The 42,895-nt window shown below is 41.9% G+C and carries 32 protein-coding genes and 2 tRNA genes; 16 read left to right on the top strand and 18 right to left on the bottom strand.

All coding sequences use genetic code 11. From position 1 onward, the window contains the following. Positions 1–4: 4 nt before the first annotated feature. Positions 5–1,084, bottom strand: coding sequence for a hypothetical protein (locus CXF69_RS13115; RefSeq protein WP_068034977.1), 1,080 nt, complete (start codon positions 1,082–1,084; stop codon positions 5–7). Between the two features lie 694 nt (positions 1,085–1,778). On the opposite strand from CXF69_RS13115, the gene CXF69_RS13110 reads away from it, so the two are divergent. The 7 genes from CXF69_RS13110 to CXF69_RS13080 all read left to right on the top strand — a co-directional run bounded on the left by CXF69_RS13110 (position 1,779) and on the right by CXF69_RS13080 (position 7,492). Beyond that, positions 1,779–2,699, top strand: coding sequence for a YagK/YfjJ domain-containing protein (locus tag CXF69_RS13110; protein WP_068034978.1), 921 nt, complete (start codon positions 1,779–1,781; stop codon positions 2,697–2,699). Positions 2,700–2,841: 142 nt separating this feature from the next. Then, positions 2,842–3,132 (top strand): hypothetical protein, encoded by a 291-nt coding sequence (locus CXF69_RS13105; RefSeq protein ID WP_082787166.1) that lies wholly within the window; start codon positions 2,842–2,844, stop codon positions 3,130–3,132. A 49-nt stretch (positions 3,133–3,181) separates the two neighbouring features. Then, positions 3,182–4,174 (top strand): DUF932 domain-containing protein, encoded by a 993-nt coding sequence (locus CXF69_RS13100; RefSeq protein WP_102078416.1) that lies wholly within the window; start codon positions 3,182–3,184, stop codon positions 4,172–4,174. A 108-nt stretch (positions 4,175–4,282) separates the two neighbouring features. Further along, entirely contained in the window at positions 4,283–5,380 is a 1,098-nt protein-coding gene (locus CXF69_RS13095; RefSeq protein ID WP_102078417.1) for a YqaJ viral recombinase family nuclease, read from the top strand. A 107-nt stretch (positions 5,381–5,487) separates the two neighbouring features. Beyond that, positions 5,488–6,399, top strand: a complete 912-nt coding sequence (locus CXF69_RS13090) for a recombination directionality factor (protein WP_068034981.1) — start codon at positions 5,488–5,490, stop codon at positions 6,397–6,399. Positions 6,400–6,585: 186 nt separating this feature from the next. Continuing rightward, complete coding sequence (locus CXF69_RS13085) at positions 6,586–7,044, top strand: hypothetical protein (RefSeq protein WP_068034982.1); 459 nt, start codon at positions 6,586–6,588, stop codon at positions 7,042–7,044. 196 nt (positions 7,045–7,240) lie between these two features. Beyond that, positions 7,241–7,492 (top strand): helix-turn-helix transcriptional regulator, encoded by a 252-nt coding sequence (locus tag CXF69_RS13080; RefSeq protein ID WP_068034983.1) that lies wholly within the window; start codon positions 7,241–7,243, stop codon positions 7,490–7,492. 603 nt (positions 7,493–8,095) lie between these two features. Here the strand turns inward: CXF69_RS13080 and CXF69_RS13075 are convergent. The 15 genes from CXF69_RS13075 to CXF69_RS13010 all read right to left on the bottom strand — a co-directional run bounded on the left by CXF69_RS13075 (position 8,096) and on the right by CXF69_RS13010 (position 30,337). Continuing rightward, positions 8,096–11,365 carry a restriction endonuclease gene (locus tag CXF69_RS13075; protein ID WP_102078418.1) on the bottom strand — a complete coding sequence of 1,090 codons (3,270 nt, stop codon included), beginning with the start codon at positions 11,363–11,365 and terminating at the stop codon, positions 8,096–8,098. A gap of 11 nt (positions 11,366–11,376) precedes the next feature. Next, positions 11,377–13,272, bottom strand: a complete 1,896-nt coding sequence (locus tag CXF69_RS13070) for a site-specific DNA-methyltransferase (protein WP_228706794.1) — start codon at positions 13,270–13,272, stop codon at positions 11,377–11,379. A 76-nt stretch (positions 13,273–13,348) separates the two neighbouring features. Next, complete coding sequence (locus CXF69_RS13065) at positions 13,349–14,161, bottom strand: DUF4391 domain-containing protein (protein ID WP_102078419.1); 813 nt, start codon at positions 14,159–14,161, stop codon at positions 13,349–13,351. Beyond that, entirely contained in the window at positions 14,158–17,508 is a 3,351-nt protein-coding gene (locus CXF69_RS13060; protein WP_068034986.1) for a helicase-related protein, read from the bottom strand. The genes CXF69_RS13065 and CXF69_RS13060 overlap by 4 nt, the downstream gene beginning before the upstream one ends. 115 nt (positions 17,509–17,623) lie before the next feature. Then, entirely contained in the window at positions 17,624–18,982 is a 1,359-nt protein-coding gene (locus CXF69_RS13055; protein WP_068034987.1) for a tyrosine-type recombinase/integrase, read from the bottom strand. A 164-nt stretch (positions 18,983–19,146) separates the two neighbouring features. Continuing rightward, positions 19,147–19,233: transfer RNA gene (locus CXF69_RS13050), tRNA-Leu, on the bottom strand. Positions 19,234–19,357: 124 nt separating this feature from the next. Continuing rightward, a tRNA-Cys gene (locus CXF69_RS13045) sits at positions 19,358–19,431 on the bottom strand. A gap of 181 nt (positions 19,432–19,612) precedes the next feature. Beyond that, positions 19,613–19,747 (bottom strand): putative transporter small subunit, encoded by a 135-nt coding sequence (locus CXF69_RS14425; RefSeq protein ID WP_211181310.1) that lies wholly within the window; start codon positions 19,745–19,747, stop codon positions 19,613–19,615. 84 nt (positions 19,748–19,831) lie between these two features. Next, complete coding sequence (locus tag CXF69_RS13040) at positions 19,832–21,481, bottom strand: sodium:solute symporter family protein (RefSeq protein ID WP_310649260.1); 1,650 nt, start codon at positions 21,479–21,481, stop codon at positions 19,832–19,834. Positions 21,482–22,266: 785 nt separating this feature from the next. Further along, positions 22,267–23,349, bottom strand: coding sequence for a formate dehydrogenase accessory sulfurtransferase FdhD (locus tag CXF69_RS13035; RefSeq protein ID WP_227522863.1), 1,083 nt, complete (start codon positions 23,347–23,349; stop codon positions 22,267–22,269). Between the two features lie 87 nt (positions 23,350–23,436). Beyond that, entirely contained in the window at positions 23,437–25,758 is a 2,322-nt protein-coding gene (locus tag CXF69_RS13030; RefSeq protein WP_101204316.1) for an FdhF/YdeP family oxidoreductase, read from the bottom strand. 216 nt (positions 25,759–25,974) lie between these two features. Further along, positions 25,975–26,769, bottom strand: coding sequence for an ABC transporter ATP-binding protein (locus CXF69_RS13025; RefSeq protein ID WP_101204315.1), 795 nt, complete (start codon positions 26,767–26,769; stop codon positions 25,975–25,977). Positions 26,770–26,833: 64 nt separating this feature from the next. Further along, entirely contained in the window at positions 26,834–27,733 is a 900-nt protein-coding gene (locus CXF69_RS13020) for an ABC transporter permease (protein ID WP_101204314.1), read from the bottom strand. A 436-nt stretch (positions 27,734–28,169) separates the two neighbouring features. Then, entirely contained in the window at positions 28,170–29,210 is a 1,041-nt protein-coding gene (locus CXF69_RS13015; RefSeq protein WP_101204313.1) for an ABC transporter substrate-binding protein, read from the bottom strand. A gap of 77 nt (positions 29,211–29,287) precedes the next feature. Continuing rightward, complete coding sequence (locus CXF69_RS13010) at positions 29,288–30,337, bottom strand: ABC transporter substrate-binding protein (RefSeq protein ID WP_101204312.1); 1,050 nt, start codon at positions 30,335–30,337, stop codon at positions 29,288–29,290. Positions 30,338–30,937: 600 nt separating this feature from the next. Here CXF69_RS13010 and CXF69_RS13005 point away from each other — a divergent pair. After that, the gene (locus CXF69_RS13005; protein WP_101204311.1) at positions 30,938–31,339 is read left to right on the top strand and encodes a hypothetical protein; all 402 of its coding nucleotides are present in this window, start codon (positions 30,938–30,940) and stop codon (positions 31,337–31,339) included. Positions 31,340–31,451: 112 nt separating this feature from the next. Here CXF69_RS13005 and metG read toward each other — a convergent pair whose 3' ends face one another. After that, on the bottom strand, positions 31,452–33,548 hold the full coding sequence (metG, locus tag CXF69_RS13000) for a methionine--tRNA ligase (RefSeq protein WP_101204310.1): 2,097 nt from the start codon (positions 33,546–33,548) through the stop codon (positions 31,452–31,454). Between the two features lie 231 nt (positions 33,549–33,779). Further along, complete coding sequence (locus tag CXF69_RS12995) at positions 33,780–34,637, bottom strand: GntP family permease (protein ID WP_228706793.1); 858 nt, start codon at positions 34,635–34,637, stop codon at positions 33,780–33,782. A 413-nt stretch (positions 34,638–35,050) separates the two neighbouring features. On the opposite strand from CXF69_RS12995, the gene CXF69_RS12990 reads away from it, so the two are divergent. From CXF69_RS12990 to dcd, 8 genes are all read left to right on the top strand, one after another. Beyond that, a complete protein-coding gene (locus CXF69_RS12990; RefSeq protein ID WP_101204309.1) occupies positions 35,051–36,391 on the top strand; it encodes a short-chain fatty acid transporter in 1,341 nt (446 codons plus the stop codon). Between the two features lie 255 nt (positions 36,392–36,646). Further along, positions 36,647–37,348 carry a CoA transferase subunit A gene (locus CXF69_RS12985; protein WP_101204308.1) on the top strand — a complete coding sequence of 234 codons (702 nt, stop codon included), beginning with the start codon at positions 36,647–36,649 and terminating at the stop codon, positions 37,346–37,348. Positions 37,349–37,451: 103 nt separating this feature from the next. Further along, a complete protein-coding gene (locus CXF69_RS12980; RefSeq protein WP_101204307.1) occupies positions 37,452–38,081 on the top strand; it encodes a 3-oxoacid CoA-transferase subunit B in 630 nt (209 codons plus the stop codon). 142 nt (positions 38,082–38,223) lie between these two features. Then, a complete protein-coding gene (locus CXF69_RS12975) occupies positions 38,224–39,024 on the top strand; it encodes a 3-hydroxybutyrate dehydrogenase (RefSeq protein WP_101204306.1) in 801 nt (266 codons plus the stop codon). Positions 39,025–39,220: 196 nt separating this feature from the next. Beyond that, on the top strand, positions 39,221–40,444 hold the full coding sequence (gene apbC, locus CXF69_RS12970) for an iron-sulfur cluster carrier protein ApbC (protein WP_101204305.1): 1,224 nt from the start codon (positions 39,221–39,223) through the stop codon (positions 40,442–40,444). Positions 40,445–40,508: 64 nt separating this feature from the next. After that, a complete protein-coding gene (locus CXF69_RS12965; RefSeq protein WP_101204304.1) occupies positions 40,509–40,946 on the top strand; it encodes a hypothetical protein in 438 nt (145 codons plus the stop codon). Between the two features lie 12 nt (positions 40,947–40,958). Next, the gene (locus tag CXF69_RS12960) at positions 40,959–42,119 is read left to right on the top strand and encodes a DUF2804 domain-containing protein (RefSeq protein ID WP_101204303.1); all 1,161 of its coding nucleotides are present in this window, start codon (positions 40,959–40,961) and stop codon (positions 42,117–42,119) included. Between the two features lie 128 nt (positions 42,120–42,247). Then, entirely contained in the window at positions 42,248–42,823 is a 576-nt protein-coding gene (gene dcd, locus CXF69_RS12955) for a dCTP deaminase (protein ID WP_058024138.1), read from the top strand. Positions 42,824–42,895: the final 72 nt, after the last annotated feature.

Below are 42,895 nucleotides of genomic sequence, written 5' to 3'. Positions count from 1 at the left end.
CTTTTTAGGAAAGGCTCTTATCTACTGCTTCAGTATCATCTTTAATAAGCTGATCATACATCTGTTCGATAGAATTGTTTATCATTTTCTGAGCGGTAAAGCCACTAAAGGCTATAAGTTTTTCTAACTTAGTCTGATTTTTCTTATATATTTTTATAATGCCATCGCCTTCTTCGTTTTTAGAGCTATAATTTTTTCGACCATCCCAAGCTTTTCTCATTTTGTATAACATATAGCTACGCTCAGAGTAACCTTTATTCTTTTCAGTTCCTATGTTAGGGCTTTCAATGTTTGATAGTGTGTCTAAATGGGCTAGTACCAGCTCATATTTCTCTTCAAAAGTCTCTGGGAAAAATACATCCTTGAGGATTATAGGCTGATCCTTGTCATTATCTATATAGCTATATACCCATTCAATTTGATTATGGTTAGCAACATCAAGCCATTTTAATTCTTTATCAGGTGTACGGCCTTTCAAATACGTGGATTTTATCGAGAGTAAATTCGAAACTTTCCAATCATCTATTATCTGTACTCTATTGAAATAACCAAATTCGTTATTTACATGGCTATTAAAATAAATAATGTTATATGGCAAAAAACTTGTAATTGCTGTTATTAGCTCATCCTTACCTTTAAAAGCTGAGTTTTTAAAAACATTATAGATAAGATTGGTGATAAAAAGTGAGCATCGTAGATCATTTTTAAACCAGTCAAGATAACTTTTTGGTAAAACCTTCGTTGCTCTAACATCCAATAACTCATTAAATTTATCAATGGGTGAACTCCAGGTTTTAAGCTCTTTGATCAATAAGTTTTTATAATCATCATTGTCATAATTTATATTTTCCCAACTTTTATTAAGTAAAATATTATACGTATATAGTAGGGATTTTGCATCCGTAACACTCATTTTATCTAATTCTTTGAAGTAATCTTCAATACGCTTAGTCCCAGATCTTATACTTTTTATGTACAAGTCTGACATAGTTCTCAAGTATTGAGAATTATGATACTCCATTGATCCTTGATCAAATGGATAGTGCTGGTTGTCAGGAAGCCTAGTTAATTGTCCATCCACCATGTCATTTCCTCATAAAAGATTATAGAAAAACACAATACAAAAACTAGTTTTTATAAGGTTTTACATTGTTTTTTTTATAGTTTATTTCTAGCAATAAATACATGCAGGCCTTGTTATTAGGCGATATAATTTACCTATAGTTAATATATACCAGCTTACAGTAAGAGTCTATATTTTTATTACGTATTAAACGATGGGCTGATTAGCTAAAGCGATGGATGTCGCGAGTCTATACTAAACTGGCGTAGACGAAGCCAAGCAACTATTGAGTTAGGATTTGCTAGAGATAATGATGAGCAGCTTTAATCGGAAGTGGTAGTTTAATAGCGAAAATATGCTTATCAAACCTAGTTCTAAGTCAGAGTAGATAGCTTTAAAAATTTGTGATATCCACCTGTTTCTAAAATATTATAGCGAAAAATTGTTCAGACTAATTGGTAGTGCCGTTCAGCTAACTCCACTTTAACCATTTGTCTTTAAAGTCCTATAATCCACTGCTACCTATCACCATAATTTCTAGAGCTCGCCTACACAAAGCTGCACTACGGCAGCTCGTCCTTAGTGGGTTATTTATATTATTATCTAAACACAGCAGCTACTTGTTCTACTGCTGAGGGCATAACTCTCAGCGACCATCATTATAAAAATACGGACTGATCCCACCCTATGAAACTAACTTCATAGGAATACCATAATGTCTTACTCACACCTAAACCAACCGCTAGCTGCTGCAAACGTCCATAGTCTTGTTACAGATATACTAGCGAACACTATCTGTTTTAATGAGGTCTTAAATAAACTGAACGGATTTTATTATCCGTTCATGACTCACTTCGATAGTGAGCTATTTTATTCACGGCCAGTCTTATCATTTTTTAGTAGCACTCAAGCGATCGTTGGTGATACTTATCCAGAAAACGTGATTTGGGATCATGATAAAACTCAGCGTTTTATCGACATGCTGCCATGCTATAAAAATGATATTGAAAATGAACGTAATGCGTTCATTTACCAAGAATCTCAAAATAAAAATAAACTAGGGTGCTATATTAATAATCTAATCAGGCATTATTCAAGACTGCTCTTTATACGTATCGACCTAAAATACGCAAAAGAAACCAGCCACCATGTGACCATTGAAGACTTCAATTATCACATGAGCAAGTTTCGAGAGCTTATCGGTAAAGCAAAAAACTGCAAGCCAAAGAGTTGCTTTGAGCATTTGCAAGGCAATGCTTGGGCTATTGAGCAAGGTGGGGAAGAAGGTGGGCTGCACTGTCATTTACTGCTTATGTATGATGGTTCAGAGCGACAGAATGATTGGTATATTGCTAAAGAGGTGGGTGAGAAATGGAAGGAGGTAACCGCTGGTCTAGGCGAATATTATAGCTACCATGATAAAGAACGTAAGCAGCAGTATAAGCAACATGACAAACTAGGTATCGGCATGATACATCAAAATAATCCTATTGAAGTTGAAAATGCTCTAGCTTCAGCTCTATACCTAACGAAGCCAAGCAAGAATGAGCAGCAACTTAAACTTTGGTTACCAAACATGCGTACCTTTGGTCATGGTATTTATCGTACAAAAAAACGTAGAGGCTTGCCTGAATAACAAAATATTTTTAGATATATAGTATTCCTATGAGATCAGTCAGGAAGCATCGCTCTCCTGACTGTTTAACCCCAAACTATCCTAATTAAAGGTCTGCTTAATCGCAGGCCTTTTTTATGCGCAATCGAAAAAGGAGCTATTCATGAGACCCATCTGCCCACACTGTCATTCAGCGAACGTCAGAAGCACTGCCGATACTGACAGTCCCTTTAATCTCTTCGAGCAACTGTGTTCACAATCTGCCCTATCAGGTCTTGGTGTAAGCATCTGTAGGTACTACAAAATCAATTCAGCAATCGGTGTAGTGGTAGGTACTGCACTGGCTTCTGCGATTAGCTTGGCTAAAGACAAGCTACAACAGCCACCCTTACTCGTTTTAGCAGCAAAGCCCAGTTATACCTGCAATACCTGCTCAAGAACTTTCAGCATTTAACCTATCTACATAACCCATAATTCTAATCAAATCTAAAAGGACAATGATCATGGCACATTTAATAGACACAATGGCATACGTTGGCGAAACCCCTTGGCATGGCTTAGGTAATGAGCTGGCTCCCAAGCAGCCTATCGAGATCTGGGCAAAGCAAGCGGGTATGGATTGGCGTATAGAATCCTCAGACGTCAGTTATATGGCAAACAATGACAAAGGTCACAATCTGATTTTGCCCTTTGCTGAGCAAAAAGTTTTATACCGCTCCGATAACTTCGAGCCGCTATCGGTGGTCAGCCAACGCTATCAAGAAGTACAGCCGCGTGAGATTCTAGAATTCTATCGTGATCTTACCGAGCAATCTGACTTTGAGCTAGAAACGGCTGGCGTACTTAAAGGAGGTCGTAAGCTATGGGCATTGGCTCGTACAGGGCAGTCAGCAACGCTTAAGGGTAAAGATGTTAGTAATGGCTACTTACTGCTTGCAACCGCTTGTGATGGCACACTAGCGACCACAGCACAGTTCACATCCATCCGTGTGGTCTGTAATAACACGCTGGCTATTAGCTTAGCGAATGGTTCAGGAGGCATAGTGAAAGTACCGCATAGCACCTCGTTTGATGCCGAAAAGGTCAAGCAGCAACTAGGCGTGTCAGTCAAACAGTGGGATGAGCACAGCTATGAGATGAAGCAATTATCTGAGCGCCGGGTTACCCAAGCAGAAGCCGCCAATTATCTTAGCCGTGTGTTCAATGATCAGGACAATGACATCATTCTGTTTAATAGTGCTAAGAAAGAGAAAGACGCCGTGCCCAATGCCAAGGCGATGAATCAGGTGATGAACATGTTTAACGGTCAAGGTCGTGGAGCCGATCTTGATGCTGCTAAAGATACCGCTTATGGCTTGCTATGTAGTATCACTGAATACGTCGATCACGAACGCAGAGCAATGTCGAGAGACCATCGATTAGACGGTGCTTGGTTTGGCTCTGGCGCTAAGCTTAAACAAAAGGGTTTAGAAGAATCGCTACTGATGCTGGCTTAACTAGCCACATTTAAAACCTGACAATACAATCAACCACGCCTTCGAGCGTGGTTTTTTATGCCGCTTATTTCATTAATACCAATAAACCATTTATCAAAGGAGTTCGTTATGAACATGATTGCACTAAACAGCACGACTCAGCCAAGACAAGCGAAGCGTGCAACCATTAGACTCAAACCAGCAGTAGTGAAAGCCAAGCAAAGCGTTACCGCTGATAAACCTACCCAACTGAACACATCAATGACTGCCAAGCGTTTAATTAATACTAAAGATTTAAGCCGTGAGGACTGGCTACAAGTACGCAAGCAAGGCATTGGCAGCTCTGACGCAGCAGCTGCTTGTGGTATTCATCCGTATCTCTCTATGCTGGAATTATGGATGATTAAGACAGGACGCATGAGCTCCGACATCGATGAGAGCATTGAGGGTTATTCACCCCTCTATTGGGGCAATACCTTAGAGCCGATGGTCGCTAAATACTATCAAGAACATACCGGCAATAAGGTACGCCGCGTGAATGCTATCTTACAGCATCCTGAGCAGCCATTCATGCTAGCAAATTTAGACTATGCCATTACTGGTAGTGGTGAGGTACAGATTTTAGAGTGCAAAACCGCTGGTGAACATGGTGCCAAGCTCTGGAAGCATGGCGTGCCGTTATACGTCACCTGCCAAGTGCAGCATCAGCTGGCGGTCACTGGTAAAACTGCGGCGCATATCTGTGTGCTACTTTGTGGACATGAAGCCAAGATATACAAGGTTGAGCGTGATGAGCGCTTGATTGAGTCCATCATGGAGCATGAGCGTCAGTTCTGGCAATACGTGCAGACCGACACCCCACCAACGCCTGATCATAGCGAGTCAGCTGCCAAAGCCTTAAAGCTGCTTTATCCAACGCCTAAGCCGTCAAGCAAGGTTGATCTACGAGATGACGATGGTGCCAATAAGTTATTTGAGCAACTGCTGAGTTATCGTGATTACATGCAAGAGCTAGAGCAGCGCCATGATCAGGTAAAGCATCAGCTGCAAACACTGATTGCAGCTAATGAAGTCGCTGTGTTTGAAAAAGGCACTATTTCTTGGAAACGCTCGAAAGATAGTATCGGTCTTGATAGCAAGGCCGTTATCAAAGCGCATCCTGAGCTGTTGGCTAAATTTAGTAAAACCAAGCAAGGTAGTCGCCGCTTCGTCATTTTGAACGATTAAGCAGAAACCTACTACACTTAACCAAAACAAGCGCATAACTGCCCACCCTAATCGGTGGGCTTTTTTATGGCTAAACACATTTTATTAAAACTATAAGGAATATCATCATGATTAAAGGTCTAACCATAACCCCACCAGTTCTAGGTCGTATCAGTATTGGACGTGTCATTCAAAAAGATGGTAAGCGTTTGCCTGCTAAAGACGATCAATTCACCATTACCAGTCAAGTGCAGAACAAGGATGGCTGGATCAATCATCCACTAGATGAAAAGCTACGCGAGCACAGTAACGGTAAGCTGAGACACATACCGGTACGCATGTTGTTTAACGATCCTGAGCTAAACCTGCGAGCTGAGTACACCTTGTTCGATAGACAAACCGGACGGCCACTATGCGTGGGTGACGGTGAGCAGTGTCAACGCCGTACAAACAATGGCGTGGAAACACTGCCTTGCCCATCACCTGATCGTTGCCCATTAGCGCAAGGCGGTGCTTGTAAACCATATGGTCGCTTGTACGTTAATCTCAGTGAAGACGACGAGTTAGGCACGTTTATCTTTCGCACCACAGGCTTTAATAGTATTCGCACGCTTGCCGCACGGCTGAGCTACTTTGCTGCGGTATCAGGCAATAAGCTGTCCTGCTTACCACTGCAATTAACCCTAAGAGGCAAAAGCACCACGCAAAGCTATCGTACGCCGATTTACTTTGTGGATTTGACACTACGTGATGGGGTGACACTAAAGCAAGCAGTGCAAGATGCGCAGGCAATTGATGCGGAGCTTAGCGAACACGGCTTTGATCAAGCAGCGCTAGAAGAGGCTGCAAAACAGGGTTACGTCAATTCATCCTTTGAAATTGATAACGATGGCTTACTTGATGTGGCTGAGGAGTTTTATCCCATGGAGACAGATGACGTAAGCAATAGCCAGCAGGGGAATTATCAGAACGGGTTAGCCACTCATAACGTGACTAGCATCGAGCAAGGGCTACGGCAAAGTGTAACAGCGGTAAGCTAAAGCAATCAAGTGAGGTATACGGCATAAATTAGTTAGGTTGAAACAAGCGACCTAGAGTCGCTTGTTTTACTTTTTATCGGTTTATTTTTAGTGGCTTAATACCTGAATTAAGTTTTACAATGTGCTAGTTCTTCATAGCAGCATATTAAAAATAGATTATTATTCTTTAACGTAAGGGTAGCTAAAATGGATTTAGAAAAGATAATGGCATTAAGTATTTCAGTACAACTGTCTAAGAAAATATCTAAAAGAATTACCAATCAAACTCAACGTTATTTACAGAGATCTAGTGAGTCTACAGTAACAACAAAACCTCTTGAAAATGTATGGGACGATATTTGCTATAAGTTCCAAACAGAAGGATTTTGCGGCAAGGTTTACGAGCTCATGGTTGTAGAATATGTTGGTTCACTGGTCGATGCTTTAGAAGACTATGAATTTAATGCTCTCTACCTTCAAATTGAAAGCCTGCGTACGATCCTAGCTGATTCAGCTAAGAGTACGCCATCAGATATAGATGAACAAAGTTCTATTAGGATGCGTTTATTCAAAGATCGAGTTATTTTATATCTCATTGAAGAGTATGTTTATAAATGGGCTAAAGGTTACACAAACAAAAGGCTTAGACAAGCTCTAAATAGTTAAGATAGTCATGTATGAAACTTATTATTAAAAGTGTTTTTGACACAAAAAAAGGAGCTGAATCATCAGCTCCTTTTTATTACTCTATGTTATTACTCTATGCATAAGGTCTATCGGACGATATAAGTCTCATAAAAAAATACAGGACTCCCTGACTGTATGAGAACAGATGTTCCCATACAATAATTCGGAGATAATCATGGAAAATTTAAACGCAGCACAGCCAGTAATCGAGCAATGTAATCACATACCACAACTACTGAGTATTAAAGATGTTGGTAGCTATACTGGTCTTAGTCGTTCTACGATTTATGAGATGGTTAATGAAAATTCTGATCGTTATGACCCAACATTCCCTAAGAAGGTACAACTGACACAGGTAAGAGTAGTGTGGGTAGCAAGCGAGATTGCAGAATGGATTAATACGAAGATTGCAGAACGTTCAGTATAGATTTATCTGACCGCCCTAACTTTAAAAGTAGGGCGGTTTATTTTTTTGTATTATGAGAGGTTTCTTAATCTAATACACTAAGTAATATACTTTAGGCAGAAGAAAAGGCCTCAGCCACTTTGTGTTTACAATTAAAGTTTTATCGCAATTAAAAGGCTATTTCATGCGCAAAATCTTGTTAGGAAAAAATTGTGTAGGGTGGTACTTGGCGTTCATAGAAATAGGCAAATAGTCTTTCGAATAAAAGACTATTTAAACAGGCTAAAAGACTATTTAAAGATTCTTCAAAGACTATTTTTCACTATTAAACATATATAAAACAAGGGTTTAAGGGTCTCTCTAGAGAGGTGATAAAAATATTTATCTTATTAATAATCATCTATCACTATCTTGATCAAAAGCAGCCGCTAGTAGGGCGCTGTAAGGGGTCGCCTCATTCTCATGCATATAGATTTAATAGGATGACGATGAATGGCTACTTCTTAGGTGTGCCGAGTTATTGAATGCACATAAACTAAGCTATTTACGTATATCTTACTTCAATAAAAAAGCCACCTTAGCATTACGCAAGGTGGCTTGGTTTTTTACTAGGTCATGGATACTTTATCCAACCAGCTTTAATAACTCATCAAAGCTGTCAATCACACCATACTTTACAGCTTGACCTGCAAGGCTGTTGTCCTCACTGGCTTTTAAATTTAATGCATCAAAGAAACATTTAGCACTCTCTATCCGATACTTTTCTTTTTCACGCAAGTCTGCATCGACCATTGAACCTTTAGTTTCAGCGACAAAATAAATATGCCGCACTTTGCCTTCGTTGAAAGCAATGGCCCAGTCAGGATTATAGTCGCCTACAGGAGTCGGAATTTTAAATCTATCAGGCAGCTTAGCGTATACAGCAACATCCTCAATCGCACCTTCTAGCTCCTGAGCAAAGCGTTGTTCGATGCTCGAGTCAGTCGCTACATAGTCAAAGACATGTCGGCTAACTTTTAGTGAGTCACTAGGAACTTTTTGATTGGACACAAAAATCTCATTAAGTGGGTAGGTCTGGTCGATCGTATAATAAGTCAGTCCTTGAATGACCATCCTGATACGTGCTTCGTTAACAAGGCGCGCCACTTCACGTATAAAGGCTTCAGGGTTATTTTTAAACTGCGCAAAAATAGCGTTATTAATGCCTTTCAAAATAGCCACGATACTACGACGGGTAAGATCCGTCTGTTCACTGAGTGAGCCTATCAAGTCATATTTCACTTGTGAACGTATAGAAATATCTGCTGATTCAGTTGAGGTAGTAGGGCTATCAAATGACTGCCTAGCGGTCAATTCTTCATGAGAGATAGTATCGCGCTGAGTAGATTGAGCGAGCTTATAGCTAAGTGATTCTACAAAGTTATTATTCCTTTGCTTTGCTGCTGCTTCAACGGATTGAATGCTCTGCGCTATAAGTTTTGCACTATCTATCTTAATCTCAAATACTGCCTTGTGATTAATACGATTCCATAACTCTAAGAATTCTTTTCTCTTAAAATTATTCTCATTGATAGGATTGGGTGTTGTCTTGTTATCATTTTCGGTCATACCTTCAAGGTCTTTGGGATTAAAGATACCGCCGATTAGTTTTACTATTTGATTTGTTAAAGGTACAAGTGCCTCTGGTAGCGGTGCTAAGCTATCGTTGTTAACGGCTTCATGATAGCTATCCGTGATATTTTTATCAAAATCTATGTAATCATTTTTAATAAGATAATGGACAATCATATCAGCGTCACGATCGCTTACCTCATGCTTGCTACCATCATCTAGCGTTAGTACTTTATTATAAAAATAGTCTTTTGTGGCTTTAGTAGGTCGGCTAGACAAAGCTGCTGCCAGCTCTTTTTGCAAGTTAGTCACAAAGTCGGTGTAGCTTTCATTGGTGACTACAGTAAGGTTGTTTATAAGATGAATATCACCTTTGGACAAGTGATTGGCATCCATACGCATACCGTCTTTGCGTACTGCCAAACGCAAGCCTCGTCCTACTTCTTGTCGGCGAGAAATGGTGTTTTCAGAATGCTTTAGGGTACATATAACAAACACGTTTGGATTATCCCAGCCTTCTCTTAGAGCAGAATGTGAGAAGATAAAGCGAACGTTTTTCTTATGGCGTGTCTCTTCTGAGTCATGTGGCTCAGGGAATGAGAGTAGGGTCTCTTTATCCTTTAGAATAAGGTCATAAGCATCGATATCATCGGCTAAATTGACTTTACCGCCCAGCTCTTCGTCATCGAACTTCTTGGTTTTAGGGTCAATCATCTGTTGGCTTTTTTTATCGACTGAGAAATAGCCATTATGAGTATGATCGACATCAATATTGCGTAGGTAGTCGATGTAAGGATCATTGTCTATATTTAGCCCTATCATATCCTCAACGATTTGATTGTACTGTTCAACGAAGATTTGAGCATACTCACCATCTGTGCGATTGCCCTTATCGTCGTATTGACGGTACTTAGCCACTTCATCAATAAAAAATAAGCTCAATACCTTCAATCCTTGATTGAACAGCACTCGTTCTTTTTCTAGATGGGCGCGAATGGTCTCTCGTATCTGAATAGTACGCATAAGCGTTTCATCGATTTGACCGAGTGCTTGACCAACATAAATCTTGATACCATTAGTAAAGGTCAATGATTGCTCACGTGCATCAATCTCAGCGACCACATAACGGTCTTTATACTGCTCAGCTTGCTTGGACAGTGCGTAGAGGTCGTCACCTTTTTTGACACGGCGGATACGGCGTTTGACGCCTGATTTGGTCTTCTCTTCTATATCAAGTCTGGCAGTAGGGTCGGATGAAGACACTTCTATATCTTGCAGATATAAGTAGCCATGAGCACCTGACAAACCTTTAACTTCAACCCCTTTGACGGTAATCTTTTTGACCAGCTTTTGATTGTAGGCGTCTAACGCATCTAAGCGATAAACAAGATTGTAGTCTCGCTTATGTGTTGCTGAGTAGCGCATGATGAACAATGGATTAAAATAACTCAGACTCTCTAAGGTATTCTTAGACTGCATCTTCTGAGGTTCATCAAGAATAAGAATAGGGCTGTTGCGGCGTATCACATCGATAGGACGACGTGAGCCAAAGTCATCCATTTCAGCATAAATCTTACGGGCAGCTTTATTGTTAGCGCCTTGCTTTATAGTGTTAAAAGCTTGCACGTTAATAATCATTGCCCAAACATCTGAGCTTGAGCTAAACACTTCAAGATCATGTAGATTATCGGAATTATAAACAAAATGCCGAGGCCTTTTTTTGTATCTATCTAACTGTTGAAAGTGCGTAGCGGTCATCTCAAAGGTCTTTGCCACGCCTTCACGGATAGCAATACTTGGTACGACGATAATGAATTTTGACCAACCGTAGCGCTTATTTAGCTCCATCATAGAGCGGATATAGCAGTACGTTTTACCCGTACCAGTCTCCATCTCAATGTTCAGATTAATAGGGCTGGACGTTAGATTCTCACCCTTACCGCTTTTTTTGGAACTATCATCAGTTACTAACTCATTCGACTGAGTTAAGCCTTGGCTTGCCTGCACACTTTGAATATTTTGTAATACCGCTGATAAGTCGTTAATCGGGGCATTGGCATAGCCGATATGTAGCTCATCGAATAATGAAGATTGCCCAGTGTTAGCCAGCTCGTCATTGGTGAATAAGGATAAGTTTTCGCCTTTTGGTTTAGCTGGTACTTTCTGTTTACCTTGGTCAATAGTATATCGTTGAGCGACTTCTTTCGGTTGCCCCTTGAAGCAATCTGCAACGGCGTTGACGGCGTCTAGCTGATACTGGAGCTCTTTGAATTTAATTTCCATGTTTTAGCCCCTTAGATGAACTTCACTTGCGTGTCAGGTGACAGTTGCGCAAAGCGTGCTTTGATATTGGTTTTGTCTTGGTCATGGGCTATCGCTAGCTCACTTGAGACAAATTTTAGTGGTTTGTCCTTTGATATCTCATCTATTAAGTTCGTCGTTAGCGTGTCAAAACAAGCAACTAAGCTATCTATACCCACGTAATAGACTAAGCTGCCTTGAATGTCTTTGACTTCAATGGGTAAGGATAAAGGCACGCCCCAATCGAGCATGACTTGGAATAGTAAATCCTCACCATTGCGGTCTTCTTTGATATGTGACTCTAGGTTATCAAGCTCTGCTTGCGAGTACTCATCAGGTGTGTAATAGACGTCTTTCATATTAGTGCTATCAATTTTTAGCACGCGAAAGCCAATATCTAGATTTTCGATACCTTCTTTATCGTGATTGTCTTCTAGTATTTTCTGACCGGCACGGCGGATACGTTCTTTGGATATTTCAGAGATAGTAGAATAACCTGCTTTATTTCCAACTGAGTCGTCAGTAGTTTTCTCAGGAAGCTGAACCATAATAAACTTGCGGTTACCACCATCTTGAGCGTTCAGTTCCATTAGCGCATGCGCAGTCGTAGATGAGCCTGCAAAGAAGTCTAAAACTAAGTCATTCTCTTTAATCGAAATCTGAAAAATATGACTGAGTAACTCTATGGGCTTTGGCGTATCAAACACAGCTTTTGATTCAAATAAGCTTTTAATTTGTCCTGCTGCGCTCCTCGTAGTGCCACAATCCTTCCCAAACCATAGTGTTTCAGGCGTTCGGCCATCTAAGTTATTTAAATAGATTTTACGTGTTATTTTAGTTTCGTCTTCGTTAAAAATAACTTCTCCAGTCTCTATTTTTTTGTTCAACGTGTCCTTACTCCATCTCCATCCTTTTTCAGGTGGCGAGATAGTTTTTCCAGAGGGTGTTTTAATGTTATATATTAAGTTGGGTCTATATAGAGCATTTCGTACATCTCCTGCTCTCCATTTACCATTAGGATCATTATCTGGGTTTGAATAATTTTTATTGTGTTCTTCCGTTCGCTCTAGTAGCTGTAACTCAAAGCTATTACTTTTTTGAAATACTAAAATATAATTGTGATGAATAGAAAATTTTCCAGTATATCCTTTAGGTTGAACACTATGTTGCCAAACAATTTCAGCTAAGAAATTACTTAAACCAAAAACCTCATTACAAATTTTTCTTAAGTTATATACCTCATTATCATCAATACTAATAAAAATAACGCCATCATCCTTCAATAACGTTCTAGCTAGTTTAAGGCGACTGTACATCATAGTCAGCCAATCAGAGTGGAACCGTCCATTACTTTCAGTATTAGTAATCAGCCGATTGCCTTCTTCATCCCTTTGCTTTGAACGCTCTAAGAAGTCTGCTGTATCTTCAGAAAAGTCATCTTCATATACAAAATCATTACCTGTGTTGTAGGGTGGGTCGATGTAGATCATTTTGACCTGACCTAAATAGCTTTCTTGCAATAGCTTGAGCGCCTCTAAATTATCACCTTCTATAAATAGATTTTCAGTAGTATCAAAGTTCACGCTCTCATTACGCGCTGGGCGCAGCGTCTTGGCAATAGGGGAGTTGGCCTCTAGTATCGCTTGACGCTTACCCGGCCAGTCTAACCGATAGCGTTCTTGACCGCCTTCGACCAATGACTGTGACAGCTCTTGACGCAGCAAATCAAAATCTACAGCCTTTTTTAGATTACCATTATCGTCTTTTGACTCAGTGATACAGTTGGGAAATAGCGCCATGATTTTTTGCACATTGTCATCGACTAGGTTAGGGCTGTGCATGTCGAGAGAATCGTTATCAGGTTGGTTTGCTTGGGCAGTGTTAGTCATCTAGGTCTTCCTAAATCTGGTGAGTATGAATAAAGTACGACAATTGGTTGTAGCCATTATTTTTGAATAAGTTTTATTAATGGGCTTTATTAATGAGCTGATTGAGCTGCTCTTTAAGTTTATGTAAACGCATATTAAGCTCAACTTTACGGTTGAACTGTGGCTCTTTTTTGACCTTTTTTTGAAGTTGCTCGACTTGCTTTGTCAGGCTCTCGACTTGCTGCACGTGCTTGAGCTTATCTTCTATACTCGTTGTGGTACTGATAGAGACGGTAGCTGTCGGCTTCAGTTCTGCTTTTGCAACGATACTCACTTCAGTAGAAAGCGCGTTACCCCCAATAGCTTTTGGTTGAATATGTTGACTAGGCGGCTTTGGTGTCTTAGCAGGCTGGTCAGTCACGACATCATTAGTAATATTAGGCAGCAATTGCTCAATCAGATGGGTATATAGGTCAGTCAAATTAAGTATCAACGGCAACGGCTCACGTTGATCGCTGGCGAGCCATTCTGAGCTATAGTATTTATTCAGTACGATCTTTGACTTATCTGCTTGGCTCACACGTTTATAGGTGGCAACGACCTGAACTTTATCATTATAAACAACCTCAAAAATAACGGGTGTCGGTATGAGCTTATCAATGTATTTTATGATTTTGGTATCGATGTCAGCGGTGCGTGCGACAATCCTAAATATCTGCACTTCTTGAAATAAAGTATCAGTTTGAATGTTTAGTGTGCCAGCCGATAGTTTATACGCCCATGTAATTTTTGCCACTTCATCGATAAACTTCTGCTTAAGCTTACTATTAGCAGCACCCTGTTCATAGAGCTTTTTTTTAGGTATAGGTCTATCGACGATAGCTGATTGAGGGTATTGGTATAAAATCATAATTCGCTAGTTGTGTTGGTCTGTTGAACGTTGGATGAAGTAAGCTCTTCTACTACGATAAAACCAATGAGCTCAAAATCATTCAGCTCATTTAAGTCGTTTTTTAAAGCGGTAGTCGTCATGCCACTAAATAGACTGTCGATGTCTTTATCCGCTTTAACGTTCTTTATCGCTTCAATGGTTAAGTCGAGGAGCAAACTATAATGGCTCATATCTTGACCGTCAGCGGTGCGCTGATTGAAGGTCTCGCATACTGCTAGTATAGGCTCAGGCTGTCCACGGCATGCTTGCCGCGCTGAACTCAGTAGATGCTTCGCTTGTGTATAGTCAGCTATTATATTGCCGTCATTATCGATATACATCAGATAATAAGGATAGAGCTGGTTGGTTTTTTCACCATCGGTTTTATTATTGGTGCGTCCACTAACTTGAGCAAGCTCACGTGCTTTTAGGGCAAAAATGACACCAGCAGGTAGTCCTAATCTGTCATTAGCAGGAACGACGGCATGTAGTCCATTAGGCAGTCGCTTTAAGTTAGGATTGGCTTCTATGTAGCTCAATAAATCCATACGAAAGTCATTAAGGCCTAAGTCTGTAATAGACACACCAGTATTAGCGTCTTCTAAATCAAGCACTTCAGTCTGCATACGTTTTAGCTGTTCGTGACGATACGCAATGTCATTGGCCTTAGAACTCAGTACGTTATCATCGCCTGTGCTAGACATGTCTACGATAACCATACGGTTTTCGACTCGCTCTCGTAAATTAATATACTCATCTAGACTGATATCTGGCCAGTAGTTCACCAGTTGAATCTGATCATTGGTAGAGCCGATACGGTCTATTCGCCCAAAACGCTGGATGATACGTACGGGATTCCAGTGAATATCATAGTTGATAAGATAATCACAGTCTTGTAAGTTTTGACCTTCAGAAATACAGTCTGTTGCTATCAAGATATCAATCTCTCTAGTTTCGTCAGGAAAGATATCATTCTTTTGTTTAGATCTAGGCGAGAAAAGTGTCAATAACCCTTGCATGTCGTAGCCCTTACGGCTGCTTACCATGCTCTTTATCGTGGTATGGTTTTCGCTACCCGTAATCTTAGCGGTGTGTAAACTGAAATCATGCAATAGCTCTGGCGCTATATGCTCGTATAAATAATTAGCAGTATCCGCAAAAGCAGTGAATATCAGTACCTTTTGGTTACCAGGATTTATAGGGTTGTTAATCTTATCGATCAAATGTTTTTTGAGGTGTTGGAGCTTATGGTCACGCTCTGGCGTAACTGTACTAATAGTACTTATTAATCGTCTAACGACAGCGTAGTCCGCCTCTAAATCTGTGTGCCACTTTAATATATCCATGTCATCAAGATGAACTTTGAGTTTACCGCCTACCCAATCGTTAGGGCTAGTCGGTCCATCTAGCCCTTCGTCATAGGCATCATCATCGTATCCTGTGCCAATATCGATAGATAGCAGGTCATTACTTTTTCGAGCCTGATACTCAGCTATGCTAGATAAGGCTTGTTCTAAACGGTTCTTTAGATTATGCAATGTTAAACGGAAGGCATGAACAGAGCTTTCTAGTCGTTTAAGTAAATTCACTGTCATCAATGCTTGTAGGCTTTTTTCTCGATCTTGTTGTTTGAATCGTCCTTTGCCTTCGACCTCAGTGTCATATAGGTCTTCGTATTTCTCTAAAGCGCTAGGAAATATGTATGTAAGCGGTGCATACACAACCATTCTAATGGATGCCAACTCTTTATAAATCTGATTAAAGGTAATGCTTTCATCTGCTGTAATAGAGCAGCGGTATGATAGCGGTCTTAAGCGTGTAGGAAACTGTCCAACCTCTTTGGTATCATAAAATCGCTGAATATGCTTGCGTGAGCGTGCAATAGTAACGCTATCTAATAGCTTGAAAAAGTCAAAATCTAACATATCCAATATGGCTTTAGTGGTTCGATTCTCTACGGGCAGTTTTGACCAGTTGTTGAAACTAGCCTGAGCATTTCGGAAGATAGTGTCAATGTCTCGCTTAGTATCGAGCTTATCATCTAGGTTCTTACTATCTCCTTCGTATGCTAGCGCCAGCTGATTTTTTAGATCATTAAAGCGGTTGTTCACAGGCGTTGCTGAAAGCATCAGCACTTTGGTTTTTACACCTTGTTGTATGACTTGCTCCATTAATCGATCATAGCGAGTTTTCTTATCCTTGAAGTTATCGCGATTACGAAAGTTGTGTGATTCATCGATAACCACTAAGTCGTAATTACCCCAGTTTATTTTTGCTAAGTCTATTCCAAGGGTTTCACCACTATTTCTAGATAGATCAGTATGAAAGAGGACGTCGTAATTGAAACGATCTTTAGCAAAAATATTGGTCGTCAAGTTGGCATTATAGTTAGTCCAGTTAGCACCGAGCTTTTTAGGACAAAGTACTAAGACACTTTTGTTGCGTAGCTCATAATACTTAACGACCGCAAGAGCAGTGAATGTTTTACCTAAACCTACGCTATCCGCTAGGATACAACCGTTATAGGTCTCAAGTTTATTAATAATGCCGACCGCTGCATCTGTTTGGAAGTTGTAAAGCTTCTGCCAAATAAGCGTGTCATGATAGCCTGTCAAATCGTTAGGCATGACATCTTCGTTCAGATCTTCAAGAAACTCTTTAAAAATATTGTAGAGTATTAAAAAGTAAATACGTTCAGGATCGTTCTCTTGGTAGACCGATTCAATATGACGAACAATCTCGTCAGTGATATCAGTGACCTTTTGCTGATCTTGCCATATTTGATTAAACAGGTTCAAGTAGGGCAGCGCATAGTCTGAATCAAATCGATTAACCATGTTTGAGACGGCATCACCTTTCTCATAGCCAAGCCCAACAGGGGTAAAGCCTTGGATAGGCATATAAGTAAGTAGTGATGTTTTGTCCTTAACACACACAAACTCTTGCATTGGTGCGTTAGTAGTATTTGACTTAAAGACAGCTTTATTACGTATCCATTCAGCACATTCTTTAGCGATGGCTTTCTGAGTCAGTTTGTTTCTAAGATGTATCTCAAACTCAGTACCATATAGGCTGTCCTCTCTATTGAGCTGGGGTATGACGAACTCACGCTTTTCTTTTTTAAACTTATCAGTAACATCATTAGCTACAAAGGTGGGAGAGGTGAATAAAAATTGCATTCCATCGATATTCTTAAGCTCCTGCTTTAAAGCAGCATAAGCATAGATAGAGAAAAAGGAGGCTGCTATCTGTAGCTTAGAGCCAGCATGTAGGTTTTCTTTTATGTCATCGCCAAATCTGTGATTTAAGTTGTCTATAAGTTTCATAATTCAGCTTTTAATTGTGTGATAAATTGGTAGGATAAGAGCTATAACTGTTTTATAAGTAAAACTAAGTTTTTAATAGATACTATATTACTCAATATTATTTCAAATTTCAGTCTCAGGATTTACTCTTAAGCATTTCAAGCACTTTATCTTCTCCCAGCTGATCAATCAATATTTGCAGTTGCGCGTTAGAGTCAGCTTTGGTTTGCGCATCTGCTTTAAACTCTGCTGTATCTCTACCTTCTCTCAAAGCATCTAAATAGTCAGCCCATTTTTGCATCATTTCCGCACGATCATCAATGTACTCAAATCGACCGTAAGCCGTTCCATTAGGATCTTTCGTTGTATGACCCAGTGCCATCTCTACAAGCACTAGAGGGTACTTCAACTGCTCTTGCAGTATGGTCTTAGCCGTCGCTCTAAAGCCATGAGCACAATGTATATCTTTATAACCTAAATCCTTTAGACGCTTATTAGCAGTCGCATCAGAGATAATCTGATGCTTTTTTGCCGTCTGGCTAAAAAAGACATATTCAGTATGGCCATTAATCTTTTGCTGTTCGCGCAATATAGCCACAGCTTGACGAGGTAGGGGAACCACCATGTCCTTGACCATATTTACCTTGCCTTGACCCTTCAATGGCTTTAATTGCCACCTACCAGCCTCTAGGTCTAGATCTGCCCAGCGCATGCGCCTTAGGTCACCGTTACGCACAAAGAGTAAAGCTAATAGCCTAAGGGAATTTATGGTGTTTGGGTCACCTTCTATTGTCTCGATAGCTTTAAGTAATTTAGCCAAGTCCTTCGGTTTAGTAACCGCAGGACGATGACCGTAATTTGACTTAGCCAACTGGCTCTTAATGAGCGCCGCAGGATCGCTCGTACAGAAGCCTCGTGCTCCAGCATAGACAAACACATCACTGGCAATGCCAGCACAGCGTTCAGCCTTGTCTGTGGGCTTACCATCCTTGTTCAATGAGTTTGCTTGAATGTCTAACAGCACTTCAAGCATTTTAGGTGAGGTGATATCGCTGATTGGCTCGTCACCAATATATTTGCATATAAGCTCAAGACGACCTTTCTTACGAATGAGGGTATTGCTCTTCTGAGTCTGATCTAGACTGTCAAAATACTCCCAAGCAAAATGATTAAAAGAGTTTTTAGTTTTACTAATAATACTTTTCTTAATTTCTTCACGATGGAGTTTTGGGTCAATACCTTTGCTCAACAGATTTTCATACTCACGCCAAACTTCACAGGCACGAGCATACGAGATATTTGGATATATACCGATGGAGATAATGCTTTGTTTAGGATTGGAAGGTGGGTAGTATCGATACATCCATGACTTAGTCTCAGTAGGACGTACCATTAGGAAGAGTTTAGGATGATTTTTGACAGCAACGAAGTACTTTCTATCTTCAGGCTTATGGCTGCTGATGCTTCTGTCTGAACTGATCGCTTTTCTTTCCATATCCTAGATCTCCATGAGTAGACTCAAAACTCGGTATACTTGACAGTATACTCAAAGTGCATGGATTAGGATAGATTCATAGGACAGTATGGAACGTCAGATACAACAAAGCCCCTGATATCAGGGGCTTTAGCGACTTCAAAAAGAAGTATAGAACTATATAATGGTACCCGGAGCCGGACTTGAACCGGCACGCTATTGCTAGCGAGGGATTTTAAATCCCTTGTGTCTACCAATTTCACCACCCGGGCAAAACTTGTTTTATCTAAGATGTAAACTAGCTGATAGACCATCTAGTTACTAGATAAGTGGTCGCTATTATAATCGGTTGTGATAATAATGCAAGCCAAAATTAACGTAAAGTTAATAAATAATTGGAGGCTGGAGTCGGAATCGAACCGGCGTTAACGGAGTTGCAGTCCGCTGCATGACCACTCTGCCATCCAGCCAATCAAGGTCGCCTATATTAGCAAAAATATAGTAAATTACAAGTCCTTTTTTCGTTAAAAACAGCTTATTTATTATCTTATCTATATTTAGCACCAATTTCAGGACATTTACGCTATTAATAGGCTTTTTCAAGCCGTCAGTAAACCAGCGTTTAATGATGATGGTTTAAAATATAATACGCTAAACTATATCTCTATTGTCACGTTTGGCACTTTTCACATCACGATAAGTGGCCGTGCAAATTAATACGAGTACGCCAAGAGTAATGGCGGGCCAAATTAAGATATATAAGCCGTAGATAAAAACGTTGTCCATGATATCTCCTTATAATATTGCTAAGTAAGTAGCGATTAGCCAAATACTTCTGGCCAATCGGCACTTGGATAAAGCGACTTTGATTTAAGATTTAAGTGACGATGGGATTTCCGACTTTTTATCGTAATTGCCCACACGCTGCTTAATTAAGTCGAAGTCGAAGTGTTCGTCTCCCATCAGGCTGATAATCACACAGACGACGGTACTAGCGCCGTAAGCTGTTAGAGAGGCTAGCAGGACCATATATTGACGTAAGAAGCCAGTAGCGAAGATAAGCATCAGCACTAGCGTGATAACTGCGGCGACCATGCCAATCTTACGACCTAAGAATCCAAAGACCATTAGCCCAATAACAACCGCTGCACCGACACTGGCCAGTATTTCAAAGAATAGGGCGGTGACACCAGTGATTGGGAGTAATTCGAAACGGGCAACGCAAAATAAGAGTAGTCCGACGATAACTGCTGAGGTAAAGGCGGTATTGGTGACGCGATTCCAAAATACACTGGCGATAACAGGGAAGACAATAGCACCCCATAGTGCACCAACAAACACTAGCATGACGAGAATATCGAGCTTAAAGCTTGCAAAAATTAGTCCAGCTGCTGTCGCAACAATCATCGTGCCTCGACCAATTAGCATCATTGTTTTAGGTCTAACATGGCCTTTTTTGGCGATGTTTTTACCGTAGACATCCGCCATCATAATGGTTGATAGCGCTGATAAATCTGAGTCAGCGGTTGAGGACAATGACCCAATTACTAAAATAAAGAATAAGGCGATAAAGACGGGATGCAGATAAGTACTGACCATCTGAGGGATAAGGTTATTCATATTGCCATCGAGTGGCTCGACGCCAATCGTCACAGCCATTAGTCCAATCATACCAAGACCAATAACGATACCAGCGTAGCCGACTGTGGCAGTGATAAACGTTGCTTTAATTTTGGTTTTATCAATCGCAAATAGTCGCTGAGTGATGGTTTGATTACCGATAGCATATGCTAATACAGCGACGAAGTAAGGCGCACCTTGTTGAAAGAATGCCTCAGAGGAGAAGAAGTTCTGCTGTTCTAACGTCAGGTTCGACAGGCCGCTAACCATAACCTCAGGGCCACCCATGGCAAATAATACGGCGGGAATAATGACAATACCAATGGCCATTAGAGCGACCAACTGGGCGAAATCCGTAAAAACGGATGCTCGAAACCCTGATGTCAATGTGTAACTTAGTACACCGATACCTGCGATCATTACCCCTGTTTGGAACGATAATGGCGACAGGACTGACACCAATGCTCCAGCAGCGGTAAAGTTGACCATCAAGCTAATTAAACTGCCCATAATATTGGATATAGCTAAGATTAATTGGCTTGATGAACCGTGACGGGCGTGAATAAGTTCACCTAGTGTATGACCATCTGGTGCCAGTTCACGAAAGCGCATACCAAAAGGGTAGATGAATAAAATCATCAATGCACCCCAAAAGCCATAATGTATCGGCCCTGATACGCCGTACTTATAGCCAGAGGTGGCCGCAGCGTAAAATGAGGCTGCCCAAATCCAAGTGGCGGTCATGCTGGCTGCACCCATACCAAAGCCAACACCGTGACCTGCGACCATAAATCCAGAAGTGGTCTCTTTATCTTTTTTGATTAATAAGGACAGTAAATAGGTGCCGCCATAAAATGCTAATAATAATAAAATAATCGTTAATGATGAAAATTGGAACAATGACTCAGTTTTCAAACTCAGACCTCGCAATTGTTAGTTGATGAATAAAGTTCAGCAAAAATGAAAGATACCAAACCATTAGGAATACAGCATAGCCTACACAGTCCTCATACCGAACGTATGTGGCTAATATAAATAGCGAAAATACCAACTGCAGTGGTAAGCAAATGCTAAGTGTTACGCCCAAATCTTAATGAGACAGATACTGTCAAATCAAAAAGACAGGGACTACTTTCAATAGGCGTCAGTTAATGGGTAAACCATCACGCTATTAATAGGCATACACAAAGGTAGCTACATGCTAAAGAAAACTCATGTGATGAGTGTCTATAGCGGAATTACGAATAAGCACTAAGCCATGATAAAATGACCCGAACTCGATTTAGACAGCCTTATCAGCTGTAATAAACAATAGCTGAGAAATCTCTACTCATCTATTGCGATTGATGTGTTACTAAGCGGCATTAATAAATAAAACTACATATTTGTTAAGTGCCTGTAACATATTTGCGGGATAAGAGTAACCTATTATGTCATTAACCTCAAACATTATCCGATATTTACCAAACAATGACCGAAGATGATATATAAGTATTTATTTAAAGAGATTTAATAAGATTTTTAATAAAGCATTGAAAGATAAGGTTTTATTATTAGTAGCATCGAGTGATATATCGCTATGAGCTAAGTTATAACCATGAATGGTTAGCTGAAGCTTTCATTAGAAAAATAGATAATGAGCGATAGATGATGGTTGCTCTCAATGAACAAGTAGAAGTGAATTTTTATATATTATCTTGTTTGGTATAGTAAGTGACTCGGTTATCACGTAAAAATCCAGCCAATCCAAGGCCATAACGCTCAGCCACGCGCACTGCTGTACTGGTAGGCGCTGACATGCCAACTAGCCACGGGATTTGACTTCGAATAGACTTTTGAACCAGTTCAATAGAGAGACGCGAAGTCATAAGCACACAGCTAACGTCTGCTTTTTGGCGTAATTGCCAACCGATGAGTTTATCAAGTGCATTATGGCGGCCTACATCCTCAAATAAATGTAGCTGCTGATTATGTATCGTCGCTGCGGCATGTACCGCACCTGTCAGTTGATGCGTATGTTGCGCGGCATCCACTTGTTGACGCAGTGCTAATAGGGAGTCAAGACTTGGTGCGCTCGTTTGAATGCCATTTATACCTGTCTGTCGGTTATGTTCATGGTATAAATGGTCTTGTGAGTGAGTACTTAAATCAGGCAAAGCTTGCGTTAGTCCAGTAATACCGCACATACCGCAGCCTGTACGCCCTGCGAGCTGCCGCTTTTGTGCCTGTATACGTTGATGGCAGCGTTGGCTCAATACCAACTCCACGACATAGATATCATAATCTTGAAATCGCTGTAGGCTTTGCTCAATTGATGCTGGCTGAAAACTCTCATCGCTCGAATCTTGAGCAAACTTCTGGTAGCTAGCAATATCCGTAAGATGAGTCACTTCCCAATCGAGTAACTCATGACTGTACTGGATCAAACCTTCACTAAATAAGAACCCGATGGCCAAATACTCTAACTGGTGAGGACTGGCCATTAATACCGCATAATGAATGCCATTAATGATAATAGAGACAGCGGCTTCCACGGCGAGACTGGCATGTTGGTCTTCTACTCGAACAGATGGCTTATCACTACCATCCTGAGCGTGTGAGGGATAAGAATGTTTGTGTGCCTCATGGCTGCGCGCAAGCGGTGTCTCTGACAACCTATTATCATTAGGTCGTTCAGTTGCCATTATCTGAGCACCAGTTGAATGATCTATCATAGTGGGGTCAATAAAAGCCCCACTTTGCTCAGCGTTATCTTCAATGGTTATCACGGTTTATCAAGGCCTAAAAGTATGGGCGTGCTTATGGTCATTTAGAGAGCCAATGAAAACATCATTATTGGCTCTCCGCAGTATGATTTACGCAGGCGTAGTGATCGACGTATTTGCCTCTACGCGCTCTAAAACGACGGTCGTCGATTTGTACGCTGGGATATGGGAGTCTGGCGCATGTGTCTCCAAATCAAAGAGATCATTGCACTCAGGATAGTAAGCTGCAACAGCGTTAGAGGCAATATCCATCTCGCTTAATACCAACGGACCTAATATACGCGGTTGCTCTAGGCTATCTTTGGCACGCTGGCGAGTGACCATAACACGGTCACCCTTTTGCCAACCCAAACGGCTTATTTCATCGGGATGCATGAATAGCACATCACGACGATCCGTTTGACGATAGCGGTCTTTAAACCCAAAAATCATAGTGTTGAATTGATCATGGCTACGGACACTGGTCAATTGCCAAACCTTTTGTGCTGTATTTTCAACATCATCGATATCGTTTGCGGCTGCCATTTGTGCGGCGACAAAAGTAATCGGATATTGTGGTACTTCAAACTGAGCTTTGCCGCTTTCGGTATTCCATACACGATGACGCGCCGCATGATACAAATGAAAGCCACGCTCAAAGGTGCGAATACGTTGATTGAAGTCTTCAAATCCATTAATCGCTTGAGCGATATAGTCTCGAATAATATCGAAATCTTCACTCATCGCCAGCCAAGGAATAGACGTGTCGGCGCCGAGTACATGGGTCGCAATATCCGCCACGATTTGTGCTTCAGATTTTAAAGTATCACTAACAGGTTTGAGCTTACCTTGAGTTGGTACGATCTGACACATAGAGTCTTCGATAGTGGCAAACTGCTCACCCTTTGTGGTGACAATACGTTCGGTACGGCCTAGGCATGGCAAGATCAAATTATTAGCACCGGGGTATAGCATAGTCTCATTGAGCTTAGTACCGACAAATATATTAAGCTGAGTAGTGGTTAGTGCTTGTTCAATGGCGCTGGTATCAGGGGCAGCCACTGCGTAGTTACCACCCATGCCCATAAAGACTTTTAATTTACCTGCGATAAGAGCCTTGGCACCTGTGACGACATCGTAGCCATGCTCTTGCGGCATAGGATGCTCAAACACGTGCTCTAAACTGTCTAGTAAGCTTTTGCTAGGTCGTTCATGGATACCCATGGTGCGATCGCCCTGTACGTTGGAGTGTCCACGTACTGGAGATGCACCAGCGCCATCGATACCAATCATGCCCATCAGAAGGAGCAAGTTGGTAATCATTGCGACATTGTCATCACCCTGTACGTGCTGAGTAATGCCCATGCCCCAAGTGCAAATCGTTGCTGGACTATCGGCCACGAGTTCAGCGAGATTAATAATATCTGTCTGAGAAATACCGCAGCCAAGTGTGATATCTGTCCATGATTGCTCTGTCAGCCACTGTTTTAGAGGTTCAAATCCTGAAGTATGAGTGGTAATAAACTCATGGTTGATTTTATTGTTCTCGATTAGCCATTTGGCAATGCCCGTTAATAACGCTGCATCACCACCGATTTGAATTTGAATAACATCATCGACCATGTCAGTACTTTGACCAGCTGCCATGTGAGTTGGTTTTTGTGGATTTCTGAACTTGCTTAAACCTTGTTCACGCATCGGGTTGATTGAAATAATTCGACAGCCTTGCTCATGCGCATGGGCGAGCATCTCTAGCATACGTGGATGGTTAGTCGCTGGGTTTTGCCCAAACATCAATATCAGCTTGGCTTGCTCAAAATCTTCTAGCATGACCGTCGCTTTACCAATACCTAGCTGTCTGCTTAGCATTACTGAGGTTGGCTCGTGACACATATTTGAGCAATCAGGCAAATTATTGGTACCAAAGCAGCGTACGAACAATTGAAATAAGAAGGCAGGCTCATTAGTCACACGTCCTGATGTATAAAATAACGCCTCATCCGGTGAATCGAGCTGTCCTAACTGCTCAGCGATTAAGCTGTAGGCGGCTTCCCAAGGGATAGGAACATAGCGATCTTGCGCCGCATCGTAATACATCGGCTCTGATAAACGACCACTGTGCTCAAGCTCATAACCAGTCCAGCCCTGTAGTTCAGTAACGGTATGCCTTGCAAAAAACTCAGCATCTGCTTTATGGGTCATGGTTTCACTGGCAATGACTTTAATGCCGTTTTCACAGACATCGATAGCTTTGTGCGACTTATGGTCAGGCCAAGCACAGCCTGGGCAGTCAAATCCGCCTTGGGGCTGATTGCTTTTAAATACACTTATACCGCCGCGCAAAAATGTCTTATAGTCCATTAGCTTTTGGGTAGATGAGATCAGCGCAGGCCAACCAGCAGCAGGGTGGGAATAAATAGGAATTTTGCGCATGACAGACCTCATATAGTAAGTGACAACGGCGAAGCTTTGATAGACGACAACTATATAATGGCCAGTGAGAAGTTCATATGATCATTAACTATAGATAACAAAAAACCTCCAAGAAAAATCAATTCTCTTGAAGGTTTTTGAGGTTGTCGGAAATGGTTATATTCGACAGGTACAAATTTATAAGTCGTAAGTCATGGACAGCATTAGCTCAAAAACTTAGCTTAAAATCAGGCTGTCATCTTCAACTTTTTCGCCACGTGTTTGCTCGAACATATCGAGCAAATCATGTACGGTCATACCTTTACGAATGTCGCCAGCCACATCCAACACGACTTGACCCTGATGCAGCATAACGGTGCGTGTGCCATGTGATAAGGCTTGTTGCATTGAATGGGTGACCATCATCGTAGTCAGCTTATTGTCCGTGACAATCTTATCAGTCAATTCTAAGACAAACGCCGCAGTCTTAGGATCGAGAGCTGCAGTATGCTCATCAAGCAGCAAAATCTTAGAGGGCTGCAATGATGCCATTAGCAAACTTACTGCCTGACGTTGACCACCAGAGAGCAGACCCATACGATCGGTTAGACGATTTTCTAGACCTAATTTTAAAACGGATAGTTTTTCTCGAAACAAATCGCGGTTGTTCTGGTTCAATGCAAATTTCAGACCGCGATTACCGCCGCGTTTGTAGGCCAAAGCCATATTTTCTTCAATCGTTAGCGCTTCACAAGTTCCTGCCATCGGATCCTGAAAGACGCGAGCAACCCAATGCGCACGTTGATGGGCAGACTTTTTGGTCACATCAATGCCATTTAGCAAGATTGAGCCACTATCGACGCGCGTCGTACCGCTTACTGCATTCAAAAAAGTAGATTTACCTGCGCCATTGGTACCAATGACAGTAACAAATTCACCGTCAGCAATGTTTAAGCTGATACCACGTAGGGCAGGGTTTTCGATAGGCGTGCCTGGGTTAAAGGTCAACCGTAAATCGGTGGCTTGCATCATAATCGTTATTCCTTATTGTCTCTTCAAGCGAAGCAAGTGTTAAAAACACCTGCTTTGACTGTCATTAGGCGCGAACCTTGCGTGATAAAAACTTGGTTTTCGCTTTTGGCAATACCAAGGCTAGTACCACGAGCAATGCGGTAATCAAGTTCAAATCCTGTGGACCAAAGCCGATGCTACGTAGCGTATCGCTTGATAATGCGACCTGAATAAACAGTTTGTACAATACCGCGCCGACAACAACGGCAAAAGTGATCAGCCAAATACGCTTGGCAGGAATGATCGTCTCACCGATGATGACTGCTGCTAGACCGATAACGATCGTACCGATACCAATCGAGATATCTGCGCCACCCTGAGTCTGCACAAATAGTGCTCCCGCTAAGGCAATCAAACCGTTAGAAATCGCCATACCGATGATGGTCATCCACGAGGTATTGATACCTTGCGCCTGTGCCATTCTTAGGTTGGAGCCAGTAGCGCGCATCGACAGACCTGTCTCAGTGCTATAGAACCAGTTCAAAAATAACATAGCAGCTGCGACAACGACACCGATAATCAAGCAACGCATCCAATAACCATTACCATCAGTCACCAAGGTGCTAAACACTGTGGTTTCACCAAGGAGGGGTAGGTTTGGCGCGCCCATGATACGTAGGTTGACAGAATATAAGGCAACCATGACCAAGATACTGGCAAGCAGTTGCAAGATGCCAAGTTTGACATGCAACCACGCAGTGACGATACCAGCGACTGAACCTGCTAACATCCCAAAAGCACAGGCCAACCATGGGTTGATACCAGCGATGATAGAAATACCAGCGACTGCGCCACCTAACGGAAAACTACCGTCAGCGGTTAAATCTGGAAAGTCGAGCGTACGAAATGAGATAAGCACACCGAGTGCTACTAGGCCATAAATCAGACCACTTTCAAGCGCACCAAAAAAAGCAATTAAAGACATAAGAGATCAGTAAGTCATAACCAAGTGTCTAGCGTATGGTACCAAGATAAGTAAGTGGCAATTGCCAAAATCATCTACCTGCTAAACAGCTAAGCGGTGAATTTAACAGATTAAGCAATCTGCGATTAGGGTAAACCAAAACATATCACTATTAACAGCGATCATAAGCTACCTTGGTTTGAAGCGATGGTTAAAGGCAATGCAATCAATCGACATATCATTTACTTAACAAGTATCAGATAAATGGCCAGACAAATACAGCACTATTAAACGCACTTCCAAAAAAGACTCTGTTTAGACAAGAAGCCCAGCCTAATGACTCATAGCTGGGTTTCTTATTTAATCATTAGCCGTATATTTAAGGTATACAACACAGTATCAAGTAGTGTCGCTTTCCTATTTATACCTGCTATTTTGAGCCAAATAAAAAGGTGCGTTATTCTACCACTTCTTTAGCTTTATCGATAACCGCTTGTGGCAATGTGATGCCTTCTTCTTTAGCATGTTTTGGACTGACGTATAGATCAAGCGCTTGTGGAGTGTAAACAGGGATAGCGCCTGCTTTTTCACCGTTTAAGATACGTACGACAATTTTACCAGTTTCGCGGCCAAGCTCATAGTAGTTCACGCCTAGAGCAGCAACGGCACCGCGCTCAACTGAGCTGGTGTCTGAGGCAATTAAAGGAATCTTACTTTGTTTGGCGATTTGATAAAGTGACTCGTATGCTGATACTACGTTGTTGTCAGTTGAAGTATAGATCATATCGACCTTACCTTCGAGACTGCGGGCTGCCATCGCGATGTCGTTACTACGCTGTGCAGGTGCTTCAAGTACATTGATACCGAGTGGTGTTAGCTTCTCTTTTAGATTTTTTAAGATAATCGTTGAGTTGACTTCACCTGGGCTATACACATAACCGACGTTCTTTAATGATGGAATGATTTGACGCATCAAATCAATTTGTGGCTCGTACGGTAGGGCATCTGATGCGCCTGTGACGTTAGTGCCAGATCCATCTAGCTTAGGTACCAGTTTTGCTGCTACTGGGTCAGTAACTGCTGAGAATACCAATGGAATGCTGCTAGTAGAAGCGGCAACAGACTGCGCAGACGGTGTTGCGATAGCGACGATAACGTCTGGCGCATCAGCGACAAATTGCTTGGCAATCTGACCAGCAGTAGCAGTGTTTCCTTGCGCGCTTTGGAAGTTAACGGTTAAGTTTTCACCGTCTTTAAATCCTGCTTCGTTTAGCTCGTCGATGACACCTTTACGTACATCATCAAGCGCTGGATGTTCGACGATAGCAGTAATAGCAACGGTTTTTATAGCTGTCGTTGCATCACCAGTAGCGGCAGCATCCGTGGAGCCATCATCTTGCGCTGATTGGTTACAACCAGTCAGGATAGCTGTACATACACCGCCTAATAATAAAGCCTTACCGAAATTAAAACGACCAAAACGATTTTGAGACAACATGGGTCTTACTCCTAAAATAATAGTGTGTCCGTACACTATATAAATAATTGACGAGCTAATAGATAGCTTACTACTTTTTATTTGGTTTCGGCATCAATATCAACATTGATGGCGTTTTTTAGTAACTCTGCTGGCAAGCTGACACCTTGTGTTTTGGCATGCTTAGGACTGACATATAAGGTCAGATCATTCATGACTTCAGGTTTGATGGTGTCGACCGCTTCGCCATTTAACACGCGATATACCATCTTGCCAGTGGTACGACCAAAGTCATAGTCATTAACACCAAGCGCAGCAGTCGCGCCGCGTTTTACACTGAATTCATCAGACGCGATAATCGGTAACTTTAGCTCATTTGCTGCTTGAGTCATGGCCTCAAAGGCAGAAGCAACATTGTTGTCAAATGAGGTATAGATGATATCTGCACGTCCTTGCAAGCTGCGCGTCGCCATACCGATATCTGTTGGACGATTGGCAGGAATATCTAATAGTGACAGACCTCGTGCTGGCAGAGCTTGTTTTAGATTTTCACGTAATGACACTGAGTTTGCCTCACCTGGGCTATAGACATAACCGATGGTCTTTAAGTCAGGTTTTATCTGCTGTAACAAATCCAACTGCGGCTCTAGTGGCAACTGGCTTGATAGTCCAGTCAAATTGCTTTGAAAAGGCTTGCCATCGGCTGTGATGAGTTTGGCACCTAGCGGATCTGACACAGCGGTGTAGATAATAGGGATAGTGGTGCTCGCGGCTACCACTGACTGCGCAGAAGGCGTTGAGATTGCTACGATCGCATCAGGGTTGTCTCCTGCAAATTGCTTGGCAATCTGTCCTGCAGTCGCTGTATTCCCTTGCGCACTTTGAAAATTAACAGTTAGGTTTTGACCTTCGACATAACCATTATCAGCCAATTCATCAATAATACCGCGGCGCATATCATCTAATGACGGATGCTCAACGATTTGAGTAATGGCAATAGATTTGGCAGGTTTGTCTGTAGCCGTGCTATTTTCAGCAGTCGCTGCGGTCTCGGTAGAGGAGTTTGAGCAGCCGATTAGTCCAAGTGTGCTAATGGCACTAAGAGCAACGCCATATAGGCTTAAGCGTAGAGTAGAAGCGATAGTCATTATTAGGTTAACTCATAGGTTATATCAATCGCAAAAACCAAATGGATACCGCCAGACTGAGCCTACTAACTTGTATAGCAGTAATTTTACTCATCTGTTTGGTGTACTTTGGTTTTTTGCCATGATATTGAAGAATGCAGATTAGCCAAGTCAATGCTATGTTGATGCTGAGATAGCAGGCTAACAATTAAATAAAGTAATCGTTCCATCGATTATTATGTTCATATTATGACAGTAATGTAAGTTATCGCAATAAGAAATTAATGTGTAGCGGTCATGGTGATGGATAATAAAAAAATCATCACTTCTTTTTATCTTATTAAGACGCGTAATGCATTGAAGCTCTTATGTAGATCTGAATATAACAGATGCCACTAGGTTACTTTTGTTTGCTCAAACCATATGCAAAAGGCTTACATCCTAGCAACGCATCTATTACGTACTCACTTCATAATTAACGTAAGCTAATTTTCATACGAGAAACATGATGGGTCTAAAGATAATCCAGTCATTTTGGTGACATTGTGCTGCCATAATGGATGTGAAATAGTCCTTATAACTTATCTAACTTTTTCGAATGACTATTTTAAGGATAATATTATGAAGACTGCTAATCTTAAATTATTAATTATCGCGGGTATCACTGCTACTTCTTTGATTGGATTGCCTGCTATGGCAAAAGATGGTCATGGAAACGGGCACGGTAATGGACATGGTAATAGCAAAGGTAACTCTGCCCATATCAGTAAAAATTATAAGCATGATGGCAACGCCCACCCAAGTATTAACGCTTATCGCAATGCTAGCCCGAATGCCTCATTTAAGCGTGATCTTGATAGATACGGTTATAGAGTAGTCGGCAAGATTGATAGAAGGGATTATGACCGCTCTGTCGTTTTAGACCGTTATGATGACCGTTACGTTCGTATTCGTACGCCAGAAAATAACATTGTGACGGTGATTAATGATACGTTGCAGATTATCGATATTTTGAGTAGATAAGTATTTTGAGTAGATAAGTATCAGGCTTGGTTTTTAGTCATTTGCTAAGTCAACCATAAAAAAAGATGCCACTTAGGGCATCTTTTTTATTTCTTAATCCTAAAAATAACCGTTAAGCCAATACATCACCAACAACACAAGCATCAGGTAAGGTAACGACGGTTAAGCCTGTCTTTGGCTCGCCAGTTGACAATACCATGCCTTCTGATACGCCAAATTTCATTTTACGCGGGGCAAGGTTGGTCACGCAAATGACTTTCTTACCCGTCAGTTGCTCAGGCTCATAGAACTTACGAATACCGCTAAACACATTACGTGGCTTGTCTTCGCCGACATCTAGGGTGAACTGTAGTAATTTGTCTGCGCCTTCTACATGGTTACACTCTAAAACGTGTGCGACTTTCATCTCAACTTTAGCAAAGTCTTCAATACCAATGTAGTCCGTTTGCTCATCATCTGTATTCATCTCTGCTGACGCTTCATTTTTAGCAGCAGATTTACTGTCTGTAGTCGCGGCAGGTGCATCGGCTTGAGCCAATGACGCTTTGGAGTCTTCTACCATGGCTTCGATATCTTTTTCTTCGATACGCTGCATCAGTGGTTTGAATTTGTTGATTTTATGACCTAGTAACCACTCATTACGACTGGCAAAGCTTAAATCATCAAGATTTAAGAACGCTTTAGCATTATTAGTTAGCTCAGGCAATACTGGTGCTAGATAGACCATCAATTGACGGAAGATGTTGATAGCGACCGAGCAGACGTCTTGAACTTCTTGCTCAGTACCCTCCAATTTCGCTAGCGACCATGGCTTTTTGGCATCGATATATTCGTTGGCTTTGTCCGCACATTGCATGATTAAACGCATAGCACGCGAGAATTCACGATTCTCATAGGCAGCAGCAATCTCATCGCCCGTTTTGGTAATGTCTTCTAATAGCTCTGACTCGACGCAAATTTCTGACAGCATGCCGTCGTACTTCTTAACCAAGAACCCTGCACTACGACTGGCGATATTGACGACTTTACCAACCAAGTCAGAGTTGACCTTTTGCATAAAGTCTTCTAAGTCTAAGTTAATGTCTTCAACTTTATCAGACAGTTTGCTGGCAAAGTAATAACGCAGATATTCAGGATGTAAGTGCTCAGCATAAGTCTCGGCCTTGATAAAAGTACCACGTGACTTACTCATTTTTTCGCCATTGACCATCAAGAAACCATGGGCAAAGACGCCAGTCGGCGTACGCAGTTCACTACCTGCTAGCATCGCTGGCCAAAACAAGGCATGGAAGTAAACGATGTCTTTACCGATGAAGTGATAAACTTCAGTTTTGTGCTCGTTTTCTTGTGCCCAGTAGCGGTCAAAATCAAGCGCTTGGTCTGTTCCTGCACGCTTATCACAGAGGTTTTTAAAGCTTGCCATGTAGCCAACTGGCGCATCTAGCCACACATAAAAGTATTTGTCTGGCTCATCGCTTGGGGTATCTGGGATTTGGAAACCGAAGTAGGGTGCATCGCGTGAGATATCCCAGCTGGCAAGTCCTGCCTCAAACCATTCTTGAAGTTTGTTGGCGACTGACGTTTGCAAGCGATTGTCACTGCGTGTCCAGTCCTGTAAGAACTGCTCAAACTCTGGCAAATCAAAGAAATAATGCTTGGATGTTTTAAGTACTGGCGTTGCATTAGACAATGTTGAATGCGGATCTTTTAGATCTGTTGCATCGTAAGTGGTGCCACATACTTCGCAGTTATCGCCGTACTGGTCTGGTGAATCACACTCTGGACAAGTACCTTTGACAAAGCGATCAGCTAGAAATAATTGCTTTTCAGGATCAAATAGTTGCTCGACATCCTTTGTGCTGATATGACCAGCATCATTGAGACGACGATAAATCAGCTCAGAGAACTGTTTGTTTTCTTCTGAATGGGTGCTGTGATAATTATCAAAATTGATCAGAAACTTTGAAAAATCTGCTTCGTGTGAGGCTTTGACTGAGGCAATTTGCTCTTCTGGCGTGACGCCATTGGCTTCTGCTTTGAGCATGATTGCCGTACCGTGTGCATCATCCGCGCAGACATAGGTGACCTGATGGCCTTGCGCTTTCATCGCACGTACCCAAATGTCAGTCTGAATATACTCTACAAGATGCCCCAAATGGATATAGCCATTGGCGTAGGGCAGCGCACTGGTTACTAGAATCTCACGCACAAAATCACCTATATTTTTATATAAACGGGTTAGTTATCGAACATCTTAAGCGGTTCATCACTCATCGATGCGACATCGTTAATGCTAAAAACTTCTAAAAATAATAAAAATTCAAAAAGTGCGCCTATGATACCGTAATTCAGATAATTTTGTGATATTCCTTGGTAATTACTTCTCATTTGGCAAGCATTTATTAGCCATGAACGATAGGTTTACACCGCATGTTGATGGTCATAAACCAGCCATAAAAAGCCCATCTGGGAATTGAGTTTTTAGGCTACTGAAATCTATCGATGGAAAAACCACATAGGTCAATATAGCGTTCAAGCCAATGACCAATATCAGCGGAATCATGGCAACGGTGAATGAAGTGTGATGAGTGTTTAATACCTCAGCTTCTTTTGCAGCCGCTCCAACGCCGCCTACATCCTCTTCATCATGCTGACCATAACCTTCCCCCGCTGCATTTGCTTTGTTGGCACGTGACTGAAGCCACAACCAACCACAGATAAACATTATCGTACCGCCAATGATACCCAAAATAGGCGCGGCAAATACGTTGGTGTTGTAGTAAGGAATTGGAATGGCGTTTTGGATGGCTGGCGTGCCTGGCAGTGCAGTCATCGTAAACGTAAATGATCCTAGAGCAATCGCTGCTGGAATCAAACGTTTTGGGATATCGGCTGCTCTAAACAAGTCTTTGGCGATTGGATAAATAGCAAAAGCCACAACGAACAACGATACGCCGCCATAGGTCAAAATAGCACAGACCAAAATCACCGCAAGGATGGCCTTGCTAGCACCGAGCTTTTCGACGACCGTATTGGCAATGGCGGTTGCTGCGCCAGAGTCTGCCATTAGGCGGCCAAATAGTGCCCCTAGCAAGAATATAGGAAAAAACTTAAGCAAGAATCCACTTAACGCGCCCATAAAAACATCGGTATAAGCGGGGATGGTATTTAAGAAGTCACCTGACAACAAGACTGCTAGCGTCGCCATAATCGGTGCTAGAATCAGCACAGAGTAACCGCGATAAGCAAAAAACATGAGTAATAATAGGGTAATGACAATCGCAAATGTACTAAACATGATAGCCCTCCTTGGCAAAATTAAGACAGCGAGTATGTCGCGCTTATCGATGTAGGTCAATAAGATTTAGATCAATAAAATTAATCAAAAAACCTTATTTATTGTATTTTATTAAACTTAAATCCAGTTGCGATATTACTGAAGGATAAGGAATACTTTGTTGACTCGCGTCCTCTTGGGGTTATTTTCTAATCACTAAGCAACTAGGCGCTACGAAAATAATATGTTAAGTTAGCATAAGTATTTTATACATTATATACCGATATAATATGTATTATTATAAATAAAAATATAAAGTATAATGTTTGATATGAGCCGCGCTTATCAAATGGAAGGCTATTGACAATAAGCGCTAACCATAAAAACTGGTCATCAATCTCATCACAAACAGCAAATTTACAAGGAATGTGAATATGTTTAGTGCCATCACTAACGTGAGCGTACAGCTGGTCAATCGCTATCTACCATCTCCGTTTGTCTTTTCAATTGTTTTAACCCTCATTGCGTTCGCGGTTGGCTTAGCTATTACTGGTCAAGATATGATTGCGATGGCAGGGCACTGGGGTAATGGACTGTGGTCGTTACATAGCTTTGCGATGCAAATGGCGCTGATTTTGGTCACAGGTTACGCGTTTGCCAGTGCACCCTTTATTCAACGGTTATTGGACAATCTTGCCAGCAGAGTTCATTCTCCTACGACCGCCATTATCGTCTCGACCCTAGTTGGGTTGGTCGGCTCATGGATAAACTGGGGCTTTGGTTTAATCATCGGGGCAATCTTTGCAAAGGCACTGGCCAGAAAAGTGGCTAACGTCGATTATCCGCTATTGGTCGCGGCTGCCTATTCAGGATTTGTAATTTGGCATGGTGGTTTTTCAGGCTCGATACCGCTGACACTTAGCTCGGGCGGTGATACGCTACTGACACTGTCAGGCAATACCATGACCGAAGCAGTGCCTTTATCTCAAACGGTATTTGCAGGCTACAACATGCTGCTAGTAGGTTTGCTGATCGTTATTTTACCACTCGTCAATCGCTTCATGCACCCAAAGAACCCTACGGTTATTGATCCTAAACTGATCAAAGAAGAGATCTACGTCGCGCCCCAAAGAGACACGCCTGCACAAAAATTAGATGATAGCCGTATTATCGCTGTCATCCTATTGGGCTTAGCACTAATGTACTATATCAGCGAGTTTGGTAGTAACGGTTTTAACCTAGGGCTAAACATCGTCATTGGTCTATTCTTGTTCATAGGTTTGCTATCACATGGCACGCTAGAGCGTTATTATCGCGCTGTACACTCAGGTATCGGTGGCATCACAGGCATTGTACTGCTGTTCCCTTTCTATGGCGGCATCATGGGAATTATGACGGGTGCCAATGCAGGTGGTATCTCTATCAGTACGCAAGTGACCGAATTTTTTGTCAATTCCGCTTCCGCAGACAGCTTTCCGATTTTTGCATTTTTGAGTGCAGGTTTGATCAATGTCTTTGTGCCATCGGGCGGTGGACAGTTTGCTGTGCAAGGCCCCGTTATGATTCCAGCTGGCATTGAGCTGGGTGTCAGTCCAGCCATCACTGCGATGGCAATTGCGTGGGGGGACGCGTGGACCAATATGATTCAGCCGTTTTGGGCTTTGCCATTGTTGGGTATCGCAGGTTTGGATGCGCGAGCCATCATGGGTTATTGCCTGATCGTACTAGCAGTATCTGGTGCCATTATCATGAGCGTGTTTTGGCTATTGGTATAGTCATTCCACTATAAAAGTATTACTGGGCTAACCTCGCTTGAAGTATTTAATATACATCTACACTCGGTTGCCTTGTACTATTTTTAAATTGAATCGACTATATGGCGTTATAACGCTCAAAAGAAAAATAAGCATGATGAGTTTTCGTTGTTAGGTTTCATTAAAAGCAACAAGCAAATGGATAATTGAAATACTTAATTCAGCATTAGGTTATGCACGGATTAAAAATATAAATAACAGTCATAGGAGACAAGCATGAGTCAGTCAAAAGTATATAACAGTGCTGAAGAAGCGCTAAAAGGCGTCGTTAGTGACGGGCAAACACTTGCTATCGGCGGTTTTGGTCTATGCGGCATTCCAGAGGCGCTAATCGCAGCATTACGCGATAGCAAGGTGAAAGGTTTAACCTGTATCAGTAATAACGCTGGTGTCGATGACTTCGGTCTTGGCCTGTTACTGCAGACTCGCCAGATCAAAAAAATGATTTCATCATACGTGGGTGAAAACAAAGAATTTGAGCGTCAATATTTGGCTGGTGAGTTAGAAGTTGAGTTGACCCCGCAAGGTACATTGGCTGAAAAATTACGCTCAGGTGGTGCAGGTATTCCTGCATTTTATACCGCAACGGGTGTTGGTACACTTGTTGCTGAAGGTAAAGAGACACGTGATTTCGATGGTCGCACTTATGTATTAGAGCATACACTACGTGCTGATGTGGCATTGATCAAAGCGCAAAAAGCAGATAAAGCGGGCAATCTAATCTTTAACAAAACCGCTCGTAACTTTAACCCAGACTGTGCAATGGCGGGTAAAATCACGATTGTCGAAGTTGAAGAGATTGTAGAGACGGGCACATTTGATCCAGATGAAGTGCATCTACCGGGTATCTTTGTTCAACGTATTGTATTGAATAATAGCCCTGAAAAACGCATCGAAAAAACCACGACTAAAGCTTAACTATGTTTGAAACTAATAATCAGTTTTTATATTCATGACAGTTTAGATAGCTCATCGTTTAGATAAGTAAAAATAGAATATCGTAAAAAATAAGGAAATCAGCATGGCATGGACAAGAGAGCAAATGGCGCAACGCGCTGCAAAAGAGCTACAAGATGGCTACTATGTGAACCTAGGCATTGGCCTACCAACGTTAGTCGCCAACTATATTCCTGAAGGCGTGGATGTGTGGTTACAATCAGAGAACGGTTTACTAGGGATTGGCGAGTTTCCAACAGTAGATAAAGTCGATGCTGACTTGATTAATGCTGGCAAGCAAACAGTCACAGCAGCGCCAGGCTCCAGTTATTTTAGCAGCTCAGAGTCTTTTGCGATGATTCGTGGTGGTCATGTCAACTTGGCAATATTGGGCGCAATGGAAGTCTCAGAAAAAGGAGATTTGGCCAATTGGATGATTCCCAAAAAGATGGTTAAAGGCATGGGCGGGGCGATGGATTTGGTCGCAGGTGTGCAGCGTGTGATTGTATTGATGGAGCAGGTCAATAAACATGGCGAACCAAAAATCTTGGCAAACTGTGAGCTACCATTGACGGGTAAAGGCGTGGTTGATCGTATCATCACTGAGCTTGCTGTATTAGATGTTACTGATAAGGGTCTGAAACTGGTTGAGTTAGCAGATGGTGTGAGCTTTGACGAGCTACAAGAAAAAACGCCGGTAAGTATTATTCAGTAAACTTTGTACAGTAAAGCGACTGTCGTAAGATTAATATGTTTTATCCCGCAAATAAATACGCCACTATGATTATAGTGGCGTATTTGTTCAGTTCAATTTTTATAAAAACTAATAATATTTTAGACCATGATAAGGAATATGTATGGCGACCCAATTACAACAAGATTTGACAGGCAAAGTAGCATTGGTCACTGGCTCTGCAAGTGGTATCGGACGTGACATCGCTGAAACTTATGCAAAAGCAGGCGCAGCGGTTGGTATTGCTGATATTAATCTCGAAGCAGCACAAAAGACGGTTGATGCTATTGAAGCTGCTGGTGGACGTGCTCTGGCGATTGCTATGGATGTTACCTCAGAAGATGCGGTAAACGATGGTGTACAACAGCTAGTTGATACTTTTGGCAGTATTGATATTTTGGTTTCGAATGCTGGTATTCAGATCATCGACCCTATTGATAAAATGGCGTTTAGCGATTGGAAGAAAATGCTTAATATCCACTTAGATGGCGCTTTTTTGACCACTAAAGCAGCGATTAAGCACATGTATAAAGGCGATAAGGGCGGCACAGTTATTTATATGGGCTCTGCGCACTCGCATGAGGCCTCATTATACAAAGCCCCTTACGTGACTGCTAAGCATGGACTACTAGGACTGTGCCGTGTGTTAGCCAAAGAAGGTGCAGCGCATAAGGTACGCTCGCATGTGATTTGCCCAGGGTTTGTCAAAACGCCATTGGTCGAAAAACAAATCCCAGAGCAGGCAGCTGAAAAAGGCATCAGTGAAGAGTCGGTTATTAACGATATCATGCTGGTCAATACCGTAGATAAAGAGTTTACGACAGTAGAAGACATTGCCCAATTGGCGCTATTTTTAGCGGCTTTCCCAACCAATGTATTCACTGGACAATCTATCGTTGCCAGTCATGGTTGGTTTATGAATTAATATATATACAATTTGCATATACCACAGCGTCAGACCTACTGGCGTTGTGGTTTTTTTATGCGTCCAATTCAGCTACACTGTCACGATAGAAGGTTTGGCTAATATACTCATTAACGTTATCGGTTGTAATATGCGCAACGAGACGACTTGAGCGATTTGTCAGATCTACCCACTTGTATAGGCCATAATAGTAGCTATGTTTAACTTTATGAAGAAAAAAACCACAAAAACCGAAACGCCTCAGCAGCAGGCAGAGCGTGATAGTGCCGTCGACAAAGTCCTACTTGGATATGAGATAGGTGCCGTCAGTATTGCCACGATGGTCACAGGACTTGAGCGTGATGGCGAAGCACTTACGTTAGACCTGCGTTTGCCAAAAGATAGCAATCCTGAAGTTATCCAGCAGGAGCTCGGGCAGTTGCTACACCCGCATGGTATTACCACGATTCATATGAATGTGCGTCTGCCTGCGCCAGAAAAGGGTTCAGGTTCAAGCTTACCAAAGCAGATGCCAAAGACAACCAATGCGATGGAATCTCAGCCTTCATCTGGCGCTAATAACAATGCTAATAGCACTAACGCTGAGCCACCGATTACGAAAGCTGCACCTACCCAAGCATCGTTGGCAGCGCATCCTCGTATCCGTCATATTATTGTCGTGGCATCAGGTAAGGGCGGTGTTGGTAAATCGACAACGACGGTCAACATCGCACTAGCACTACAGAAGCTTGGTAATCGCGTTGGGGTGCTAGATGCAGATATCTATGGTCCTAGTATGCCAACGATGCTAGGCGTTGCTGATGTGAAGCCGCAACTAGAAAACGAGCAATTCGTACCAGTCGATGCGCATGGTATGGCAATGCTCTCTATCGGTAGCTTGCTCGATGGAGATAATACCCCTGTCGCATGGCGTGGACCGAAGGCAACGGGTGCATTGATGCAGCTATATAATCAAACCAATTGGCCGCAGCTGGACTATCTAGTGATTGATATGCCACCAGGTACGGGTGATATACAGCTGACATTAGCGCAGCGTATTCCAGTCACGGGTGCTGTCATTGTCACGACACCGCAGCACGTTGCACTGCTTGATGCGCAAAAAGGCGTTGAGATGTTTAACAAAACCAACATTCCTGTGCTTGGCGTAGTTGAAAACATGGCGCTACACACCTGTAGCAACTGTAACCATACCGAAGCGATCTTTGGTACGGGTGGCGGCGAAAAAATCGCTGAACAGTATCAAGTGCCGCTGTTAGGGCAGCTCCCCCTTGCCAGTGGTATTCGTGCACAAGTGGATAAAGGCGTGCCAAGCGTCTTGGCTAATGACGAGTTTGCGATTTATTATCTGAGCATCGCTACAAATATCGAAGCCAATATTAATAAATTTGCCAAACCTGTCGATGACAAGCGGATTTTTTGATGGTGGAGAAGTAGCTTAAGCTGGCAACTTTTAAAGTGAATGTATTGTCTAAAAAGAGGGTATTTTGAACTTATCTATTTATCAAAGCCATTTAGACAATACTCCCAAGCAGTATAGAGTCTTACGATTATTTCGCCCGCCGATATACATCATTGAACTCTTAAACAATCAGTTGATTGCCGTTTGCTACTACAAAGATGGTAGTAGCAAACGCTATCAGATTAATGCTGACTTTAGCAATCGCCGAATGGTAATTGCCGATTTTAACAAATTCACAAAGGCTCTCGCTGAGCTATTAAAAAAGTTTCCAAGACACTTTTTATGGGTGAGTGCGCTTGCATCAATCAATGTTACAGAAACACTAGCAGATGGATTAACCAATATTGAAGTTAAGGTGATAACTGAAGCATTTTTTGTGGGTGCTGTACAGGCAAAAAGAAGAATTTCACATAGCACCGTGAGCTATCAAGGACAGATAGTACCTTTAGAAAAATTTGGCTAGGATGCCGATATCATGAATAAAAGCCACGACAAACCGTATACTGCCGCTAACTTAAAACTGGCAAATCTCGAATATCTTATCCAAAATGGTCAGCCTGTTTTTGGTGTTTTCTCCCAAGTCAAAAGTATCAACTACTTAGACTATTATAGTTATCTCATTTCACAAAACTCCTTACCTAACTGGCGTAAAGAACTAAAAGCCAACCAATTCTGTTTCATTCAGATACTCCAGCCCCCGTATCGAGTGTGCCTCGCGCTCGCAACGATTAAGCTTGCGACTAGTGCTTTCGTTTACATTTATAATGAGGATACTCAGCAGCTGGAAGTCTGTGAGGCGCTACAGCCTTTGACGCATCATACGCACTTAGACGGTGATGGTTATCAAGGGCAGATGGCATTTACACATACAAAGCTTAGCGTCACCTTAGATTTTAGTCCTGCTCAGATGAATATTGCGCTCGACAGTCAGTATGTTGCAATAACGGCAGCGTTAGCACGAAGCGCACAACCGTTAGCCATATGTACGCCGACTGGTAGGCGTGGCTGGACGTTTACGCAAAAAGAGCCGTTGACCGCACTATCTGGGCATTTGCTCATTAAAGCCAAGTCAAAATTTCATACTGATACTCCTGACGTTCGACCTCAAAAAATAACCTTCACCGATGCTACTATTGCCAATCTAGATTGGACGCTCGGCTATATGCGGCATGAGACCAATTGGTTTTGGAGCTGTATCACTAGCTATTTGTCAGATGGTCGACACTTTTTGCTCAATCTGTCTATGGGTGTCAATGAGACAGGAGCCAGTGAAAATGCTTGTTGGCTTGAGGGGAAAATATTTTATTTACCACCCGTTATGTTTGCTCGTGAGGATTCCAATATTCGATCAAGTCAGCCAGACAGTCTTGAGCCAAGTATAGAAAATGTAGAAACTGACGCTAGAATCTCAAAGCCATGGCGTATCTATCATCAAAATCTTGGATGGAGCAATGTCGATATTGATTTGAGCTTCACACCGATTACCGTCTATAAAAAGACCGATAATTTTGGTGTGATAGCCAGTATCTTTGAGCAGTGGATAGGGTTTTATAATGGTGAAATTCGAATAAGAGATGAAGTTATTAGGCTTGATAATGTCATGGGGCTCGCAGAAGATCATTTTGCCAAGTGGTAGCTTCTGAGATATAACATGGGGGTAAATGAGATTATTGGCTGTATTCAGTTTTAAGTAGCCGCTCCTCTATAAATTCAGCCATCAATTCCGTATAATCGTCGCTATTAAATATTTGCTAAGGAACAACAATGTCTATTAAGTCTGACCGCTGGATTCGTAAAATGGCCGAAGAGCACGGCATGATTGAGCCGTACGAGCCAGGTCAAGTGCGCTTTAATGATGCAGGCGAGCGTTTGGTGAGCTACGGCACCTCAAGCTACGGTTATGATGTGCGCTGTGCTCCTGAGTTTAAAGTTTTTACCAACGTACATTCAGTGGTCGTTGATCCTAAAAACTTCGATGATAAAAGCTTTATCGATATCGTTGGTGACGAGTGTATCATTCCACCTAACTCGTTTGCTTTAGCTCGTACTATGGAGTATTTCCGTATTCCGCGTGATGTATTGACTATTTGCCTAGGTAAGTCGACTTACGCGCGCTGCGGTATTATCGTCAATGTAACGCCGCTTGAGCCTGAGTGGGAAGGTCATGTTACTTTAGAGTTTAGTAACACGACTAATCTGCCAGCCCGTATCTATGCTGGTGAAGGCGTTGCGCAAATGCTGTTTTTCCAAAGCGATGCTGATGATGTCTGTGAGACCAGTTACAAAGACCGCGGCGGTAAATACCAAGGTCAGCGCGGCGTGACACTGCCAAGAACCTAATCAGTAAGCGTCCATTTAAAAGCTTATCAGTTATAGAAAGTTAATAAGCCTTTAAATAGTTAATAAAAAAGC

The organism is Psychrobacter sp. Choline-02u-9 (assembly GCF_002836505.1).
Classification (GTDB): Bacteria; Pseudomonadota; Gammaproteobacteria; order Pseudomonadales; family Moraxellaceae; genus Psychrobacter.
This window is presented reverse-complemented; position numbering and strand designations above follow the sequence as displayed.

Coding starts and splice junctions, on each gene's coding strand:
- CXF69_RS13115 (WP_068034977.1), bottom strand. CDS start 1,084: ATGGTGGATGGACAATTAACTAGGCTTCCTGACAACCAGCACTATCCA.
- CXF69_RS13110 (WP_068034978.1), top strand. CDS start 1,779: ATGTCTTACTCACACCTAAACCAACCGCTAGCTGCTGCAAACGTCCAT.
- CXF69_RS13105 (WP_082787166.1), top strand. CDS start 2,842: ATGAGACCCATCTGCCCACACTGTCATTCAGCGAACGTCAGAAGCACT.
- CXF69_RS13100 (WP_102078416.1), top strand. CDS start 3,182: ATGGCACATTTAATAGACACAATGGCATACGTTGGCGAAACCCCTTGG.
- CXF69_RS13095 (WP_102078417.1), top strand. CDS start 4,283: ATGAACATGATTGCACTAAACAGCACGACTCAGCCAAGACAAGCGAAG.
- CXF69_RS13090 (WP_068034981.1), top strand. CDS start 5,488: ATGATTAAAGGTCTAACCATAACCCCACCAGTTCTAGGTCGTATCAGT.
- CXF69_RS13085 (WP_068034982.1), top strand. CDS start 6,586: ATGGATTTAGAAAAGATAATGGCATTAAGTATTTCAGTACAACTGTCT.
- CXF69_RS13080 (WP_068034983.1), top strand. CDS start 7,241: ATGGAAAATTTAAACGCAGCACAGCCAGTAATCGAGCAATGTAATCAC.
- CXF69_RS13075 (WP_102078418.1), bottom strand. CDS start 11,365: ATGGAAATTAAATTCAAAGAGCTCCAGTATCAGCTAGACGCCGTCAAC.
- CXF69_RS13070 (WP_228706794.1), bottom strand. CDS start 13,272: ATGACTAACACTGCCCAAGCAAACCAACCTGATAACGATTCTCTCGAC.
- CXF69_RS13065 (WP_102078419.1), bottom strand. CDS start 14,161: ATGATTTTATACCAATACCCTCAATCAGCTATCGTCGATAGACCTATA.
- CXF69_RS13060 (WP_068034986.1), bottom strand. CDS start 17,508: ATGAAACTTATAGACAACTTAAATCACAGATTTGGCGATGACATAAAA.
- CXF69_RS13055 (WP_068034987.1), bottom strand. CDS start 18,982: ATGGAAAGAAAAGCGATCAGTTCAGACAGAAGCATCAGCAGCCATAAG.
- CXF69_RS14425 (WP_211181310.1), bottom strand. CDS start 19,747: ATGGACAACGTTTTTATCTACGGCTTATATATCTTAATTTGGCCCGCC.
- CXF69_RS13030 (WP_101204316.1), bottom strand. CDS start 25,758: ATGCGCAAAATTCCTATTTATTCCCACCCTGCTGCTGGTTGGCCTGCG.
- CXF69_RS13025 (WP_101204315.1), bottom strand. CDS start 26,769: ATGATGCAAGCCACCGATTTACGGTTGACCTTTAACCCAGGCACGCCT.
- CXF69_RS13020 (WP_101204314.1), bottom strand. CDS start 27,733: ATGTCTTTAATTGCTTTTTTTGGTGCGCTTGAAAGTGGTCTGATTTAT.
- CXF69_RS13015 (WP_101204313.1), bottom strand. CDS start 29,210: ATGTTGTCTCAAAATCGTTTTGGTCGTTTTAATTTCGGTAAGGCTTTA.
- CXF69_RS13010 (WP_101204312.1), bottom strand. CDS start 30,337: ATGACTATCGCTTCTACTCTACGCTTAAGCCTATATGGCGTTGCTCTT.
- CXF69_RS13005 (WP_101204311.1), top strand. CDS start 30,938: ATGAAGACTGCTAATCTTAAATTATTAATTATCGCGGGTATCACTGCT.
- CXF69_RS12995 (WP_228706793.1), bottom strand. CDS start 34,637: ATGTTTAGTACATTTGCGATTGTCATTACCCTATTATTACTCATGTTT.
- CXF69_RS12990 (WP_101204309.1), top strand. CDS start 35,051: ATGTTTAGTGCCATCACTAACGTGAGCGTACAGCTGGTCAATCGCTAT.
- CXF69_RS12985 (WP_101204308.1), top strand. CDS start 36,647: ATGAGTCAGTCAAAAGTATATAACAGTGCTGAAGAAGCGCTAAAAGGC.
- CXF69_RS12980 (WP_101204307.1), top strand. CDS start 37,452: ATGGCATGGACAAGAGAGCAAATGGCGCAACGCGCTGCAAAAGAGCTA.
- CXF69_RS12975 (WP_101204306.1), top strand. CDS start 38,224: ATGGCGACCCAATTACAACAAGATTTGACAGGCAAAGTAGCATTGGTC.
- apbC (WP_101204305.1), top strand. CDS start 39,221: ATGTTTAACTTTATGAAGAAAAAAACCACAAAAACCGAAACGCCTCAG.
- CXF69_RS12960 (WP_101204303.1), top strand. CDS start 40,959: ATGAATAAAAGCCACGACAAACCGTATACTGCCGCTAACTTAAAACTG.
- dcd (WP_058024138.1), top strand. CDS start 42,248: ATGTCTATTAAGTCTGACCGCTGGATTCGTAAAATGGCCGAAGAGCAC.